34 protein-coding genes and 1 pseudogene (2 of these 35 cut by a window edge) are annotated in these 57671 nt (G+C 68.7%); 24 read left to right on the forward strand and 11 right to left on the reverse strand.

What is annotated here, in order from left to right; genetic code table 11:
- The 3 genes in view from AB0M39_RS10850 to AB0M39_RS10860 are tightly spaced (at most 7 nt apart) and all read left to right on the forward strand, a layout consistent with a single transcriptional unit that may run on beyond the window.
- Positions 1 to 703, forward strand: the 3' portion of a protein-coding gene (locus AB0M39_RS10850; RefSeq protein WP_365362501.1) for a polysaccharide pyruvyl transferase family protein. Its footprint begins 518 nt before the window's first position; only the last 703 of its 1221 coding nucleotides appear in the window; the start codon falls outside the window, past its left edge; its stop codon occupies positions 701 to 703.
- The gene (gene rfbC / locus AB0M39_RS10855) at positions 700 to 1251 is read left to right on the forward strand and encodes a dTDP-4-dehydrorhamnose 3,5-epimerase (protein ID WP_365362503.1); all 552 of its coding nucleotides are present in this window, start codon (positions 700 to 702) and stop codon (positions 1249 to 1251) included. The genes AB0M39_RS10850 and rfbC overlap by 4 nt, the downstream gene beginning before the upstream one ends.
- Before the next feature lie 7 nt (positions 1252 to 1258).
- Positions 1259 to 2584, forward strand: a complete 1326-nt coding sequence (locus tag AB0M39_RS10860; RefSeq protein ID WP_365362505.1) for a glutamate-1-semialdehyde 2,1-aminomutase — start codon at positions 1259 to 1261, stop codon at positions 2582 to 2584.
- 7 nt (positions 2585 to 2591) lie between these two features.
- Here the strand turns inward: AB0M39_RS10860 and AB0M39_RS10865 are convergent, their stop codons facing one another.
- On the reverse strand, positions 2592 to 3251 hold the full coding sequence (locus AB0M39_RS10865; RefSeq protein ID WP_365362507.1) for a phosphatase PAP2 family protein: 660 nt from the start codon (positions 3249 to 3251) through the stop codon (positions 2592 to 2594).
- A gap of 517 nt (positions 3252 to 3768) precedes the next feature.
- On the opposite strand from AB0M39_RS10865, the gene AB0M39_RS10870 reads away from it, so the two are divergent.
- From AB0M39_RS10870 to AB0M39_RS10885, 4 genes are all read left to right on the forward strand, one after another.
- Entirely contained in the window at positions 3769 to 4890 is a 1122-nt protein-coding gene (locus tag AB0M39_RS10870) for a hypothetical protein (protein WP_365362509.1), read from the forward strand.
- 682 nt (positions 4891 to 5572) lie between these two features.
- Positions 5573 to 6817 carry a hypothetical protein gene (locus tag AB0M39_RS10875; protein ID WP_365362588.1) on the forward strand — a complete coding sequence of 415 codons (1245 nt, stop codon included), beginning with the start codon at positions 5573 to 5575 and terminating at the stop codon, positions 6815 to 6817.
- Positions 6814 to 7998, forward strand: a complete 1185-nt coding sequence (locus AB0M39_RS10880; protein WP_365362511.1) for a caspase family protein — start codon at positions 6814 to 6816, stop codon at positions 7996 to 7998. The genes AB0M39_RS10875 and AB0M39_RS10880 overlap by 4 nt, the downstream gene beginning before the upstream one ends.
- Complete coding sequence (locus AB0M39_RS10885) at positions 7995 to 9527, forward strand: hypothetical protein (RefSeq protein WP_365362513.1); 1533 nt, start codon at positions 7995 to 7997, stop codon at positions 9525 to 9527. The genes AB0M39_RS10880 and AB0M39_RS10885 overlap by 4 nt, the downstream gene beginning before the upstream one ends.
- A gap of 575 nt (positions 9528 to 10102) precedes the next feature.
- On the opposite strand, the gene AB0M39_RS10890 is transcribed toward AB0M39_RS10885, so the two are convergent.
- A complete protein-coding gene (locus AB0M39_RS10890) occupies positions 10103 to 10819 on the reverse strand; it encodes a DUF4839 domain-containing protein (RefSeq protein ID WP_365362515.1) in 717 nt (238 codons plus the stop codon).
- A 354-nt stretch (positions 10820 to 11173) separates the two neighbouring features.
- On the opposite strand from AB0M39_RS10890, the gene AB0M39_RS10895 reads away from it, so the two are divergent.
- A complete protein-coding gene (locus AB0M39_RS10895; protein WP_365362517.1) occupies positions 11174 to 12625 on the forward strand; it encodes a hypothetical protein in 1452 nt (483 codons plus the stop codon).
- A gap of 66 nt (positions 12626 to 12691) precedes the next feature.
- On the opposite strand, the gene AB0M39_RS10900 is transcribed toward AB0M39_RS10895, so the two are convergent.
- From AB0M39_RS10900 to AB0M39_RS10910, 3 genes are all read right to left on the reverse strand, one after another.
- Entirely contained in the window at positions 12692 to 13780 is a 1089-nt protein-coding gene (locus AB0M39_RS10900; protein WP_365362519.1) for a tyrosine-type recombinase/integrase, read from the reverse strand.
- 59 nt (positions 13781 to 13839) lie between these two features.
- A complete protein-coding gene (locus AB0M39_RS10905) occupies positions 13840 to 14046 on the reverse strand; it encodes a helix-turn-helix domain-containing protein (RefSeq protein ID WP_365362521.1) in 207 nt (68 codons plus the stop codon).
- 240 nt (positions 14047 to 14286) lie between these two features.
- The gene (locus AB0M39_RS10910) at positions 14287 to 14955 is read right to left on the reverse strand and encodes a tyrosine-type recombinase/integrase (protein WP_365362523.1); all 669 of its coding nucleotides are present in this window, start codon (positions 14953 to 14955) and stop codon (positions 14287 to 14289) included.
- Positions 14956 to 15418: 463 nt separating this feature from the next.
- Between AB0M39_RS10910 and AB0M39_RS10915 the strand changes: the two genes are divergently transcribed.
- The 6 genes from AB0M39_RS10915 to pglX all read left to right on the forward strand — a co-directional run bounded on the left by AB0M39_RS10915 (position 15419) and on the right by pglX (position 28081).
- Positions 15419 to 15715, forward strand: a complete 297-nt coding sequence (locus AB0M39_RS10915) for a hypothetical protein (RefSeq protein WP_365362525.1) — start codon at positions 15419 to 15421, stop codon at positions 15713 to 15715.
- A 496-nt stretch (positions 15716 to 16211) separates the two neighbouring features.
- Positions 16212 to 20657 (forward strand): BREX system serine/threonine kinase PglW, encoded by a 4446-nt coding sequence (gene pglW, locus AB0M39_RS10920; protein ID WP_365362527.1) that lies wholly within the window; start codon positions 16212 to 16214, stop codon positions 20655 to 20657.
- A 132-nt stretch (positions 20658 to 20789) separates the two neighbouring features.
- A complete protein-coding gene (locus AB0M39_RS10925; protein WP_215039600.1) occupies positions 20790 to 21287 on the forward strand; it encodes a hypothetical protein in 498 nt (165 codons plus the stop codon).
- The gene (locus tag AB0M39_RS10930; RefSeq protein ID WP_365362529.1) at positions 21284 to 22687 is read left to right on the forward strand and encodes an AAA family ATPase; all 1404 of its coding nucleotides are present in this window, start codon (positions 21284 to 21286) and stop codon (positions 22685 to 22687) included. The genes AB0M39_RS10925 and AB0M39_RS10930 overlap by 4 nt, the downstream gene beginning before the upstream one ends.
- Positions 22684 to 24174 (forward strand): hypothetical protein, encoded by a 1491-nt coding sequence (locus tag AB0M39_RS10935; protein ID WP_365362531.1) that lies wholly within the window; start codon positions 22684 to 22686, stop codon positions 24172 to 24174. Before AB0M39_RS10930 ends, AB0M39_RS10935 begins: the two co-directional genes overlap by 4 nt.
- 103 nt (positions 24175 to 24277) lie before the next feature.
- Positions 24278 to 28081 carry a BREX-2 system adenine-specific DNA-methyltransferase PglX gene (gene pglX, locus AB0M39_RS10940; protein WP_365362533.1) on the forward strand — a complete coding sequence of 1268 codons (3804 nt, stop codon included), beginning with the start codon at positions 24278 to 24280 and terminating at the stop codon, positions 28079 to 28081.
- Between the two features lie 60 nt (positions 28082 to 28141).
- Here the strand turns inward: pglX and AB0M39_RS10945 are convergent, their stop codons facing one another.
- On the reverse strand, positions 28142 to 28318 hold the full coding sequence (locus AB0M39_RS10945; protein WP_365362535.1) for a DUF397 domain-containing protein: 177 nt from the start codon (positions 28316 to 28318) through the stop codon (positions 28142 to 28144).
- Between the two features lie 14 nt (positions 28319 to 28332).
- On the opposite strand from AB0M39_RS10945, the gene AB0M39_RS10950 reads away from it, so the two are divergent.
- The 8 genes from AB0M39_RS10950 to AB0M39_RS10985 all read left to right on the forward strand — a co-directional run bounded on the left by AB0M39_RS10950 (position 28333) and on the right by AB0M39_RS10985 (position 44776).
- Positions 28333 to 28725 (forward strand): ATP-binding protein, encoded by a 393-nt coding sequence (locus AB0M39_RS10950; RefSeq protein ID WP_365362537.1) that lies wholly within the window; start codon positions 28333 to 28335, stop codon positions 28723 to 28725.
- A 121-nt stretch (positions 28726 to 28846) separates the two neighbouring features.
- A complete protein-coding gene (locus AB0M39_RS10955) occupies positions 28847 to 32803 on the forward strand; it encodes a hypothetical protein (protein WP_365362539.1) in 3957 nt (1318 codons plus the stop codon).
- Complete coding sequence (gene pglZ, locus AB0M39_RS10960; protein ID WP_365362541.1) at positions 32800 to 35676, forward strand: BREX-2 system phosphatase PglZ; 2877 nt, start codon at positions 32800 to 32802, stop codon at positions 35674 to 35676. Before AB0M39_RS10955 ends, pglZ begins: the two co-directional genes overlap by 4 nt.
- Positions 35673 to 37049 carry a BREX system ATP-binding protein BrxD gene (brxD, locus tag AB0M39_RS10965; protein ID WP_365362543.1) on the forward strand — a complete coding sequence of 459 codons (1377 nt, stop codon included), beginning with the start codon at positions 35673 to 35675 and terminating at the stop codon, positions 37047 to 37049. The genes pglZ and brxD overlap by 4 nt, the downstream gene beginning before the upstream one ends.
- Positions 37046 to 39202 carry a DEAD/DEAH box helicase gene (locus AB0M39_RS10970; RefSeq protein ID WP_365362545.1) on the forward strand — a complete coding sequence of 719 codons (2157 nt, stop codon included), beginning with the start codon at positions 37046 to 37048 and terminating at the stop codon, positions 39200 to 39202. Before brxD ends, AB0M39_RS10970 begins: the two co-directional genes overlap by 4 nt.
- A 455-nt stretch (positions 39203 to 39657) precedes the next feature.
- Positions 39658 to 40836: a hypothetical protein gene (locus AB0M39_RS10975; RefSeq protein ID WP_365362547.1), complete on the forward strand. Its 1179-nt coding sequence runs from the start codon at positions 39658 to 39660 to the stop codon at positions 40834 to 40836.
- Positions 40833 to 44141, forward strand: coding sequence for a hypothetical protein (locus tag AB0M39_RS10980; RefSeq protein WP_365362549.1), 3309 nt, complete (start codon positions 40833 to 40835; stop codon positions 44139 to 44141). The genes AB0M39_RS10975 and AB0M39_RS10980 overlap by 4 nt, the downstream gene beginning before the upstream one ends.
- On the forward strand, positions 44141 to 44776 hold the full coding sequence (locus AB0M39_RS10985; RefSeq protein ID WP_365362552.1) for a hypothetical protein: 636 nt from the start codon (positions 44141 to 44143) through the stop codon (positions 44774 to 44776). The genes AB0M39_RS10980 and AB0M39_RS10985 overlap by 1 nt, the downstream gene beginning before the upstream one ends.
- 351 nt (positions 44777 to 45127) lie before the next feature.
- Here the strand turns inward: AB0M39_RS10985 and AB0M39_RS10990 are convergent, their stop codons facing one another.
- The 3 genes and pseudogenes from AB0M39_RS10990 to AB0M39_RS11000 form a co-directional block, all read right to left on the reverse strand.
- The gene (locus AB0M39_RS10990; protein ID WP_365362554.1) at positions 45128 to 46162 is read right to left on the reverse strand and encodes a UvrD-helicase domain-containing protein; all 1035 of its coding nucleotides are present in this window, start codon (positions 46160 to 46162) and stop codon (positions 45128 to 45130) included.
- Positions 46149 to 47759 (reverse strand): AAA family ATPase, encoded by a 1611-nt coding sequence (locus AB0M39_RS10995; protein WP_365362556.1) that lies wholly within the window; start codon positions 47757 to 47759, stop codon positions 46149 to 46151. Before AB0M39_RS10995 ends, AB0M39_RS10990 begins: the two co-directional genes overlap by 14 nt.
- Before the next feature lie 580 nt (positions 47760 to 48339).
- Positions 48340 to 48611, reverse strand: a pseudogene (locus AB0M39_RS11000) (transposase); the annotation flags it as partial.
- A 224-nt stretch (positions 48612 to 48835) separates the two neighbouring features.
- On the opposite strand from AB0M39_RS11000, the gene AB0M39_RS11005 reads away from it, so the two are divergent.
- Entirely contained in the window at positions 48836 to 54247 is a 5412-nt protein-coding gene (locus AB0M39_RS11005) for a hypothetical protein (RefSeq protein WP_365362558.1), read from the forward strand.
- 477 nt (positions 54248 to 54724) lie between these two features.
- Here the strand turns inward: AB0M39_RS11005 and AB0M39_RS11010 are convergent, their stop codons facing one another.
- Both AB0M39_RS11010 and AB0M39_RS11015 read right to left on the reverse strand, forming a co-directional pair.
- Positions 54725 to 55204 carry an ASCH domain-containing protein gene (locus tag AB0M39_RS11010; RefSeq protein ID WP_266552329.1) on the reverse strand — a complete coding sequence of 160 codons (480 nt, stop codon included), beginning with the start codon at positions 55202 to 55204 and terminating at the stop codon, positions 54725 to 54727.
- Positions 55201 to 57261, reverse strand: a complete 2061-nt coding sequence (locus AB0M39_RS11015; protein WP_365362560.1) for a GNAT family N-acetyltransferase — start codon at positions 57259 to 57261, stop codon at positions 55201 to 55203. The genes AB0M39_RS11010 and AB0M39_RS11015 overlap by 4 nt, the downstream gene beginning before the upstream one ends.
- Positions 57262 to 57535: 274 nt before the next feature.
- Here AB0M39_RS11015 and AB0M39_RS11020 point away from each other — a divergent pair, with 274 nt between their 5' ends.
- A protein-coding gene (locus AB0M39_RS11020) for a hypothetical protein (protein ID WP_365362562.1) crosses the window boundary here: on the forward strand, positions 57536 to 57671 show its start. The gene runs 389 nt beyond the window's last position; 136 of the gene's 525 nt are visible here — the first part of the coding sequence; its start codon is at positions 57536 to 57538; the stop codon falls past the right edge of the window.

The following is a 57671-nucleotide window of genomic DNA, read 5'->3' on the forward strand; positions in this document are numbered from 1 at the left end:
GTCCCGCGACGCGATGCGGGCGATGGGCGTGGACACCGCGCGCGACGAGGTCTACCCGGACCTCGCCTTCGCCCTGCCGACGCCGCCGGCGAGCACGCCGTCGGGCCCGCCGGGCCAGGTCTGCGTCGGCGTCATGGCCTTCCACGGCGGCGACGACGACCGCGCCCGTGCCGAGGAGATCCACCGGCGCTATCTCGAAGGGACGATCCGGTTCGTCCGCGCGCTGGTCGAGGACGGCAGGCCGGTCCGGCTGCTCACCGGCGACGCGTGCGACCGGCCGGTGGTCGACGCGATCCGGGACGCGGTGGACTCTCCGCTGGTCACCGCCGCCGAGGCGGTTTCGCTGGCCGACCTGATGAAGGAGACGGCCGCTGCCGACACCGTGGTGGCGACCCGCTACCACAACCTGATCTGCGCGCTGAAGGTCGCGACGCCGACCCTCGCGCTCAGCTATGCGGCGAAGAGCGACGCGCTGATGGCTCGGATGGGGCTGGGCGCGTACTGCCACCCGGCTCGCGAGGTCGACGCCGACCGACTCCTCGAACAGTTCCGGGAGTTGGAGAAGCGATCGACGGAGCTGCGGCGGACCCTCGCCGAGCGGAACCAGGACGCCGCCCGGCGCTTGAAGGACCAGTTCACCGCCTTGACCGAGGCCTTGTTCCCGACGACCGACCACGCCCAGACCTTGCGGAAGGCTCCATGAAAGCGACCGAAGTCCCGACCATCGCCGGCGCGTACCTGTTCGAGCCGACGCCGTACGCCGACGAACGCGGCTTCTTCTGCCGCACCTTCGACACGGACGTGGTCCGCTCGGTGGGCCTCGACCCGGGCGCCTTCGTCCAGGACAGCGTGTCCCGCTCGGTCCGGGGCGTGCTGCGCGGTCTGCATCTGCGCTCCGGCGCCGGCGAGGCCAAGCTGGTGCGGTGCTCGTACGGGAAGATCTTCGACGTCGTCGTGGACCTGCGGCCCCACTCGCCGACCTACCGCAACGTGGCCACCTTCGAGCTGTCCGGCGATACGCAGGCGAGTCTGTACATCCCGGCGGGGTGCGCGCACGGCTTCCAGTCGCTGACCGAGACCGCCGACACCTCGTACCGGATCGACCGCCCGCACGATCCGGCCGAGGACGTGACGATCGCCTTCGACGACCCGGAGCTCGCCATCGCATGGCCGCTGCCGGTCACATCGATGTCCCAGCGGGACCGGGAGGCGCCGAGCCTCGCCGAGGCCCTGAAGCAGAAGGAGAGCTGAAGCCACCGTGGACACCGAAGAGTTCCAGCTCCCCCGGTCGCGGGCGGCGAACGAGCGGCTGCACGCCCTGATCCCCGGGGGCGCGCACACCTACGCCAAGGGCGACGACCAGTACCCCGAGCACCTGGCGCCGGTCATCAGCCACGGCCGCGGCGCCCATGTGTGGGACGTCGACGGCAACCGCTATATCGAGTACGGCTCCGGCCTGCGGTCGGTCAGCCTCGGCCACGCCCACCCGCGCGTGCTCGAGGCGGTGCGGCGGGAGCTCGACCGCGGCAGCAACTTCGTCCGGCCGTCCATCGTGGAGGCCGAGGCCGCGGAACGCTTCCTGGCCACCGTGCCGACCGCGGAGATGGTGAAGTTCGCGAAGAACGGCTCCGACGCCACCACCGCCGCGGTGCGCCTCGCGCGCGCCGCGACCGGGCGCCCGCGGGTGGCCCTCTGCGGCGACCATCCGTTCTTCTCCGTCGACGACTGGTTCATCGGCACCACGCCGATGTCGGCCGGCATTCCGACGGCGATCACCGACCTCACCGTGGCCTTCCCCTACGGGGACCTGGCCGCCACGGAGGAGCTGCTCACCCGGTACCAGGACGAGGTCGCCTGCCTGATCCTCGAGCCCGCCGGCCACACCGAGCCGCCGCCCGGCTACCTCGAGGGCCTGCGCGAACTGGCCGACCGGCACGGCTGCGTACTGGTCTTCGACGAGATGATCACCGGCTTCCGCTGGTCCGAGGCGGGCGCACAGGGCCTGTACGGCGTCGTCCCCGACCTCTCCACGTTCGGCAAGGCGCTGGGCAACGGATTCGCCGTCTCCGCCCTGGCCGGGCGCCGCGATCTGATGGAGCGGGGCGGGCTGCGTCACTCCGACGACCGGGTGTTCCTGCTGTCCACCACGCACGGTGCGGAGACCCACTCCCTGGCAGCCGCGATGGCCGTGCAGACCGTCTACGCCGAGGAGGGCGTCACCGCGCGACTGCACACCCTCGGCGACCGGCTGGCCGCGGGCGTCCGCGACGCCGCGGCCGGCATGGGCGTCGCCGACCACGTCGTCGTCCGGGGCCGGGCCAGCAACCTGGTCTTCGCCACCCTCGACGAGAACGGCCGGCCGTCACAGCAGTACCGCACCCTGTTCCTGCACCGGCTGCTCGCGGGCGGGGTGCTGGCCCCGTCGTTGGTGGTGAGCAGCGCGCTCGACGACGCCGACATCGAGCACACCGTCGACGTGGTGGCCCAGGCGTGCGCGGTGTACCGCAAGGCACTGGACGCCGGCGACCCCACCCCGTGGCTGGCCGGACGACCGGTGAAGCCGGTGTTCCGCCGCCGGGCGTGATGTGCCGTCAGTCGCGCTGTCGCCGGTCGGCAACCAGGTCGACCAGCCAGGCGGTCGCCGGCGCCACCGCCAACGCGGTGCACCACCCACCGAGAACGTCGGTCGGGTAGTGCGCCCCCAGGGCGACCTGCGCCCATCCCATGGCGGCCCCGGCGACCAGCGCGGCGGCGAGCACGAGTGACACACCGCCCCTCCTGCCGAGCCCCAGCCGTCCGACGGCAAGCAGCGCCACCACGAGGGCGAGCGCGGTGAGGAAGGCGGTGTGCCCGCTCGGATAGGACAGGTTGTCCTCACCATGAATGGTGCGCCCCACCAGGGGCTTGAGCAGCGTGGTCGTCCCCACGGCCATCCCGGTTCCTGCAACGACGAGCACGGCCGCCCGAGCCCACCGAAGCAGCAGGCAGCCCACCACGGCGCCCACGACCAACATCGCGGCTCCGACGGGCTCCCCCAAGAAGTCGACGGCCAGGGCGACCTGCCGCCACGGCGGCCGCACGCTGTCCGCCGTAGGCGAGACGACCCACCTGTCCCCCCTCCCGGCTTGACTGCCCCCGGCATACAACACCCCGAGCCCGAAGACCACGAGGGCGGCGAGGACGGCGGCCAGCCCGAGCCAGCCGCGCAGCGCGGGGGGCAGCACCGCGGGTGCCGACCGCGCGGTCGTCACCGGCCCACCGCGTTGGGTCGAGCTGGGGGGCTCGGGCGGGATCGGGAGACGGTGGTCAGGGTCTTGACGTGTTGGGGCGGGGTGAGGGTGCGGGTCTTCTTCCGGCCGCCGTCGCAGCCTATGCAGCAGATGCGACACACCTCCCCCTCCCGTCGGGGCCGACGCCATGTCACCCGCCACGACCACGATTCCGCGCCCCAGAGAACTGCCCGCTGCCGCCTAGCCACCCTAGCCAACAAAGCGAAATCCGCAGCAGGTTTCCGTCCGGGTCAGTGACGGACCGGACGCTCACGCCGTGTCTGCGGCGCTTGGCCGCTCGCAGTTGACCGCGTTAGAGGCAATCGCGACGGAGGTCGACGAGATGGCCCCAACTGCACGATGACGCGCTAGAGTTGCGCAGCTCACGGGATATCCGTCCATAGATGTGCTGGTTCTGAAGGCACTGTGATGAGACGTCAGCAGGTTTGTCCGGCTGCGGCAATCTGGCTGGACGCTGAAGTATTTGGGGGAACTCGCCATGACCGAAGCTCCGGTTGACGCCGTCGGCACCGGCGACGACGATGCCGACCGCAAGATTGTCGAGCAGGAGCAGGCCGAGATACGAGAGTTCATCAAGGGACTGAGCGCAGATGACATCAAGTCGGGCAACTGGTTCACCAAGCTCAGCGCTCATGCCCTGAACTCCTACACCAACAAAGTCGACTCGCAGTACTTCCAAGAACGGTATGCGGGCGTACCCGCGGACGCCATCGTCGATCAGCGGATCAAGATGGCGGCCCGGTACGCGGCGCTCGAAGGCGGTCTCTCTGCCGGGGCCTACACGGCGGCCGTCGCCGCCACCATCGGCAGCCTTGGAGGCGCCTCGCCGGCGACTGTCCCGGCCGCCGTCGCGACCCTGATGGTCGATGTCGCATTCATCACCCGGCTCCAGCTCCGCCTGGCGTACGACATCGCAGTCCTCTACCGGGTCCCGCTCGACCTGTCCGACCCCGATGACATGTGGAAGCTCATTCGAGTGGCCTTCACCATCAAGAGCGGGGAAGTGGTCAGGGGAGGTGTGGTCAAGGCTGTGCCGGCCATAGTACGGCCGGCGATCAAGCGCTTCTACTCCAAAGCAGTACTGACCGCCGCGAAGGGGCTCCCTTTCGTCGGCAAGTTCCTCCTGCAGCGCAACGTCATCAAGATCGGCATCCCCGTCGTCGGCGTTCCCCTTGCGGTGGTGTTGAACCGCTACACAACGCTGCTCGCCGGGCGGCATGCGCAAGCTGTCTTTCGGAACGAGGCGCGGGTGATCGAACTCGCCGAGAATCTGAGCAAGCAGAGTCAGCACCCTCAGTTGATGCTGTGGGTCGCATGGCTCGTCATTCGGGCGAACCACAAGATTACCGACGATGAGACTCTGTTGATGCGTCACCTGGTGCGGCTGGTCCGGGAGCAGCATCAGATCGTCGACGAACAGCTCGCACACCTTGTCGATGTCGACCCCGCCGAGGTGTGGCGGCGCATAGACCTCGAGCCAGGGGATCTGAGCGACGTTCTCGACGCGGCCGACAGGGTGGCCGCTGTGGACGGTGCCGCCAACGCACGCGAGAAGGCTGTCATCTCCGAGCTTGGAGACCGTTGCCGCCGCCGAGTCTGACGCCGTGATGCGCCTCCGTACGGCGACTCCCCCTACGTGCGATGGCACCCACAAACCTGCAGGTCAGACGCCCTACTTAACCGGCTCCAAAATCGCCACGCACTCCACATGATGCGTCATCGGAAAGGTGTCGGCCTGAGCGAGTCACGGAAAAGGCCAGGTCGGAGGCGCTTTCTCGGCTCGCTGTGCAGATCGAGGGCGCCCAGAGCGTCAAACGAGCGTCACGCGGGCAGTCCGTGCTGCTCAGGGCGGAACAAACTACGGCTCAACCTGGAAGTGTTCTCCCATCTGTGGCCGGTACTGCGCACCCTCGTCGGCCGCACTGTGCGCACCGTCTGGGAAGACGCCTTCCCCCAGCTCGCCTTTCGCACCCAGGCAGCCGAGTGACGGACATGCCGGAGCTGCACACGCGTCTAACCGGCGGGTACACCGTGCGGGCGCACCACCTCGTGAACCGCCCCAGCCAGGACCTCGACGTCACCACCGAGGACGCGGCGCCTGTCCTCGTAATCGATGGTCGGCTGTGCCACCACGATTTCGCTCGCCATGCAACACCTGTCCTGCTTCGATGCGCAACGACCCTACAGAGCGCCAGGGTGGTTGACCGTTTTCTGGACAACTCACTCTGGGCCCCCTCGGTGTCGCACAATGGACTATCGGTGAGTGCAAGTCAGGGGGCGCAGTGGCACTGGTACATGTTCACGGTATCGGGAACCGGAAGGCCGACGCCGTGGTGCGCTCCGCCGCACTGCGCGACGAACTGCTGCGCCAACACCTCCTGCCCGCGACCGGCCACTCCCCCGGCGCTCTACTGTCCAACCCGTGGTGGGGCGAGCTTGTCGCGGAACCGGCTTGGGGGTGGGCCTCGCTGGCCCCAGCCGAGGTGGAGTCGTTGGGTGGCGAAAGCGAGGATCCGCTGGAGAAGGCCGTCGCCGAAGCTCTCGCGGACACCGTCGCCGGAACGGAACAGCGGGACACCGAGCAGGTCCTGACGGCGACCGCCCGCATCTCGTTGCAGCGGGCGATCGATCTGCTTGCACTGGCCGGCAACGACGCCGAGGAGTCCGAGCCGGGCGCCCTTGCGGAGCTGGTGGCCTTCTGCTCGCGGGCTACCGCGTACTGGGCCGAGAAGACTGACGAGGGCACCCGGGGTGACGGCGCGGAGTTCTTCGCCTGGCTCGAGGGGCTCGAGGAAGACGACGACTTCATCGACCGCCTTCACGACGAGGTCGCTGAATGGGAGCGACGCACGGGCCGCGGTCAGGCCGAGACGGGCCCTCGGTCCTGGGAGAGCTTCGGAGTCGAGAGCGGTCTGCCCGCCCGCGCCGTCCGCGCGGTGCACCGGCTGCGCGCCCTCAAAGTCTCTGTCCGGACTAGCCCCTTGGCCGCTGGTGTCCGCCACTGGGCCGCCCGTCCGATGGCCTTGCTGATGGGTGACGTCATGGGCTATTTCGCCGAGCGCGGCACCCTGGAGTTGCCCGGCCCGATCGTGAAGCGGATCGCTGGCTTCCTTGACGAGGCGGCGCGGGACGCCACGCTGCGCGGTGAGCCGTTGGTGGTGATCGCCCACAGCATGGGCGGGAACATCGTTCATGACGTGCTGTCCCACTTCCGGCCCGATGTGCGGGTGGACCTGCTGGTGACTGTGGGCACTCAGATCGGCCTTTTCGAGGAGCTCAAGCTCTTCGCGTCAAGTGACGACGCGGTGCCGAACTCGCGCTGCCCCAAGGTCACCGCGCTGCCGAACGTGAACCGCTGGATCAACGTCCTGGATCGGTCCGACCCGTTGGCGTTCGCGGCCGCTCCGGTCTTTGTCGGCGCGGAGGACCTGGTCTTCCGTACCGGCGCTTGGTGGGCGCACGGGGGCTATCTCACGTCCTGCGACTTCCACGCGCGACTGGCGCGCAGGGTGGGGCAGCCGACATGACCACGGTCTGGGAGAGCGGCTTCGAGGGGCCTGCCGCTCACGCGCTGGTAATCGGCGTCGGCGCCTATGACTGGTTCCCGGGCGGAACACGGTACGTGAAGGGCCGCAAGGGCGACCGGCTGTCCAAGGAGTTCACTCAGCTGGCCTCTCCCCCGGCGTCCTCACGTGCGCTGTGCGAGGGGCTGCTAGAAGGTTTTCGAGACCTGCCTGATGGAATGTCGCTCGGCAGCCTTGAAGCAGTCGTCTCAGCCCGCGAGAAGATGGTCCTCAAGGGTGACGACGGCGCCGAGGTGCCACTCAGACCTGCCACCCTCGCGGGCGTGGAGGAGGCATTCGATGCCTGGTACGACAGGTGCAACAGCCACCCCGAGAACGTGGCGCTGTTTTTCTTCTGCGGCCACGGGGTCCAGGTCGGAAGAGGCTCTCAGATCCTCCTGCTTCAGGACACCGGTGAGAACGTGCGGGACTACTTCCGCACCGCAGTGGACCTCCGCGTTCTGGTAGAGGGGATGGAGAAGAACAGCGCCCGGGTCCAGTGTTTCTTCGTCGATGCCTGCCGCTTCGCTCCGGAACAGCTGTACGAGGAGGGGGACGTCCGCGCCACGCATCTGTTGACACCGCCGCGCCGACCGCGCAGCCGCGACAGAGTCGTCGTCCACTCCACTCTCCCGGGCACCAAGGCACACGGCCCGCTGGGAGGAGTCACCCGCTTCACCGATGCGGTCCTGCGTGCCCTAAGGACACCCGACTCGGACTCTGCGGGCGATGCCTGGGCGGTGACCACGGAGACCGTCGGGAAATTCGTGCGTGAGCTCATGGCCTGGCCGGGGCTGCGGCAGGACGGCATCGTCATGCCGCAGCAGCACTGTGACTTCTCCTCGCTGAGCACGAGCACGGGCGGCGTTCTCTTCTCGTTCGACGAGGCTCCGTCGGTCCCCTTCCACTTCGACACATCGCCCGGGGAGTCCTTGTCCGACGCCGAGTGGGCGCTCATGGACCAGGAACACCAAAAGCTGTATGCGTCCCGCCCGCCGATGCCTGAACCCTGGATCGGGCACGGACCCGTCGGTCCGGTGCGGGTTGAGGTGTCGTTCGCCGAAGGTCGCTTCCGGGGCCGCGGCGACGACGTCTGGATGCAGGCGCCCTGCCGTGCGCGGACGGTGGAGGTGCAGGAGTTGTGAGCGTCACTACGGCACACGTCGACATCGTGGCTCCCGTGGTGCCTGGTGCCACTCCGGGCACGGTCGTCGGCGCGGCCGAGGTCCTTGATCGTGGCAACCGTCGGCTGGCGCGAGTCCCGCTGCGCGCTGGGATGTCGACCCCAGTGGAGATCCCGCGCGAGGAACGGTGCCTGGTCCACGGCTGGTCCCCCTATCTTTCGGTCCAGTCCGTCGTGGTGACCGGCGGCCACACTCAGCGCGCCGTGCTCTCCGCGCGGCGCGCGAACGAGGCGAGCCGGGGTGCCAGGAAGTCTGGCCGGGCCGCAAACGGCTGGGTCCGGCTGTGGGGCTGGGAGCCAGACGGCCACTGGACCGTGCGGGATACGTCGGACATGGCAACGGGCAGGGCCGCGACGGTAGCCACACCGCAGGGTGGCCCCGCCGTCCTGCAGATCGGTGGCGGCCGAAGGCGTCCGGTGTGCACGCTGGTGCCGGAGGCATCCCTGTTCACCCTGCGGCCGGCCGAGCATCAGCCGCAGGGCCTGGCGGAGGTCCGCCCCGTCGCGGACTCGGGTTTCACCCTGCTGGAGGCGGTACGGCTCGGGGAGTGGGGCTGGGCCGCCGTCGTGGAGCGGGTCTGGTGGGACGACCCCGGCGTACGAGGCACTCCACTCTTCGATCTGGCGGTCGCTTACCTGGCATGCAGGCGCGGCGACTTGGACCGCGTCGGCCAGTGGAAGGAGATGAACTGGGACCGCTATGAGACCGGCTCCGCTCGGGTCGACGTCTTGGCCGTGGACGCGTGGCTCGCTCGGCGCCGCGGTGGTTCACGGGACCTCGCCTGGGTCCTGGCCCGACTCGCCGATGCACGAGGAGCCCCACTTCTGTCCGAGGGCTTGGACCTACTCGCCGCGGAGCTGGCCCGCCCGTTGTTGGAATCGCAGGCACCGGAGCCAGGTGAGGCGCTGCGCCGCCTCTTGGCCCCCTACCTGCGCGCATCGCTGCCATCGTCACTCTCCTCATTCACCGCCGCTCATCCGGAAAGGCCGGAGCCCCGGGCTCCGAAAGGGGCGCGGCCCGGCAACTCGCTGCCCTTCCACGTGGAAGCGGACGCGAGCGCCTTGAGGATCGAGTGGCGTGTGCTGAGCGGCGCGCCGCCGCAGGGCAGGGATTACGGACTCGCCGCCGAGAGGGCGCTGCCCCGCGTGCCCGGCCTGATGGTCAGCGAGCCAGAGGGGCTCCACGAGTGGCTCATCATCGAGGACGAGGACCCGATGGTGCTCTGGCAGTTGGCCCGCAGGCTCCTCGACGAGGGGGCAACCACCGGAGTGTCCTTCGTGCCTGGCCGCGATGCAGTCGCGGTGGCGCTACCGGGCCTGCGAACGGGTCGCGTGGCGGCCGTTCTGTCCAGTCTCCAGAGACAGGGTTCGGTGCAGCGCCTCGAGCTCAGTGTGGGCGGCGCGCGCCGGGAGCTGCGCACGGCGGATGCTGCCGAGGCCGAGCGGATTTTGGCCGTGCTACTGCGAGAAGGCCACCAATCGCCGCCGTAGGTACCCGGCCCCGCGTCTGCCCCCGCTCAACCACCCGCCCGGCATGACCTGCAGCACGCCGTCGGCAAGGTCGGTGTCCGCGACGCGCTGGGCGGGCTCGATCGAGCCAGGCGTGAAGGTCCTCGCGGGTATCGACCCCGTCGGCAGCGAGAAGGTCGGTGATGGCTGGGCCGTCGCAACCTTCTGTGCGTGGTTGAACCTCATGACCACGGCTAGGTCTTCCGTGACGAGCCGGCGCTGGAATCCGCGGACTGTTCTTGCATCAGCCCAGCTCCGTTGCAAATGCAGGAGCCTCGGTCGGACAGTCCTCTCGTAGTTGCACCGTGGCTGGAAGCTGACATCGCAAATGACAGCACACATGTGGGTCCATGCGCCTGGCTGGAGAAACGGTCCGCTGCCAAGACAGTGGCGAACGTGGTCGGCGAGCCATTGGGTAGGGCTGGATGCGAGCATGGGTCACGGTTGGCGCTGCCGTCTGGCAAGCTGGTGGGAAAGTTCAAAACTCTCGAATGGATGGAGCAGGGGGCCGTTCCCTTGGGCAGCTCCCTCCATGATGGGAAGGCTGGCCATCTCGGTTACCGGGTCTCCGTCGAGACCGGGGCGAGGCGGAATAGGCACTGGGCCGTGTTGAACTCGATCACCTCGGCGATGAAGCGGAACTTGTCGCCAACTGCAATGGTGGCAGGGACCTCCTTGCCGGTCAGGTGGAGGTTGCCGGTGTTGACGTCCTCGTACTTGAAGTTCGGGCCGTCCGTCGTCTGCGGCCCCTTGTCACCCGGGCCGAGAAGGAAGTCGTAGCGGGTCCGGCTACCGGCGTGGGTCGCCATGTGCCTGATTGACCCGTCGAAGGAGACCGTCTGCCCCGCGTGCTTGGTTGCGAAGTTCACGTTCGCTTCGCCACACGGATCCGCCTTCAACAACGTGGCGAACTCGGGACTGTTCTGCGCCGTGATCACCTCAGCGGTGGTCGGCTCGTTTGCGGGCGGCGTAGCGGAAGGCTTCTCACTCGCGGCCGGCGAACTGGCCGACGCGCCCTTCTCCTCGTCGCCGTCACCGAGCGCAACGCCCGTGCCGATGATGGCGGCCAAGACCACGAGGGCGGCAGCCCCTGCCCCGATCAGACGCCAAGGCAGTGGCCTCTTCGGCCGACGGAAGTTGAGGGTGGTGCGAAGTCTGCCTGGGAGCTGTTCCACGAGCTCCCATCCGTCCTTCTGCATCTTCGAGATCACCAGTCCGTCGGTGCCTCGAACCGTCTGCACGACCTTGTACTCGTACTTGATCTCATCGGCCATGCGGCTCTCCGCCCCCTGAAGCGAACCGGTCATATCAACTGGGCGCGAGCATAGATGACTCCACGGATGACGAACGTCCCCTCCCTCGGCCCCTGCTCCTCTGCTCGACCGGGCCGTTCGTGCCGCGCCTGAGGGCGGCGTCTCGGTAGCGGATGCAGGGCATCAAGACAATGTCGAACATCCAAATTCCGGGCGAATCTGCCCTGTGGAGGATCAGTAGGGCTATACACCAGATGCCGCCGGTCGTGGTCGAGTTCAGCCTTGGCACCACTGGTACGAGGGGCCAACACACCTCGATCGCCGCCCTTCTCCTCTACCTTGACAATCCCATCTGCATCCTCGAGTGGAGCCGGAGTGGTGAAGTACGCGGTGTCTGCACCGCAGGCTGACTTGCTGCGCGAGATCGCGGCGGTGTCCGATGCCGTGCGTATCGCACCCGGCCGTACACAGGTCGCCTGGGCGCTGGAGCAACGTGGGCTGATCAAGAGGACTTGGCGCGGCAGTGGGCACGTCGCCGTGGTGACTGCGGACGGCCGCTACTACCTCAAGCACGGCAAGCATCCCCGGCAGGTCCAGGCGGATGAGGAGCGGCTGGAGGGTGACAGCGCTCAAGCCGCGCTCGCTCCGGCCGGCGGGGCTGAACTGGTCTCCCGACTGCAATCGGCATCAGGGACGATCACGGTTGCTGATCCTGCGCCTCGGACCCGGGGGCGGTGGCGGGCCGCCTATTACGACGCACTCCACCACGGGCACGTTCCGGAAGGTCACAAGGTACGGTGGAACGGTCGCCAACGTGGCGACTGTGTCTTCACCCTGGTCAACGAAGAGGCCGAGAAGGCTGCCCAGCCTGCTCCGGTGCCGCGCATCGACGTACCGGAAGTTCTGGATCGGCCTCACCCTCTCGTCCGTGCGACGCGTAAAGCCCTGGGCCGCTCTCAGGGCACGGTCGACCCCCGCGGCAGAGCGGGGGCCGTCCCGTTGCATGTGTCGCGTCCGCTTGCCGACCGCGCCCTACGGATCATGCACGCGCTACTGACCGAAGCCGAGAGCCGCGGCTACATAGCTGAGCCTCAGACCGACCTCCACGGCGGGGAGGCCGTCCACACACTCGCGATCGTGATCCGAGGCCGATCCTTCCCCCTCGTCCTCACGGAACGGACGACCAAAGGCCCGCACAAGCCGACTCCGAAGGAGATTCGGCAAAGGGAGCGCAATCCCTGGATCCGGCTCCCCAAGTACGACGAGGAGTTCAACGGACGCCTCGCCCTCGGTGCACCCGCCAGGGACCGGTACCGGCACTCGTATGCGCACAGCGACGGGGCCCGCTGGACGCTGGAGTCGCGCCTGGGACACCTCCTACAGGACCTCGAACGTCTCGCTGCTGAAGGCGAACGCCGGGACCGGGAGCAGGAACTCCTCGAAGCCGAGCGGCGGCGCCGATGGTACGCGGCTATCGCACAGGCGCGTGAGCAGCAGATCGATCAGCAGCGCGCGAAGGTACTCGCCGAACAGATGAGTGCCTGGAATCAGGCTGCCGAGATCCGCGCCTTCTGCCAGGCAGCCCGCGCTCGAACCGACAGCGCTCCGCTTCCGGTCGGCGAGGCGGAATGGCTGCAGTGGGCGGAGGCGTATGCCGCACGGCTCGACCCGCTGCACCACGCGCTGGTTACGCCGCCGGATCCCCCGGCCAGGCGGGAGGTTCTGCGCGAGCATGCAAAGGTCGACGTCTACGCCTATCCGTGGCCGTTCGACGCTGACGGCCGCTGGGTGCTCCCCCAGGAACAGCCGGCCGACCCGAACTCGTGATCGTGACCGCGTTCCGCGTCCAGAGAATTTCGCCCCTGTCCAAGCAGGACAGGGGCGAAGCAACGTTTATGCGGCGATCGTGAGCGGGGTTTCCATACGCTCCCAGGCCCCGAGGACGGCCTTGTGCGCATCCGGCTGCAGGTGGGCGTAACGCTGGGTGGTCTGGAAGCTCTCGTGGCCGAGGAGGTGCTGGACCTCGTAGAGGGAGACCCCCTTCTGCACGAGCCATGAGGCGCAGGTGTGGCGCATGGAGTGCGGCGGGTAGTGCGGCACGAGCTGCTGCTCGCCGTCATCGTCGAAGTGGTAGGCGCTGTCGACGGTCGGCCACCATGTCTGCCGTCGCCAGTTGCCATCGTTGAGGAGGCGACCGGCCCGGCCCTTGGTGAGGGTGGTGAACACCACAGCGTCACGGTCGAGCCGGTGGATGTAAAGCTCCAGCGCCTCCAGGACGTGCGGCGGGATCGGTACCTCGCGGCGGCTCTTGGAGCTCTTTGGGTACTCCTTGATGCCGCTCTTGGTGTTGACTTCGACGACGAACAGGCGCGAGCGGCGCTGGTCGATGCAGTGGCGGTGCAACCCGGAGAGTTCGCCCCACCGCAACCCGGTGTAAAAGCCCAGCAGGCACATCGTCCGCCACGCTGTCGGGAGTCCATCGAGACCGCTCTGCGCCTGGTCGAGCGTGAACCACTGCGGCGGCTTGACGGCGATCTGGGGCAGGTCGATGCTGCGGCAGGGACTCACCGCAATCACGTCGTCGTCGACGGCCGCACGCATGATGGAGGACGTCAGGTTGTAGGCCCGCTTGATCGCTGCGGCACCAGCGCCCTTCTCGATCAGAGCACGGATCCAACTCTGCACATCCATCCGGGTGATGGCCCGCATCTCCCAGTCGGCCCAGTAAGGCATGACGTGGTTCCTGATGCCCGAAGCGTCGCCCTGCAGGGTATGGGGCTCGACGACGCGGGCGTTCCACCACCGGTCGTGCCAGTCACGGAAGGATGTCTCGCCGACTCGCGGGTCGCGCAGGCCCCCGCGGGCAAACTGGGTCTCCATCTCAAGCCCCCAGGCACGCGCCTGCGTCTTGAGGGGAAACGATTCGCTGAACCGGTCACCCAGCCGGTTACGAACCGTCGCCTGCCAGTTGCCGGTCTTCAACTTGCGTAGGTACAGCCCAACTCCTCATGTCAGTACGGAAGGCCCCTCGCGGGCCGGGGTCAGCGGCGCGATCTCGGTGCGGCGACGGCGCGGCTGGAGATGAACTCGTCGAGGCCGGCGGCGGGGACGCGGATTCGCGAGCGGCCCGTGCCGGTGCGCAGATCGACGACTGGAAGGTCACCTACGGCGATGAAGCGGTAGACGGTGCGGCGGTCGACGTCCAGAACGGCGGCGACGGCAGGGATGGACAGCAGGCGTGGAGGCATGGGTGAGTCCTTGGCGGGCAGCGTAAAGGGGTGCGGCGACGAGGCGGCCGCCAAGCCGGTCCAGTCCGTGGTGGGGGCCGCAAGCCCTGTCAGGGCGGGGCGTAGCACGTCACGGGACGGCCGGGTTCCTGCGCACATGAGCCAGGCAGGAACGCTCTCGGCGGCGAACCGGAGGGCGTGGGGAAATGAGTCTCGGATAGCGGCGCTCCGCTGATCTGCCGAAGCAGAGCGCCGCCCGGTTCATCGGTCAGTCGGCTCTGGCAGGCGAGTCGCCTGAGCGAGGCGCTCCCAGTCGATCTCTGTCGCTTCGAGACGGAAGCAGTACGGGTAGCGAAGCGCCAGCCAGGCTGGGGTCACTCCAGCGAGCTCGGCCACCGTGGCGACATCGACGCCCAGCCTCAGCCATCGCACCAGGGAAGACTCCCGCAGGATGTCGACGGGCTCCCCCAACCGCCAGGCCAGCAGCTGGTCATGGGGCAGCACGGCCTCTTGCGCCTGCTCCCACAGCCCCATGTATGCATCTACCGAGAGTCGCCCACCACGCGCGCCGGGGAACAACAGATCATCCTTCTGGAGAACGGCATCGTTGATCCACCCCCGCAGGAACATGGCGAACCCCGGTCGCAGCGGAACCACCCGAGCCTGCCCTCGACAGCCAGCCGTCAGCTCACCAGAACCACCCGAACGAAGGACAACATCGCGAACACGCATGGATCGCGCTTCACTCGGACGGAGTGCCCCCTCGACCAGGGTGACCAGGAAGGGGTACACCGAGCGACTGCCGCCCGTCTGCTGGCGCATCCAATCCAATAGCGAGAGAACTTGCCTCTCGGAAAGTATCCATTCCTCATCCAAAGCATCGACCAGCACAGCAGCGAACTCCTTGCGGAAATAGGGGATCTGTCGCACGCGGATCGCTCGACAACAACAATCGTCCACACGATCCCCGGTTTCGGTAACCGGGGATCCCGTGCTATAAAGGCAGGGGCCCACCCGTTGGCCCGTGCGGAGCTTCTCGTCGCGCCAAGCCGATTGCATGAACCTGCGACTAACCCGCCGACATCTAGGTTCACTTGAAGCAGCCGAACTAATCCAGTCCCTTGGCACCCTAATATGTCTGCCGTCGGCGAACTGTTCCTGGCGCAGATTTAAAATGCACAAAAGCTACCAAATCCGGGCAAACCGCACCACGGGGCTCACAAACAGAGCAGGCGCCTTCTAAGCACCTGCTCTATCGGCTCCTCACCAACACGGTCGGAGCACCTCCTGAAGCAGCCCCAGACCATCTGCACGGCGATCCGCCGCTTTTTAGCAGCACGGGCTTCCTTCGGCAGGCGGGACGCTGACTTACCGCCTATCACACGCCCTTCACATGCTCACAGGTGACCCAGAATCACGCCCGCGGATCACGGAGCTGAAGTTCGAGGGCAGTAAGAGCAAATCCAGATTCGCCGCACCCTGCGCGACTTCATCCTCAGCTCCCACGACACCGCACGACGCAGTCGAACAGTTCAGCATCGGCAAGCTGGAGAACCTGGGCGCACGCCGCCCCGAGGAATTCGATCTGCAGGAACTCCACGACCATCTGGATACCCTGGAATGGGTCAGCGACACGGAGTGCGAGGCGTACGGTCTTGACGCCGCCCGGATTTCCTCACTCCGGCAATGAGCACACCAATGGCTGGACGACCTCGCCCAGCGCCTGGCCGAGCCGTGCACCGAGGACGACGCCCCCGACGGCGTGTGAGCTGAGGCCGAACACGGCCCCGTTACCGCCCGCTACGACAAAGGCCCGGCGCACCTCGCCCTCGAAGTGTGCAGCCCTTTCGCACACCCGTCAGCCGCGCCCCGCCAGGCGCAGGGACGCGGCCCATCGCCCGGGCCCGTCGGCGACGGCGGGGGCCGCCGACTCCTGCCACCTACCGCGGCCGGCCACCGTGGCGAACTCTCCGGGCCCTTGGGTGACTTGGGCCGCCTCCTCATACGCCCCCAGGCCCGGAAGAGAGACGGAGAGGGAGGGTGATCGCGAACAGGACCAGCCGGTCAGCCAGCTGCGACTACGATTCCGTACAGGTCCGGGGCATGCGCCGGACCCGGCCCGCACCCCGGCGCCCGCCACCGTTCGTGAAGCCCGTCCCCGCCTGTCCCGTACCGGAGGTCCCCAGGTGTCGTCGACTCCCCGGCCGTCCGCTCCTCGCCCCGGTCCGCCGCCGGCCCGTGAGCACTGGTTCCAGCCGCGGCGTTCCGGTTTCCGCTGGGAGCAGGAAGGTCTGGACCACATCCGGCGGCTGATGCCGGCGACCGAGCCGTACCGGGCCTGGGCCACCTTCCAGTTCACCGGCGTCACCGGCCGGGTCAACGAGTGCGATCTACTGATCGCGGTGCCCGGTGGCGTGTATCTCCTGGAGCTCAAGGGACATCCGGGCCGGGTGGTGAACCACGGTGACACCTGGCAGTTCCACAGCGACCGGGTGCGCACGCTCCGTAATCCGCTGCACCTGACCGATCTCAAGGCCAAGGAACTCAAGGCCCAGCTGGAGCGGGCGGCCCGCGCCTCCGGTATCGATCCGCGCAAGGTGCCCTTCATCAAGCCGGCCGTGTTCCTGCACGACGCCGCCCTAGTGAGCGAGCTCGACGAGTTCCAGCGCACCGCCGTCTACGGGCTGAACGGCTCCGAGGGCGGGCTGCCGGGCATCTGGGACGGGCTGCTCGGGCTCCCTCCGGAGCGGGAGAGCTGGCGGGTCACCCCACAGGACAGCGCCCGCCTCGAACAGCTGATGAAACGCGTCGGGATCAGCCACTCCAACGCTCATCTGCGGTACGGAGACGACTGGCGCCTCGAGTCGCGGGCCCTGGACGCGGGCCCTGGGTGGGAGGACCGCCTCGCGGTCCGCGACGACAGCCTGGCCAAGGAGAGCGGCCGGGTCCGGATCTACCTGTCGGGGCAGGACTCGTCCGCCGAACAGCGCACCCGCCTCGACCGTGCGGCCCGTCGCGAGTACCAGGTCCTGCAGGGGATCAACCACCGCGGCATTGTCCAGGCCGTACAGATCCGCGAGCACCAGGGCGGCCCGGCGATCCTCTTCCGGCACCGCGAGGCCGATCTGCGGCTGGACGCCTACCTGAACGCCTATGGGGGCCTCCTCTCCCCCGCGATACGTCTGGATCTGGTGCGCCAGCTCGCCGAGGCCGTGCGGTACGCGCACAATCGCTCGCTCTACCACCGGGCGCTGGCCGCCCGCTCGGTGTACGTCAGCACCCGCGAGGACGGCACGGACCCGACCTTGCGGATCGCGGACTGGCAGACGGCCGCCCGGGACTTCGAATCCAGTTCCCATCTGTCGCTGGCCGACACTCCGCTGGACTCCGGTCTGGTGGCCGACACGGCCCAGGTGTATCTCGCCCCGGAGACGTCTCGGGAGTTCGCCGACCCGGTCGACCTGGACATCTTCGGCCTCGGCAGCCTCTCCTACCTCCTGCTGACCGGGAAGCCGCCCGCCGAGGCACGCAGCTCCCTGGTGGACCGGCTGGCCGCCGAGGGCGGACTTCATCCGTACGCGGTCTCCGACAGCGTCTCGGCCACCCTGGACGACCTGGTCTTCCGTGCCACCGCCTCCGATGTGCAGCACCGGCTCACCTCGGCCGAGGAGTTCCTGCGGCTGCTCGACGCCGCGGAGGCCGAGTTCGCGCAGACCGGACGGTCGGCGGCGGTGACGGTCGACCCGTTGACCGCCAAGGCCGGGCAGTATCTGGACCAGGAGTGGGAGGTCGTACGGGTCCTCGGCACCGGCGCCACCGCCCGCGCGATCCTGGTCGCCCGCCGCACCGAAGAGGGCGCCTACGACGAAGCCTCCCTGCGGGTGTTCAAGGTGGCCCTCGACCGTGAGAAGGACGCCCGTCTCTACGCCGAGGCGAAGGCGCTGCGCGAGGTCGGCGGCAGCCGCATCGTCAAGCTGCTCGCCGACCCGCGTGAGGTGGGCGGCCGCACCGTTCTGGAGATCGAGTACGCGGGCGGGTTCCGTTCCCCCCAGGACCGGGAGCCGGTCAGCCTGGGCTCACGGCTGCGCGGTGAGGGGCGCCTCGGGTACGGGCAGCTGGAGCGGTTCGGCACCGATCTCTTCGACGCTCTGGACACGCTCGCCGCCCGTGGGGTGCGGCACCGTGACATCAAGCCGGACAACCTCGGCCTGTTCAAACGCAACGACGGTTCCTGGCAGTTGATGCTGTTCGACTTCTCGCTTGCCGACGCACCCGACCAGGATCTGCGGGCCGGCACCCGCGGCTATCTCGACCCGTTCCTGGGCAGTAGCCGTCGTTCCCGTTACGACGATCACGCCGAGTGGTACGCGGCGGCGGTCACCCTCTACGAGATGGCCACGGGCGAACGACCGGTGTGGGGCGACGGACAGGTGGATCCGCTGACCGTCGCGGACGCCGAGCTCCATGTCGCTGACGAGCTGTTCGAGTCCGCCCTGCGCGAGGGACTGACCAGTTTCTTCCACCGGGCACTGCATCGAGATCTCGATCAGCGCTACGGCAGTCTGCGTCTGCTGCAGGATGCCTGGCGGGACGTCTTCCGCCGGGCGGACTCGGCCCGGCCCCCGACCACCCCGGCCACGGTGGACCGGCAGGCCGAGGACGTGGAGGACGCCCGGGAACAGGCGGCCGCGGCTGCCGGGCTGAAGACCTCGTTGGACGCGGCGGGGCTCTCGCCGCGGGCCGTCTCGGTGGCGGCCGGTCTCGGGGCCTCCACCGTGGAGGCGCTCCTGGACGTCCCGGCGTACACGATCTCCCGTGCCCGGGGCGCCGGGAACGTGATCCGCAAGGAGCTGAACCGGCGGCGCAAGCAGTGGCTCCAGGAGCTGCGGCAGCGCCCTGCGGGGAGAAAGCCCGTCTCGCTGCCCGCCGACGCCCCCGAGGAGGCGCTGGAATCGGTGGAGACCCTGGCCGCCCGGCTCACCCCGGCGGCGACGACCGGCCGGCGCACCCGGCCGCGGCCGGACGTCGTCCTGGCCACCCTGGGTCTGCCCGGTGCCGCCCTGGCCGAGAGCTGGCCCTCCCAGCCGGCCATCGCCAGGGCCCTGAACATCAGCCAGCCGACCGTTTCGCAGCACCAGAGCGCCGCGATAGAGCAGTGGGCCGCACTGCCCTGGCTCGGCCGGGTCCGCGACGAGCTGGTGACCGTGCTGTCCGAGCAGGGCCGGGTGATGACGGCCGCCGAGCTCGCGGCCGAGCTCCGGGTCAGGCACGCCCCGCAGGACGCGGACGACGACACGGACCGCGCGGACCTGCAGGCGCTGGCGCTGGCCGTGGTGCGGGCCGCGGTCGAGGCCGAGTCGCGCCGGCCGGACGAGGCCCGCGGGATCGAGCACAGGGACGGAGACGGGGAGGGCTCCGCTCCTCCGCCCCGGATCGCCGTGCTGCGGCGCGGCGGCACGGTCCTGCTGGCGCTGGAGGACCTTCCCGGAAGCGACGACCCGACCCCGGTGGAGCTGGCCGATCACGCGACCGAGCTCGGCCACGCCGCCCAGGCCCTGGCGGCCCGCGATCCCCTGCCGGGCAAGGAGGCCGTCCTGCGCGAACTGCGCGCGGTCCCCGCACCGGAGGGGATGGCCCCGCCGGCCGACACCCGTCTGGTGGCACTGGCCGCGTCGATGGCCGGCGGGGTCGGCGTCTCCCCGCGGTTCGAGCTGTTCCCCCTGGACCTCGGTCTGGACCAGGCACTGCGCGTCTCCCAGGCGGCGGCCGGGGTGCGGCGCGCCATCGGCATCGGGGCCGATGACCTGCTGGCCCGACTCCGCTCCCGCTTCCCGGGCCTGGCGGTACTGGCCGACCTCACGTACGTGGAGCTGGAGGAGGCCCTGGAGAAGGCCGGCTTCCCGCTGGAGTACGACCGGGACCGCTCGCTGTTCTTCCCTCCCGCACGCGATCCCGACCGCAGCCGGCCCGCGTACACCGTGACGTCCGTGCCCGGGACCGGCACCCTCTACGGCGACGCGCAGGCGGAGCTAGCCGAGGGGCGTGATCCGCGCCGGATCCTCGCTCTGCGCCTCGACGATGCGCTGCGCCGGGGCGGGTTCCTTGCGCTGACCGTCAGGGGCGCCTACCTTCCGGGCCTCGCCGAGCGGCTGGCCGAGCGCTGCGGTGTTCTCCCGATCGCCCTGGACGACCTGTTCCTCACCGCGCTGCGCGAACTGGCCGATGAGCAGGGGGTGCCCTGGCGGGCCCTGCTGAAGGCGGACGCCGGGTTCACCGCCACCGGCCTCCTAGGCACCGCCCTGGGCTCCTACACCCGGTTCGCCGCCGAGCGCGTGGCACAGCGGTGCGCGGACCTGGCCGAGCAGGCGGGCCCACGCACCGTCCCGCTGCTGCACCGGGCCGGTCTGGTGGCCCGCTACTGGGAGGCCGGCGGCCGCGAACTCCTGGTCTCCCTGCAGCAGTCGGCCCGCCGCCCGGCCGAGACCCCGCACGGTTTGTGGCTGCTCACCCCGATGGACGACCCGCAGGCCACCCCGGCCCTGGAGGGACGCACGGTGGACGTGGTGGACCGGGTGAGCGAGTGGGTGGTCCTGGAGGGGCTGCCGTTGAGGGAACTTCTCGGCGAGGAGTGAGGGCGGAGGTGAGCGGGGGCGTCAAGGCACCGGGCCCCTTCCCTAACCCGCCGCCCCTGACGCAAGCTCAACCGCCCACGACGTGCGCGAATTCACCTTTTCGGAGCAGCATCGCCCCTTATGATCAGCGGCGTGCCGGATGACGACGCGAGAGCCCAGGACGCGGTGATGGAGCAGCAGTACGCCCTCGCCGGAGCACGGCATTACCACGATGCCGTCTATCTCTGCGGCGACCAGCGGTGGCCGACCGCCGACCACCTCTTCGGGTTCGCCGCCGAGTGCGCGCTGAAGAGCCTGCTGCTGCGGTTCGCCGTGCACGACGTGTCCACGTACCGCAACGGGAATGCGATGAACCGGGCACGGTGGGTGAATCCCCGGACCGGGAAAGAGGACTGGCTGGGCCACATCAACCAGGTCCTGGGGGCGGCCCCTCTGCTGGCGTACGGCCGCGGAGGCCCCGCGTTCGTGGAGGCCGTCGACCGGCTGAACGTCTTCGCGTCCTGGGACCTGGCGGACCGCTACCGGGACGGCAGACAGGTCTCCGACTCGGTCGTGGCCAGCCGCCAGGAGGCCGCGCGCCTCGCCCTCTCCTTGTACGAGCTGTACGAGCTCACCGGAAGGACCTCATGACCGCGTACGACTTCCCGGTCCGCTTCGACAGTTCCCGCCCGATCGCGTTCGGGATCGCACGGGACGTGGCGGAGGAGGGGTACGACGTCGTACTGGTACGGGACGTACTCGGCCGGTTCACTCTCATCGTCGATGACGACAGCAAAGGCGTGGATGCCGGACAGCACGACCGCTGGTCGGCGACCCTGCACGACCGGCTCGGTCCATACTGCGGCAAGCGGCGGATCCTGCTGAAGTCCCGGATGTTCTCGGCAGACGCCTTGCTCAGGTCTCCTCGTGCGATCGACGTCCCCGACGGGTCCACCTCCGTCGGCTCTGTCCGGTTCCTGGACAACACCGTGGTCGGCGAGGGCTGGACCCAGGTCTCCACGCCGTCCGCACCGAAGATCGGGCCCCGCACCCACCGCACCGCTCTGTACGGCTTCAAGGGCGGCGTCGGCCGTACCACGGCGACCTCGGTCCTCGCCCGCGCCCTCGCCGACACCGGCAAGATCGTGCTGGTGATCGACCTGGACCTGGAGTCGCCTGGTATCGGCCCGCTGCTTCTCGGGACGGGGCGGTTGTGTCGCCACGGTGTCGTCGACCACCTCGTGGAGGCGGCTCTCGGCAACGAGGAGGGCCTGGAGATCGTGGCCAGGTCGGGGTACGAGCCGCGCAATCGGGGCGAGTTGTGGATCGCCCCGGCTCGGGGGGCGGGCGACGACACGCCCAACGCCTACGTGGACAAGCTCAACCGTGTCTACGCCGATTCCCCAGGCGCGAGTTTCGCGGACCGCCTGGAGGCGACCGTCCGTGCCTGCGAGGAGGCGGTGGAGAAGGGCGACAGCGGGCGCCGCCCCGATGTGGTGCTGCTCGACAGCCGGGCCGGCATCCACGACGTCGCTGCCGTGACCATCTCCCGGCTGTGCGACCTCGCGCTGCTCTTCGGCGCGGACAACGCGCAGACCTGGTCGGGGTACCGGGACCTCTTCGAGGCGTGGGCGGCGTCCGGGCAGGGCCCGGACATCCGGCACAAGCTCCGCATGGTGGCCTCGATGGTGCCGGACTCGGTCCACCACCCGATGGAGATCTACCTGAGATCCTTCCGGCTGAACTCCTACGATTGCTTCTCCACGCTCTACGACGAGGTCATGGCCGAGGAACCGCAGCAGGCGGATTCCGGAGAGGGGCCTTCCGGCGGTATCCCGTTCGCCCCGTCCCCGGAGGACGACTCCGCTCCTCATCACCCGGTCCCGATCCTCTTCGAGCCGGGCCTGGTCGGCATGAACGTCCCGGACTCCCCGCAGTGGCAGGAGCGAGTCTTCGTGCGGGCCGCGTACCTTGAGTTCCTCGCGACGGTCGTTCCGCTGGTCCTGGCCGACCCGGTCGACGGGAACGACGACGAGGAAGAGACGGGATGACCGAGCCGCTGAGCGCCGACGCCTACCGCGATCTGCTGTCGAGGGCGCTGGAGGGCACGGTCGACGCGGACACCCGGCGGCCGGACTCGCACTCGCTGTACATGCCGGATCTCCACCGGTCCGCCCTGTACGTGGACTCCACGGTGGTTGAGGGCGGCCGGGGTGACGGGAAGACCTTCTGGGCGCGGTCCCTCCTCGACCCGGTGCTGCGGGCGGCGGCGGCGGCCGAGTACCGCATCAACCGGCTCAACAAGCTCCGGGTCTCCCCCGGTTACGGCCAGGACATACGGTCGGACTCCTATCCCGGCCCGATGGCACTGCCACGTTTGGTGGACGGTGGCGCTCTGCCGGAGGAGATCTGGTACGCCGTGCTGCTCACCGCGCTCGGGCAGCCGGAGCTGTGTGCGCTCCCCGAGTGGGGCGACAAGCTCTCCTGGCTCCGGGCGAACCCCGGCCCGGCCGACCGGACCATCGAGGAGGCGGACGCCCGGGCCTTCGCCGAGGACGTGGTGCAGCTCCTGGTCTTCGACGGCCTGGAGCATCTGCACCCCGACCAGCGCGTCGTGGACCGGCTGATCGCGGGACTGCTCAGGGTCGCCCAGCGGATGCGCTTCGGCACGCGCAACATCCGTTTCAAGGTGTTCCTGCGTCCCGACATGTTCGAGGCCGCCAAGCAGCTCTTCCCCGATGCTTCGAAACTGTCGGGGAACGCGGCGGAGCTGACCTGGTCCCGTACCGATCTGTACGGGCTTCTCTTTCATCATCTGGGCAACGAGGGCGGCGCGGACGCCGAGCGGTTCCGCCGGATCACCGGCGGCTGGGAGAGCACGCAGGGGCCGGACGGGGTGTCCGCCCGGCACGTCCCGCCGATCGCCCTGCGCAACGACGCCAAGGCCCAGACGGAGCTGTTCGAGCAGATCGCCGACCCGTACATGGGCAGCAACGTCCGCCAGGGACGCCCCTACACCTGGCTGCCCAACCACCTCATGGACAGCAAGGACCGGATCAGCCCGCGTAGCTTCCTCAAGGCCCTGTCCGAGGCGGCCGAGGTCACCCGGCCCGGGCACGACCGTGCGCTGCACCACTCCGCCATCCACAGCGGGGTGCGCGCGGCGTCCAGGGTGCGGGTGGACCAGGTCGGCGAGGACACCCCGTGGGTCAGGACGGCGATAGAGCCGCTGTCCGGCTGCCAGGTGCCGATCGCCCAGGGGAAGATCATCGAGATCTGGCAGGAACACGATCTGCCGAGTGAACTGCGCCAGGACTCTGCCCGCTACACCCAGCACGACCGGGCCGAGCTGGTCGTCACCGGCCCCCGCCACCCCGACGATCTGCCCCGGCTGATCCAGGAGCTGGTCGACCTGGGCGTGATGCGCCGGCGCGACAAGGAGCGGGACGAGCACGCGCTGCTCGACCTGCCCGACATCTACCGCCTCGCCTTCGGCCTCGGACGCAAGGGCGGCATCCCGCTGACCGGCCGCAGGTAGCGGCCGGTACCGGACACCGACCTGGCAGGATGGACGGACCCGCGAGGACGAGCGACCTGGCGGGACCGACGCTCCGAAGAACCAGGAAGACGAGGTGCCGCCCGTGCCCCCCGAGGACGCACGCACGCCCGAGACCACGGAGGCGGCCACCGCCCCCCTGGACCGCGACGCGCTGCTCAAGGACCTGCAGAAGCAGGTCGCCCTCCTGGTGGAGGACCTGCGGGAGCGCGAGGCGGAGGACGGCGAGGCGAAAGCTGCCCTGACCGTCGAGTACCAGCGTGCCCTGGGCGCGGAACGCACCTCCCTGCGGTACGAGGGCTGGCTGGAGGAGCGTCTGGTCCAGATCGCCTCCGCCTGGGTGCTCGCCTGCGTCTTCGTCCGGTTCTGCGAGGACAACCGCCTCGTACGGGAGGCCCGGCTGGCCGGTCCCGGCGAGCGGCTGGCCGAGGCCCAGGACAACCACGACGCGTTCTTCCGCCGCCACCCTGAGAAGAACGATCGCGACTGGCTGCAGGAGTCCTTCCGGGCGCTGGGCCGCGAGCACGAGATCACCGGGGGCCTCTTCGACCCCGCCCACAACCCGCTGTGGGAGCTGAATCCGTCCTACACGGCGGGGGCCCAGTTGCTCGCCTTCTGGCGCGAGCGGGGTGCCGACGGCACCCTGCGCCACGACTTCACCGACCCCGCGCTCGACACCCGCTTCCTCGGCGACCTCTACCAAGACCTGTCCGAGCACGCCCGCAAGACCTACGCCCTGCTCCAGACCCCGGACTTCGTCGAGGAGTTCATCCTCGACCTGACCCTGGAGCCAGCGGTGGAGGAGTTCACCCTGGAGCCGGTGTGGAAGCACCGTCCGGTGAACTGGGACGGCGAGATGTACGACACCGACGACCCGGAGAATCCGGAGGTACGGGGGCTGCGCTGCATCGACCCGGCCTGCGGTTCCGGCCACTTCCTGCTCGGGCTGTTCCGCCGCATTCTCGCCAAGTGGCGCGAGGCAGCCCCCGGTGAGGAGGACTGGCTGCTGATCCGCCGCTCCCTGGAGGCGGTGCACGGAGCGGACAAGAACCCCTTCGCCGTCGCCATCGCCCGCTTCCGGATGCTGGTCGCCGTGGTCCAGGAGTGCGGAGTCAGGACGATCTCCGCCGCCCCCGGAGTACCTATCAACATCGCGGTCGCCGACTCCCTGCTGCACGGGCGCGAGGCCGGCCGGAAGACGGACGCCACGCTGGACGACGCCGAGCGGGACAACGAGGCCTTCACGTACCGGACGGAGGACGTCCAGAAGTACGTGAAGAAGGTGGACCTGCTCGGGCGTGGCTCGTACCACGTGGTGGTGGCGAACCCGCCGTACATCACGGTGAAGGACCCACTGGAGAACGCGAACTACCGCAAGGTGTATTGGACTTGCTCCGGTAAGTACGCGCTGTCGGTCCCCTTTGCGCAGCGGATCTTCGAGCTGGCGGTCCGGGCGAGCGGATCGGGCCGTGACGGCGGGTTCACCGGGCAGATCACTGCGAACTCCTTCATGAAGAGGGAGTTCGGGTCGACGCTGATCCAGTCGTTCTTCCAAGGCGGCCCCTACAAGGACCCCGGCACCCGGCGCACCGACAACTACGCGGGCGTCGACCTCACCCACATCATCGACACCTCCGGCGCGTTCATCCCCGGCCACGGCACGCCGACCGTCATCCTGGCCGGCCGCCACCAGATGGCCCGGCAGACCCATCCGATCCGCGCGGTCCTCGGCGTCCGGGGCGAGCCCGACCAGCCGGAGGACCCGGCCCGGGGCAAGGTCTGGCAGGCGATCACCGGACAGTGGCGCAAGCCGGGCAGCGAGTCGGAGTGGGTGAGCGTGGAGGACGCGGAGCGGGCGCGGTTCGCGGAGCACCCGTGGTCGTTGAGCGGGGGCGGGGCGGGGGATCTGCTGGAGCGGATCGAGGATGCTTCGGCAGCCCGCTTGAGCAGCGTCGCCGAGTCGTTGGGGATTACCTCGTTCACGCTTGAGGACGATCTTTATCTACTGCCAAAGCGTGCGGCGAAGACCTCCGGCATTCCGGAGGAATGGACACGCCCCATGGTCACCGGAGATCTCCTCCGGGACTGGAACGGCGGAGATTTCGAAGCCGCCCTGTTCCCGTACTCACCGGAGTTCGACCCAATTGACGTGGAGGACATCAAGCCTCTCCACCACTTCATGTGGCCGAGCCGGACCAGCGTCGCGAATAACATCCTCTTCGGCAGGAAGACTAAGGTCGAGGGCGGCCTGAAGTGGTCGGAGTACGGACGGCTGACCACGAGCAAGCTGCGGACGCCACTGTCGATCGCGTTCGCGTTCGTGGCCACGCACAATCACTTCGTGCTGGACCGGGGCGGGAAGGTGTTCAAGCAGTCCGCGCCGGTGATCAAGTTGCCGGAGGAGGTCGGGGAGGAGCGACATCTGGAGCTGCTGGGGGTGCTGAACTCCTCGACGGCGTGCTTCTGGCTGAAGCAGGTGAGCCACGACAAGGGAAGCCAGGGGATCAACGAAGGATTCAAATCCCAAGAGTGGGAACGATTCTACGAGTTCACCGGAACTAAGCTCCAGCAGTTCCCAATCCCATCCGAATTTCCCCTCACTCTCGCTCGCGAGATCGATACCCTGTCTCAGCAGCTTGCCGAAAACGAACCGTCTGCAATCGCCGCTGCCGTTACACCTGATCGCATCACCCTCGACGAAGCCCGCTCCGAACAGAACCACCTCCGCGCCCGCATGATCCTCCTCCAGGAGGAGCTGGACTGGACCACGTACGGGCTCTACGGCCTCCTCACCCCCGAGGAGGTCGAACGGACCACCCTGTCCTGCAGCCCCGACAGGCTGACCGGCGCAGACGTGCCCCAACTCGCCCTGGGACAGCGCGCATTCGAGATCGCGCTCGCCCGCAGCGACGCGGAGACCGCCTGGTTCACCCGGCACCACTCCACCCGCACCACCGAGATCCCCGCCGACTGGCCTGAGTCCTACCGCCGCGTCGTCGAGGCCCGCCTGGACCTCATCGCGCACGACAAGGACATCCGGCTGATCGAGCGCCCGGAGTTCAAGCGCCGCTGGTCCACCGAACCGTGGGAGAAGCGGGAGGCCGCCGCCCTGCGGACCTGGCTGCTGGACGCCGCCGAGCGCAAGGACCTCTGGTACACCGACCGGGAGGGCTTCGACTCCGCCTGCCCGATGACCATCTACCAACTCGCCGACCGGCTCCGCCACGACGAGGACGTACAGACCGTCGCCGCGCTCTACGCCGCCGACCATCTCGGCCAGCGCGAGGCCCGGCTGTCCACGGTGCTCTCGGCCGTCATCGAGACCGAGCACGTGCCGCACCTGGCCGTCCTGCGCTACAAGGAGTCCGGGCTGCGCAAGCGCGCACAGTGGGAGGAGGTCTGGGAGCGCCAGCGGGAAGAGGACAAGTCCGGCGAGCGCCTCGACATCAAGGTCCCGCCCAAGTACACCTCCGCGGACTTCCTCAGGCACAGCTACTGGTCTAACCGCGGCAAGCTCGACGTGCCCAAGGAACGGTTCATCTCCTACCCGGGCTCCGCCCCCGACGGCGACCCCTCACTCCTGATCGGCTGGGCCGGCTGGGACCACCGTGAACAGGCCGAGGCCCTCTCCGGTCTCATCACCGATCGCCTGGAGCAGAACGGCTGGCCCCGCGAGGACCCCCGATACGTGCCGCTCCTGGCCGGTCTCGCCGAGGTCCTGCCCTGGGTCCAGCAGTGGTACGACGCGTACGACGAGGACTGGGGCAGCAACGCGGCGGAGGAGTTCGGTACCGCCCTCAAGATCGGTCTCGAATCCCGCGACCTCTCCCTCTCCGACCTGCGGGACTGGCGTCCGGAGCCAAAGCGGCGCGGTCGCGGGGCGAAGTAACCCGGACAGCACGGAGGGGCTGGGTACCTCACTCGCGAGGTACCCAGCCTTCCACGACGGTCAGCCGCACGCCGCGATACGCAGAAAAGCGACCCACTCCTCGGCCCCGACGGCAAAGGTCGGCCCTTCGGCCCTCTTGGAGTCCCGCAGGTGGACGGCATCGACGGTAGCGGCGACCTCGACCCAGTCCCCCACCGTTGCCCGCGCTGTAAGTGCTCTTGACCCAGACCAGTTCACCTGCTGAAACCCGCGTGTTCATTACTTTCCCAACAGGGGCCCGCCTCGCCCGCCGCCTGGCCACCCACCGGCTGCACGTCTGGGGGCACCGCTACGGCTCGGAGACGAACGACGCCGTCGCCCTGGTGGTCGCCGAGCTGGCGGCGAACTCCGTCACCCACGGGGCGGTGTGCGGGCGGGGCGCGCTGTTGCGTCTGAGCCGCGAGCGGGACGGCCAGATCCGGGTGGAGGTCAGCGACACCTGGGGCGAGCGTCTACCCGCCCCGGCCGCCCCCGACGCCACCGCCGTGGCCGGCTGGGGCCTCATGATCGTCGCGGCTCGCCGAGGACTGGGGGTGCGGCCCCTCGAGGGTGCGCCCGTCGAGACTGTATGGGCCTGTCTCCGCCCTTCCGGAGCCCCTGGCTGATGCGCTCCGTCGCCCCGATCCGGGCTTCTCCACCCGGGTGAGCTGGCAGGATGGAGGGGACGCCCGGCCGTGGTGGTGCGGCAGCGCGGGGCGAGGACGCTGTGGGGAGCTGGAACTACTGATGGCCAGGGGCAACGGGACCGTACTGAGGGACGTTCTCGACATCAAGGAGGACGCCCACGCCGGCGACTTCAAGATCGAGCTGTCGCAGGGCTTCTCCGGGAAGTCGGCCGGTTCCATCGCGGAGTACGTGGTCACTCCCCAGCTGGCGAAGGAGTTCGACAAGGCGTTGCGGCTGGTCCGCGACGCCCTGCGGAAGAACACCTCGTACGCCGCCTACCTGCACGGATCCTTCGGCGCCGGTAAGAGTCACTTCCTCACGGTGCTGCACGCCGTGCTCAACGGAGACCCGGCCGCCCAGACCAAGGAGCGCCTCGGCGATGTGGTGACCGGGCACCAGGACTGGCTGCGGGACAAAAAATTCCTGATGGTGCCGTTCCACCTGGTTGGCTACCCCAGCCTGGAGGGGGCGCTGCTCGGCGGCTATGCCGACGCCGTGCGCAAACTGCACCCCGACGAGGCCACCCCACTGGTCTTCCGGGCCGACTCCCTGCTCGCCGACGCTCGAAACCTGCGCGCTTCCATCGGCGACGAGGCGTTCCTCCGACTGCTCCCCGCGCCCAGGTCACAGAAGGCCCCCGTGCCGCCCGCCGCCCCGGCCGACGGGGACGACACTCCCGAGCTGCGGCCGATCGGCACCGCCCCCGCCCAGGGCTGGACGGCCGCCGCACTCAACGCAGCACTCGACGCCCCCGCCGGCGACCCGGGCCGCGACCAGCTGGTCACCGCACTGTTCGACGGTCCCATGAAGTCGTACGCGGGCAGCACCGGCGGCGAGGAGGGGGCGTACGTCCCGCTGGACGACGGGCTGAGCGAGATCAGTAAGCACGCCAAGGGTCTCGGCTACCAGGGTGTGGTGCTGTTCCTGGACGAGCTGGTGCTGTGGCTGCAGGCCAAGATGTCCGACCGCACCTTCATCAACGAGCAGATCCAGAAGACCGTCAAGCTGATCGAGACCACCAACCCCGACCGGCCGGTGCCAATCATCTCCTTCGTCTCCCGGCAGCGTGACCTCTCCCAGCTCGTCGGCAAGGACGTCCTCGGCTCCGACGTGGAGAACCTCAACCAGGCTCTGCAGTACCTCGAGGAGCGCTTCGAGGTGATCAACCTGGAGGACCGCAACCTCCCGGAGATCATCAAGGAGCGGGTCCTCAGGCCGCGCCCCGGCCAGGAGGCGGTCCTCGACGCCGCGTTCGCCGGGATCGACCGGACCAACCAGATCGTGAAGGACGTACTTCTCGACGGGGACGGCGCCACCGGCTCACGCTGGGAGGATTTCAGGTCGGTGTACCCGCTCTCCCCGGCCCTGCTCAACGTGCTGGTCGCCCTGTCCGGCGCGCTCCAGCGCGAGCGCTCGGGCCTGAAGCTGGTGCAGCAGCTCATGGAGCTCAACGCCGACACCGAGCTCGGCAGCCTAATCCCGCTCGGCGACCTGTGGGACGTACTGATCCACGACACCGGCACCGCCTTCACCGACAAGCTGAGCCAGGAATCGGAGTCCGCGACGCGGTTCCACGCCAAGGCCCGGGCACACCTCCTGGAGAAGTACGGCACCGCCGACCACATCGACTTCCGGGCCGACGAGCGCTTCGTCAAGACCTTGCTGCTCGCCGCGCTCGCCCCCGACGTGCCCGCGCTGCGACGACTGACCGGCACCCGGCTCGCCGCGCTCAACCACGGCTCGGTCCGCTCCCGGACCGTCCCTGTTGGTGAGCGGGTGCGGGAGCGGATGAAGGCCCTGCAGCTGGAGTTCCCCGCCGAGCTGCGCGCCGAGGGCGGAGACGATCCCGTCTTCTCCATCCACCTGTCCGACCTCGATGTCGAGCCGATCCTGAATTCCGTGGTCCGCGAGGACAAGACGGGGGTCCGCCAGAGCTGGGCACGGGAGCGGATGCGGCAGGAACTCGGACTGGGACTGGGCAACGGTGAGGAGCAGCTCCTCGACACCAAGAAGATCATCTGGCGTGGTTCCGAACGCACCGTGGAGTTCTTCTTCGGGTCGGTCCACTCCCCCGTCAGCATCACCGACGAACAGTTCACTGTCTCCGAGCCGGGCCGCATCAGGATCATCTTCGACTACCCCTTCGACGAGAGTCACCGCCGCTCCCCCGACGACGCCTACCACCGGGTCCAGGGGCTGATCAACGGCGGTCACGACGCCCCCGTCCTGGTCTGGCTGAGCGACTACCTCTCCGAGCAGCGCAAGGCCCAGCTGGGGCGGCTGATGCGGATCAACTTCCTGCTCGAGCGCGACCGGCTCTCCGAGTACACCCGCAACTTCCTGCCCGAGGAGCGGACCAAGGCCCGCAACCAGCTGGAGCGGGCCCGGGAGACGCTCACCGAGACCCTGGCCGGCGCGCTGAGCGAGGTCTACGGCCTCACTCAGGCCAAGGAGGGAACCGTCGGCGCGGAGGTGACCGACGGCCGGCACCTCTTGTCCCTGCAGCCCGAGCACCCCCGCCCGCAGCCCCCGGGGAGCAGGCAGTTCCCGCAGGCGGTGACGCAACTCGCCGACGGCCTGTTCTCGGCGATGTACGACAAGCACCCCGACTTCGGTCCCGGCGCAGGCTCCGTACCCAAGGCGGTCAGTCAGAACGAGCTGAACACCGCCCTGAAGTGGATCACCCTCGCGCTCGGAGAGAGCGACACCCGCATCGAGGTCGACTCCAAGGACCTGCGGGCCGTCAGGCGGGTCGTGGAGCCCCTGGGCCTCGGCACCGTCCACGAGGGGCCGCTGATCCTGAAGCGGGAGTGGTGGACCCGCATCAACCAGGTGGCCTCCCTCAACGGCCAGAAGGATGCCGCCGAGCTGAGCGCCGAGGACATCCGCCGCTGGATCACCCGTCCCGCCGAGGACAAGGGACTGGGGTACCGCGGCCTCGACAAGCAGATCACCAGCCTGCTGATCGCCGTCTACGCCCTGCTCGACAACCGCACCTGGGAGAAGTACGGAGCCGTCGAGGCGGCCCCCCCGCTGAACGAGATCGGCCCCGGGTGGTCGCTGCGCGCCAAGGAGATGCCCGGCGAAGAGGAGTACGCGGCGGCCAGGACCCGTGCCGGACGGCTGTTCGGCGTCCCCGCCAAGCCCGCCCTGTTCGCCCGCAACGTCCACGAGCTAGCCGCCGGCGTCCACGCGAAGGCGACCGCACACGAGAAGAGTGTGGGCGACGTCCGGTCCGTCCTCAAGCGCCACGCCGTGCTCCTCGGTCTCGACGCACCGGAGCAGGCCCCGCGCACCGAGAGCCTGCACACGGCCGCCGCGCTCCTCGCCCGGCTCGTCCGGCACGGCGACGACCCCACCGCCCTCGTGCGAGAACTGGCCTCCCTGTCGTACGAGGTGCCGGACCGCGATCTCTCGCACACCATGGACAGTGCCGCGGAGCTCGCCGTGGCCCTGGACGGCACCGACTGGGCGCTCCTCGAACGCGTCCGCAAGCTCAGCGCGCGGGACGACACCGTGGGCGACCGGGCCCAGCGGTTCCTGGACCGGATCAGGGAGGCCGCCCGAGCCACGGAGCTGGAGCGGTCCCTGATTCCCGTGCTCAAGGAGGTCCGGGAGAGCGCCCACGCGCTGATGGACGCGGCCCTTCAACTGGAACCGCCCGCCCCCGCCCCCGGCCCGCAGCCGCCGGTGGACGCCGAGCAGGTCACCCTGTCCCAGCACGGCATCCCGCCGGTGCCCTCGAAGCTGCCCGACCCCGGCCCCTCCCAGCAGCTCCGCATCCCGCCGGCCGACGAGCGCTCCGGTGACGACAGCCGGCCGGAAGACCGTCTTCCGGCCGCCCCGCACGTCGTGGACGCCGGCCCCTCTGGAGCCGCTGAGCTCCCCCGGAAGCTGACCGCCGTACGCGAGGAGATCGAGGCCTACCGTGCCGCGCACCCGGACGCCGCGGTGCGGATCGTCTGGCAGGTTGTCGGCGACGGCACCGTACAGACGGGGGAGGGCGAACAGGGATGAGCACCACCCGTCCCGTCGCCGGCCGCCGGGCCGTCGAGGTACTCCTGGAGACCGAGCTCGCCCGCGCTCCCGGCTGCCGGCTCGTCCTGGTCGACGCCGTCTGGGACAGCGCGGACAAGGACACGGAGTTCACCGTGCGGGTCGGGACCGGGCACCGCCGGGTCCTCGTCACCGACCAGGACTCCCCGCTCGGCATCGCCGACGCCTGGAACCGCCACCTCGCGCAGGCTGAGGACGGTACCGGTGACGACAGTGTCCTCGTCGTCACCGGTACCGTCCCGCCCGACCAGCTCGGCTGGGACCTGCGCGCCCACGCGCCGCACCGGCGGCCGCTGCCCGTGAACCGGACCGAGATCGTCGCCCAGATCTTCGGGGCGGCCGACCTCGACCCCCGGATGCTCGGCGAGCACTGGCTGCTCGACGCGCTCCTGGCGGCCGAACCCCTCGACGGCTGGCCCCGCACCAGTGGCGTCCTCACCCGCGACCGGGCCGTACGGGCCCTGCTCGCGGCCCGGCTCGGCCTCGGCGACACCGAGGCCGACACCCTGGACCTGGACGCCGACACCCTCTTCTCCTGGACCCGCGGCGCCTCGGGCCCCGCACGATTCGCCGCACTGTCCGAGGACGAGCGGCGCGGTCTCGGCGAATGGCTCGGCCGGGCTGCCGGAGAAGCGGCCCCCATCCTCCTCACCCTGGCCGCCGAAGGACGGGGCGCCGACGCCCTGCCGCTCGGCGCACTGGCCTCCGCCGCCCTCGCCTCGGCCCGGTCCGAAGCCGCTGTCTTCGCCCTCGGCTCGCTCTTCGGCAGCGCGCTCACCGCCTTCGACCGGCTGAAGCCCTTCGCGGAAGCAGCCACCGGGGTCCTCACCCGCTGGACCGCGCAAGCGGAAGGCGGCGGGGCCCAGGCCGACCAGGCCCGGCACCGGCTCCTCGGCGTCCTCGAACGCGCCGACCGACTGGCCGCCGGAGCCCGGCTCGACACCCTGATCACCTCGGACCGCCTGCTGCCCTCCGGCTACCGCGGCCGGCTGCGCGCCCTGGCCACCGCCCTCACCGAGGGTGCGCACGCCGGGAGCGGCGATGCGGCCGGAGACGCCGAATCAGCACTGAACGACCTCGCCGCGCACCAACTGGCCGCCGTGTACGGCCACTCGACCGAGACCGCACACACCGCGGTCCGCCTGCTGCGCCGACTCGCCGTGCCAATGCCCACCCTCTCCCACGTCGGCCAGGCCGTACAGGAACATCTCACCGACACCGGCTGGGTCGACCTGGCCGTCGGCATCCTCGCCGAGGGCGACGAATCACCCGACCCGGTCATCGGCGAGGCCTACCGGCGGCTCATAAGAGCTGTACGGGAGCGCCGGACCGCCATCGACGAGGCGTTCGCCGCGCTGCTCGCCCGCTGGACCGAGAGCGCGGCCCAGCAGGCCGACGGGGGCGCCCTGCTCATCGAGGACGTGCTGGCCCGGGCCGCGGCCCCGCTGGCCCGCGACGGCGGCCGTCCGCTGATCGTCGTACTCGACGGAATGAGCGCGGATGTCGCCGTCCGGCTCGCCGGCGAGCTGGACAGGCGGGTATGGACCGAAATCGTCCCCTCCCCCAGCAGGGGCGCCCTCCCCGCCCGGCAGGCGGCGGTCTCGATGCTGCCCTCCATCACCCGGGTCAGCCGGGCCTCCCTGCTGTGCGGGCGGGCCTCCGAAGGCGGGCAGGACGCGGAGCGCTCGGGGTTCGCCGCCTTCTGGCGCAAGCGCCACCGGGAGGGCCGGCTCTTCCACAAGGGCAGCTTCGAAGGCGCGGCCGGGCACCGCCTCGCCCCCGAGTTCGTCGAGGCGCTCGCCTCGGACGAGGTGGTCGCGGTCGTGGTCAACACCATCGACGACGCGCTGTCCAGCGGTCGGGAGGGCACCAGTGGACGCTGGGGACTGCGCGACATCGGCAAACTGCCCGACCTGCTGAACGCGGCCCGCGACCACGGTCGCCCCGTCCTCCTGGTCTCCGACCACGGACATGTCATCGACCGTACCGACCGCGGGAACCTGCCCCTCCAGGTCACCGGCGTCAAGGGAACCCGCTGGCGTATCGGCACCCCCCAGGACGGGGAGGTGTCGCTGAGCGGGCCGCGCGTCCGGACCGACAGCGGCCGCGCGACCCTGGCCTGGCGCGACGACATCCGCTACACCGCACGGCAGGCGGGCTATCACGGCGGTGCCTCACTCGCCGAGGTCACCGTTCCCGTCATCACCCTGATCCCGTCCGAAGGAGTCGTGCCGTCGGGATGGATCCTGCTGCCCTCCGAGGCGACCGAACCCGGATGGTGGAACTCCTTCTCGGGGGCGGGTACCGCGCCGTGGCACACCCGGACCACGAATGCCGACGCCTTGGCGAGAACCCCGGACCCAGGACCGGAGACGACCGACAGCCCGCCGAAGGCCGCCGGACGACAGAAGGCCGAGCGGGTTCCCGCCACGGCTGCCTCCGGCTCCCCTGTTCCGGTCGCACTCCGGGCCGTCGACGTGGACGCCGCTCCCCGCCCGCTCTCCCGGACGAGCCTGGGCGAGCACGTCGTGCGCAGCCTTCCGTACAAGGCGCAGAAGGAATTCGTACGTCTGGCTCCCGGTGAGAAAGCCGTCGCGGCCGTCCTCGACGCACTGGTCGCAGCCGGCGGGAAGCTCTCGCCGGGTGCGGTCGCCGCGGCCGCCCAGGCCGCCACCGGCAAGTCCCAGCGCAACCCGGAGCGCTTCGCCACCGTCCTGGAGCGGCTGCTCAACATCGACGGCTATCCCGTGCTCCGGCTCATCGAGTCCGGCCGCACCGTCCAGCTCGACAAGGCCCTGCTCCAGGAGCAGTTCCTGGAAGGCGGCCCCGCATGACCCGGCCGACCCCCGACATCAGCACCGCGCGGCGCCAGGACGTCCTCGACGCACTGCGGCGCGGCACCGTGCCCCAGGCGGGACTGGGCCTGTTCGCCGTCGGACTGACCCGCTTCGAAGCGGCGCTCGACGACAACCTGGACACGGTCACCCGCGGCGGCTCCGCCTTCCACGCCCTGCGCGGCGAGTACGGCTCGGGCAAGACCTTCTTCGCCCGCTGGCTCGCCGAGAACGCCAAGCGGCGCGGGCTCGCCGTCAGCGAGGTGCAGATCTCCGAGACCGAGACCCCCCTGCACCGCCTGGAGACCGTCTACCGCAAGCTCACCGAACGCCTCACCACGGCCACCCACCAGCCCTCCGCGCTGCGGGCGGTGATCGACTCATGGCTGTACGCCCTGGAGGAGGAGGCCCTCGCGTCCGGTGAGATCGAGGACGACGACGAGGGCGGCCTCGCAGCTGCGGTGGACGAGCTCCTGGAACTCCGGCTCGCCTCCGTCGCCCGCACCACCCCGGCCTTCTCCGCCGCACTGCGCGGCTACCACCGGGCCGTGGCCTCGGGGGACGGGCCGCAGGCCGAAGCGCTCATCGCCTGGCTCGGCGGACAGAAATCCGTGGCCGCCGCCGCCAAACGCTCCGCCGGAATCCGCGGCGACCTCGACCACTTCGGCGCTCTGGGATTCCTCCAGGGGCTGCTGACCGTCCTGCGCGACTGCGGGCATCCGGGCCTACTACTCGTCCTCGACGAAGTGGAGACCCTGCAGCGGGTGCGGGGCGACGTACGGGAGAAATCCCTCAACGCGCTGCGCCAGCTCCTCGACGAGATCGACAGCGGCCGGTTCCCCGGGCTGTTCCTCGTCATCACCGGTACCCCCGCCTTCTACGACGGGCCGCAGGGCGTCCAGCGCCTCCCCCCGCTGGCCCAGCGCCTGGCCACCGACTTCACCACCGACCCCCGCTTCGACTCCCCGCGGGCCGTGCAGCTTCGCCTGCCGGGATTCGACCTGGCCTCGCTCGGCGAACTGGGCCGCAAGGTCCGCGAGATCTACGCGGCCGACGCCCGCCGGCCCGACCGTCTCGCCACCTGCGCCGACGACACCTACCTGGAAGAGCTGGCCCGCTCGCTCACCGGATCGCTCGGTGGCAAGGTCGGCATCGCACCCCGCCTGTACCTGCGCAAACTCGTCGCCGACGTGCTGGACCGGATCGACGAGTTCGACGACTTCGACCCACGCAAGCACTACGCCCTCACCCTGGACAGCGCCGAACTCACTCCCACGGAACGCAACGCGGCCGGCGCCGACGACATCGAGCTGGAACTGGAACCGTTCGAGGACACCGCTTCCGAGCCGAGTACGGAATCGAAGTCGTCATGACGGTCCCCCCGGCCCCGGCCGACGTCTTCGACCTGCTCGACCCGATCCTCGGACACCACATCGTCAACACCCTCGGCTGGCGCGGGCTCCGCCCGCTGCAGGCGGAAGCCGTCACGCCGCTGCTCGCCGGTGAGGACGCCCTCCTGCTCGCCCCCACCGCCGGAGGCAAGACCGAGGCCGCGGTGTTCCCCCTGCTGACGCGGATGAACCAGCAGGGCTGGACGGGCACCGGCGTGCTGTACCTCTGCCCGCTCAAGGCACTCCTGAACAACTTGGCGCCCCGGATCGACGGCTACGCCCAGTGGGTGGGACGCCGAGCCGCCCTGTGGCACGGGGACACCCCCGAGTCCGTACGCCGCCGTATACGGACCGATTCCCCGGACTTCATGCTCACCACACCCGAGTCCCTCGAAGCGATGCTCATCAGCGTCAAGACCGACCACACGCACACACTGGGCCGGGTGCGCGCCGTCGTAGTCGACGAGGTGCACGCCTTCGCCGGGGACGACCGCGGCTGGCACCTGCTCGCCGTACTCGAACGCCTGGAACGGCTGACCGGCCACCGCATCCAGCGCATCGGCCTCTCCGCCACCGTCGGTAACCCCGACGCCCTGCTCACCTGGCTCCAGGGCGCGAGCCCCACCGGCCGGCCGGGCCGGGTCATCGCCCCGGGTGCCACCCTGCCCGCCGGTGACAACACCTCTGGTTCCGGTGGTCTCCCCCGCCCCGACGGAGACGTCGAACTCGACTACGTCGGCTCGCTGGCCAACGCCGCCAAGGTGATCTCCGCCCTGCACCGTGGCGAGAAGCGGCTGGTCTTCTGCGACTCCCGCAAGCAGGTGGAGGAGCTCGGCGCGGCTCTGCGCGCCCGCGAGGTCACCGTCTTCCTCTCCCACGCTTCCCTCTCCACCGACGAACGCGCACGCTCCGAGCAGGCGTTCGCCGAGGCGCGCGACTGCGTCATCGTGTCCACCTCCACCCTGGAACTCGGTATCGACGTCGGCGACCTCGACCGAGTCGTCCAGATCGACTCCCCCGGCACCGTCTCCTCGTTCCTGCAGCGCATCGGCCGCACCGGACGCCGCAGCGGCACCAATCGCAACTGTCTCTTCCTCGCCACCCGGCCCAGCAGCCTGCTCCAGGCCGCCGGCCTGCTCACCCTGTGGTCCCGCGGCTGGGTGGAGGCCGTCACTCCGCCGCCCTCTCCCCGCCACCTCGTCGCCCAGCAACTCCTCGCCGTCACCCTGCAGGAGCACCGCATCGGTGACCGGCTGTGGCCCAGGCAGTGGAACGGCCTAGCCCCCTTCGACCGGTCCGCCGCGCCACTCCTCTCGCACCTTGTCTCCGAAGGTTTTCTCGACAACGACGGCGGCATGCTGTTCATCGGCGCCGAAGCCGAGAAGCACTTCGGGCGTCGGCACTTCATGGAACTGACCGCCTCCTTCACCGCGCCTCCCGAGTTCACCGTGCTCGCCGGACGTACCGAGATCGGCACCACCGACCCCGCTGTCCTCACCGAGGAACGACAGGGGCCGCGCAGGCTGCTCCTGGCCGGCCGCAGCTGGCAGGTCACCTTCATCGACTGGGCCCGGCGCCGCGCCTTCGTCGAACCCGTCGAGGACGGCGGCGTCGCCAAATGGCAAGGCAACGAAACCCGGGGCCTGTCGTACGCGCTGATCCGCGCGATGCGCGACGTCCTGCTCGGCACCGACCCCGACGTCAAGCTCACCCGCCGCGCCACAGCGACCCTCGCCGAGCTCCGCATGGACCGCGCACCCCACGAAGTACACCCGGCGGGCACCCTGTTGGTCCGCGATGCGGACGCGGCCCGCTGGTGGACCTGGGCCGGCTACCGCGCCAACGCCACCCTCGCGTCTTCCCTGGGCAGCCTCGCCGACCCGGTGCAGCGCCCCACCGACACCCACATCCGGCTGCGCCAGGACCTCTCCCTCGCAGACTGGAAAGCCGCCCGCGCCGAACTCCCCGACTCCCTCACACTGCCCACGGTCGACCCTCGCGCCGTACGCGGCCTGAAGTTCTCGGTGGCCCTGTCTCCCCGCATCGCCACCGCTACCCTCGCTGAACGCCTTGCAGACTTCGACGGCGCCCTCGCTGCGGCCCAGGAGGCCGTGCGGGTCGAGTGGAGTGGTTGATGGCTGAGCAAGTGGCCGCACTGCCCCACATCTCTCCCTCTACTGCCCTTGACCAGGGCGTCCCGGTGCACGAAGTCTCCCGCGGCCTCGGTCGATAATCGATCAGACCACGGTCGATTTGTACGGGCATCTCATCCCTGCTTCTTGGACCGGTGCCAGTCGGTCATGCAGGCCGCTCTGCGGCCGTGTCGTCTACGTGTGCATCGCGGCCGGCGCTCGGGCAGGCGGACGCCGAGCCCTCTATCGGAGAGGTCTGACAATGCGGGCCTGGTCGTATTGGGTTTGTGCCAACTTTCGCATCCCACCGTGTTCGTTTCCGGTCACCTCTCCATGTCGCCTTGGCCATCACGCCAGGTCACGAGCAGGTTCCAACGCGACGAGAGCTGGTGACCTTTAGGCCGGAAATAACTCTTGCCCTCAACCGGTGTCAGTGGGTGGGTTCATCATCATCTGCCATGACGCAGGAACCATCACAGGCCGAGAGACGCCCGTCCAGCGTGGGGTCACATGCAGGGGCCCCGACGGCAAAGCTCGTCGGTGATCTGACCACGACTGCCTTGCGAGCGGCCCGTGCCTTTGCCACCCGGCATGAGGAGCCTGCCGCATGGCGTGAGGTGTCACGGATGCACGGGGTGTTCCTCAGCCTGCTCCCTCCTGCGGCAGCTCCCCCGACGCCCTCAGATTTGATTGCCGCCTTGCGACACCCCATGCGGGCCTGGGTCCCGCTGCGGTGGGATCTCGTTCCGAGCGAGCTCGGCTCGTTCAGCGTCTTGAGCCACGATGACCTGTTGACCAGCGAGGCCATCGAGTACGGATCCGATTACAACGAGGCACTCTTCGAGAACCACGAAGCAGGGATCGACTGGGTGCCACGGTGGGCTCAGCAAACCTTCGAGAAGGTCGAACGCTCCGTCTACCTGGTTCTCTCGTCCGCGGGGCAGAACGAGTACGTCGCCACACGACAGATGCTGATCGAGGTGCCGGCAGGCACCGTTGAGCAGGTCAGCGACGAACTGCACGAGCGCGGAGCCCTGCACACCGAGGCGTACGAACCTCTGCCGCCTGATCGCCAATTCGTCTCCGGACAGGATGCTTGGTACGTGCCCTGCCCGGTCTGTCGGTGGCCGATGCACGTGCGTGGCTCCCTGCTGGCGTGCCGGTATCCGCAGCATGTCGGGCAGTTCACCATCACGCAGGCGCACGACGTTGACGGGGCGCCGCGTGTGCGCGGCCCCTTGCCGACCGTCGCGGTCCACGCGGCCGAAACGGTGTGTCTGCACGAAGCTGTCTGGCGCTACATCACCGTCCCCGGCATCACCGAGGTGTCACTGATGGGCTGGCTTGCTGAGCAGGCTGGCATCGATGGCGACGCAATCACGAAGTGGCCGCACAAGGACCGGTGGGACATCAGCGTCCGGGCTGGCAGCAGCGTCTTCGAGGTGGACCTCAAGGACACCAGGTCCCCGTCCCAGCTCGTCGCCAGGCCGCCACGGGCCCGGCACGTGGTCGTGCCCGACTACCGGTCCTGGCAGGTCGCGCAGCTGCGCCGGTCCTTGCCGACCGGGCGCTATGAGGTCCGGACCGTCCGCGCGTTCAAGACCCTTGTCGGCAAGGCCCTCAAGGAGGCGCAGTGAACAGTCGTCCTCTCGCCGCGATGAGCGTGCAGCGCTTGAGCACTGTGGCCGCGCTCGCCTTGGCCGCCCGCCTGTTCCCCGACCGCAGTGACGACTCCTTCCGGCACGCGACGGCGATCCGGGACGCGCACTTCCTCGTCTCCGGGCACACACACTTGTGGAACGACTATCCGGATCTGTCGTCTGAGGACACCCGGCGAGCCACCCGGCTCCTGCTGCACCGCAGCGTGCGGCTTGCGATCCTGAGCGCGTTTCGCCGCGTCGTCGAAGGGCTGTTCAACTCGGCCGAGATTCCCGAGGGGTTCGCTCTCCTCGATGACGAGCACTACCTCGTGACTGAGCCTGTTCACCAGCAGCTGGCCGCTCTGGTGGACGAGGCCCTGGGTATCCTGGATGACCGTGCCGCCGTGCTCGACGAGGGGCGCAACCGCCCACTGGCCCTTCAGGGTCACTTCCGTATCGGAACGCAGATCCCCGATCCGAGCCGGCCAGGCAACGGGGTCATCCAGGCCCACTACGTCCTCGACGTGCCCCACATCGAGACGCCATTGCCGGACTTCGGCAAGCCCCGCAAGTGCCCAGTGCTGTCCGTGCCGATCGAGGCCCTTCGATCGATTGCCGACTCGCTGGATCGGGCCTTCGGCCAAAGCCACCGGCGTCAGAGTCTGGACCGGCTCTTCCAATACATCCGTCACGCCGACGGCTCCTTGCTCACCGAAAAGAACCTCGTGCTCAACGCCGGGCTCATCAGGGTGCTCAGCGCGTGCACCGGCTCCGGCAAGAGTGTTCTGGCGAAGTTGCTGGCCGAGTGGGGCGTCCTGAACGGCTATGTGACCGGAATTGTGGTGCCGCGCAATGACAGCGTGCTCGCCTTCACCCATGCCCTGCGTGTGGAGCTCAAAGAGCTCGGTCGCACTGACGCGGCGGTTGTGCCGCTGATCTCGCCGAACAGCATGCAGGCAGAGGCGGAGAAGGCCGCCCGCAGTCACGTGGAGGAGGGCCGGCTCGATGAAGCGGATCAGGCGTTCTCCGAGTTCTCCTACGGCTGTGGCATGCAGGCGAGGTCCACTAACACCCAGGACGTCGACTTGTGGCAGCCCGGGCGCGAACGCTGTTCGGACTTCGAGGGTATCGACGCGGACACCGGCGACTTCCGTCGCCACCGCTGTCCCTGGTACGCCCACTGCGGCAAACACCGCCACCAGCTGGCACTCGACAGCGCGAACATCATCGTCACCAACCACATCAACCTCATGTCCGGCCGACTCCATGTCCCGGTGCTGGCCGAGGGGCAGCTGCGCAACCACATGAGCGTCGAGGAGGCGCTGCTGCGCCTCACCCATCTCCTGCTCATCGACGAGGCAGACGCCTTCCAGGCCACCGGATTCGCCAAGAGCGCCCATCACGTCACTCTCGCCCGCTACGGCAGCCGACAACCCAGTGCCCTACAAGAACTCCACGACCAGTTCAGCGTCCGAGCCGGGGCGTTGATGTACGAGCTCGAGCGCTACATCCATCCCAAGATCACCCAGGCGCGATTCTTGGCGGAGAGCTACGTGAGCAACGCGGCCAACGGACGCATCGCCCAACGCGGCCCCAACGAACGCAACCGCCAGCAACTCGCACGCCGCCGATTGATCATCCCGCGCCGCTGGGATGCGTGGTGTACAGCCCGGCTATGGCGCACCCCGGAGGATTCCTCCCCGACGCGCGAACAGGTCGACGCATTCCGCAAGTTGTTCAACCCCAGCGAGGATGCTCGACTCACTGAGTCGACCGTCCCACCCATCCCCGGTCTCGGCGACAGCAGCTGGGAGCACCTGGCCCGGCTGCGCAGCGAACTGCTCGACACCACGGCCCTACGCGAAGGCGCCGATCCCGTCTTCGACGGCGCGCACGCGCGGATCGAATCCGCCACAACTCTAATACTAGATAAAGCACTTGACGATGACGACCGTGAACTCCTGGTCGACCTCCTGGTGCGGCGAGCCTACCTGGAGCAGATCCGCGCCCAGATCGAGTACGTGACCCGCTTCGGAACTTCACTGAAGGCATCCGGCATCACCGCAGCCAACGAGCTCGCCGAGATGCTGGACGACAACAAGCAGTGGCACGCCGCCCCCTACGGCCCGCTGGGCGCGCCGGTCTTCGGTTTCACCGCCATCCATGACATCGAGGACAAGCACCGCACCGAACTCGCCCTGACCTCCTTCGCCGGCGACCCCCACGCCTACACCGCCCAGCTCGGCGACACCACCGCGCTGGCACTGTGCGGGCAACGCCGCATTGTGCTGGGACTCTCGGCGACTGCGCACATGCCCGGCGGCACCATGCACCACCTCATCACTCCACCGACCTGGTACGTGCCCGATGACATCACCGGCTCCCTGGTACTGAAGTCGCTGCCCCTGGTGGACGAGCGCAACAATCCCATCCGGATCTCCGGTACATCAGACATCCACCGGGACCAGGCCCACCAGCGGATGGGCCGCGCCCTGTGGTCCCACATCGTGCAGCATCTGAAGAAGCTGGGCAGCCGGGCGAGCACCGCGCACCGGGCCCGCATCCTCGTCGCCTGCACCTCCTACGTCGGCGCCGGGCAGCTCGCCGAAGGCATGATTTCCGCCGGCGCGGACCCGGACAGCATTGCCGTCGCCGCCCGCGTCGAGAGCGAGAGCGCCGTACCGGCGCACTTCCGGCGACGCCCCGCCTGGCATGAGATCCCCTCGGATGCTCTGGAACGCTTCCCCCACCACAACAGTGCCAAGATCCTCATCGCACCGCTCGCCATTGCCGAACGCGGACTGAACATGGTCGACCACAACGGGCGCTCCCTGGTCGGCGAAGTCATCCTCGCCGTCCGCCCGATCCCGCTGATGGACGAACCCGCCCAGCTCCTCGCGCTCATCTCCAGCCGCGCCTACAGCGCCCTGAACCGCTCGCAAGATCCCGCCGAAATGCTGCGCGAACTCTCCCGCACCTCCAGCGCAGTCCACGAAGAGCTCTTCCGCAGCCACCATTTCTTCCAGTCCCTGCCCAACCAGGTGCGCCTGTCGATCGTCGCCGAAATGCTCATCGGCATCATCCAGCTCGGCGGCCGCGTACGGCGAGGCGGCGACCAAGGCGTCCTCTACCTCGCCGACCACGCCTTCCACAACACCGCAAGCGGCAGCGACCTGCCGCGACTCATCCGAGAACTGCGCCACGGCTGGGCCAAGACCGGGCAGCTCGAACTCCTGCAGAACATCTACGGAAACACCCTCACCGCGATCTTCAACTTCGCCGACGAAAGGACCAACCACTGATGGCCGCCGGCCCCACCCGCCTCTACACCGCCGACTTCCCCCTCAGCCCTGAACTGATGGGACAGGTGTGGTTCTACCCCCTCACCCCCGAGTTCGAGGACTTGTGGGAAGTCTGCGAACGCCAGTGGGACCCCGACGAAGGCTTCCGCACCCCGCACGGTGCCCTGCGCGTGGCCCTGGGCACCGCAACCGGACGCATGATCGTCTTCACGATCTCGCGGCGACGCAGCACCGGGCCCGACGAGGCACAGAGCCTGATCGTCGCCGACGGCCCTCTAGATGCCAAGCTCACCAAGCGCTGCTTCGACACGTGGCAGAAGTTGCACTTCCCCAACCTCAAGCACCAACTCCTCAGCGAGCACATCGATTTCCGCAACACGGCCTGCCGCCCCCTCACCGACGTCCTGCAGCGCGACGACGGCGGCTACATCACCGGGCCCTGGTGGTGGAAGGACGCCGCAGGGTGGGCCGCCATCCAGCAACTGGCAGCCCGCCCCATGACCGACCAGCAGCACCCCGACCAGCCGGCCACGCCCTTCCGAGTGGCGCTCTCCCACGACGCCAAACGACTCGTGGCCTGGGACTACCCCTACTACCGCACCATCAAGCCATGCATGGACAGGGCCACCGCTTAGCGTCAGGAGCCCCTCAACGCCCGGCCACACTCATGTAGGCAATAGTGCGCCTGGCCAGCACAACCAAACACCTGACGCCCAATCAGAACGAGCTTGAAATGAGCGTCACGAGCGCCATTTCAGCGTCAAGATATCGCCCGTAACGCCCACACCGAACATAATGCGCACGAGCAAAACCGCATTTCAGGACCCCTTAGCTGCCGATTCAGAGATCGCGACGCACTCCACATGATGGGTCTGCCGCGGCCTGTCACGGAACCGCCTGGACACCCTCTACAGCCTGGTATCTCATAGCGGGACCGTACTCGTCAGGCGAGGTCAGCCGCATCAGATCTGATCGACCCAGCCTATTCACGGCAGCACGAAGGTCACGCTATGCCTCGCCCGTGTCACTGCGACGTAGAACTTCGCCTGCTCATTGAGGACGTTGAAGTCGCGGGTCTTGTAGTAGGTGATCATGGGCTTCGTCGGGAAGATGAGCACCCGGTCGTAGGTGCTGCCCTTCGAGGTGCCCATGTTTATCACCTCAAGATCGCCCGTCTTGGTACGCCGGTCCCACCGCAATACGACCGGCGAGTACTGCGCTACGTACCCCGGCACGTCCGACCCTCGGATGTCGAAGATGCCGTCATGCCCTGTCAGTTCCGCGTTCTTCGAGATGGTGCGGGGCAGCTTCGGGTAAAGGTCGTCTGCGAAGTCGCAGATTGCCTGGTTGCAGCGGAAACTCTCCACGCGGCTGTCGATGACGCAGACGTCCGCGCGCTCGTTGAACCAGTCGACGATGGCGCTTCCCCGGTACCGCCTGTTCCTCGCGGCGGTATTGGTCGCGAACGTCGCCTGTCGGGGGTCACCCACCATCGTGAGACCGACAGGCGACGTCATCAGAGCGTCCAGCAGATCGAGGTCGTACCCTGCCATATCTTGGATTTCGTCGACGTAGATGTGGTCGTACATCCCCGTAAGGCGGTCCACGACCCTGCCACCAATTCGCTCGTTGGCCTCGTGCGCCAAGGCCGCGACCTCATTGCGATACACGGCGCCAGCGGTATCGAGGTAGTACTGCTTCGGCTTGTCCTTGCGGGTGAACCGGGCCCGCTGCCCCAGGAAGTTAAGGCCACCCATCAGGCCGGTCTCGCCCAGAACGCAACTCTGGTAAGGGCGAGCGCACTGGTTCATCAGGAAGGTGAACCAGCCCATGACCGTGACATGACTCGGCAGGATGCCGGTGCCTTCGCTCAGCCTGTTCACGATCTGGCTGAGGTTCTCATTGGTGTAGGTCGTCACAAGGACCCGCTTCGTCGGGTCACCGAGGACCCGGTCGATAATGTGCTGGGTCTTGCGCGAGCCGGCCGCCGCGATGATGGCCTGGTTGTTAAGAGACCGCATCGATGGCCTCCGTGATGTACGACGGCATCGTGATGGTCTGGTCGCTCTCGAAGATGGCCAGCGCGCAGTCAGTCTTGTGCTTGGTCATGTAGTCGAGCAGGGCGGTGTCAGTCCTGTGGCTCTGTCCGAGGACGGCGTTCAGATCAGTGAGTGCGTTCACCTTGAACAGTTGCGGCTCCAGGGTCTTGTACGTCGCGTCCTCGCCGACGTGGACACTGATGTTGGGTTGAGCGGTATACCGGCTGTACTGCTGCTGCACATCCCGGACGTCGTTCCCGTCGTTGTCCGTAACAACGGCGACGATGTTCTGCGGCAGCAGCATCGCGATATCAAGGAACCGCTTGAAGGAGAGCCCGCGGACGTTGATGACGTCGATGCCACTCTCAGCTGGAAGCTTGCCGCCATGCGTGTCCATGTGGGCTCGCTGGATGACCAGTTCATCCGACGGGCCCTCGACGAGGATCGACCGCTTCGCTAGTACTAGACGGAGGGTGTCGTATCCCGAAAGCTTCCGGAAGTAATCCTGCGTGCCGGCTGGAAGGCGATCAAGGCGGACGCCTGCGGAGGAGGACAGCAGGACGAGCTTCTCCAGTCCGAGCTTGTTCAGCACGAAGGAGCTGTGCGTGGTGATGAAGACCTGCCGGTCCTTGCACTTATCGCTGATCTTGCGGATCAGCTTGCCCAGGTTCGGGAACGAGAGGTGGTTCTCCGGCTCTTCGACGAGCACAATATGCGCGTCATCGACCTTCTTATTGAGGGCTAACAGGATTTTGAGTGTGCTCTGCTCGCCCTTGCCGACGAACTGGTAGGGAAGATCGTCCAGGTGCGGCACAATGCCACTTTCCCAGCTCGACTTCTGCGAGACGTCGATGTTCAGAGTCAGCTCGCGGTCACTGACGTCGTTCGGGGCGCCTCGCAGGTCCCCATTGATCCTTGCGATCGAAGCATCTTCTGCGAAGGTCTCCCGAAGACTGCGGTACGCCCGCGCCAGTTTCACGCGCTCGTCTGCGTCCAGGTAGTCATTCAAGATGTGTCGCATGTAGTAGTCGACACCGCTTTGCAGGTGGATGGTGGCAGCATCGATCAAGGAAGCGGTAGCCGGGATACTGCGGAACGTGACCCCGTTCCCGTCAAATGAAAGCCATTCAACCTTGTAGTACTCAGTGGGGATCAGTCGGACCTTGTCAGGCCGCTTGATGAACTCCTTGTACTCCGCCTCGTAGTCCGAGTTCAGAGCGACTCGGATACGGACGCCAGGTTCATCTACCTTCAGAAGGTTGTTAGTCCCCTTGAGGCCAGCCGTCTCGGAGGACGCTTCCAGGAAGAGGTCGATGATGATTTCAGGAGGCACAACCGGGCGCCCGACCTCCAACGCTGCGATCCACTCAGCAACGGCTTCTTGGTGGAACAAATACGGTGACAGGTCCTGGTAAAGCGGGCGCCCGCGCAGCTTACCGGTCAGGCCGAGCTCGATAGCATCCAGAATCGTCGACTTACCCGCGTCGTTGTCCCCCACCAAGATGTTCATCTTGGGGTCGAAGTCGAGGGTAAAGTCCCGGAATATTCGGTAGTTGCGAATGACGATCTTGGAAAGCATGTACCCCCCTGGCACGAAACTTCCTTCGCGCGAAGGCCAGTGCCGAATTAGGTCAGCGGCACCAAGCTCCCCACGAGGCCCCACTACACCCTCTCGAACAAGCAGCACGGGAGCATAGCAGGTGTCACGCTAGCTTCAGGAAGAAGGCGACTTAGTCGAACAAGCTCTCTATTTATGGGTCGCCCCTCCGGTTGGGATCTTCTCCGTCGCCATTTGACTGACGGGTGACCGCAGTAGCCGTAGCTGACAAAATTGACGCACCGGTAACAATAAGCGCCTGCAAATATCGGTAGAGGCGCTAAGATCACGAATTCCACGCCGACATCGAGTGGCAGACCGCCGATGGGCACGCGCGCCTCGATGTACGCATCAACGGCGCCTACGGCATCGTCCTGGGCTACGAGATTGTGGAGTTCCTCAGCCAGGTCTCCCGCGTACTCCGGAACTTGGCCGACCCGGCTGACCACGCGGCGAAGATGGTGCGGAAAGCAGACGCGGCACGGCGAAGCTGAACCGGCACACCCAGGTAGGCCAGCAGATGTGCTTTCCGTGGCTAGCTAGGCCCCGGCCGAAGGTGTGGCAGGCGGCCGTCGGCTGCCCGGGGCAACGGCACCCCGACCAGAGCCCGACGCAGCCGAGCGACATCGATCCGGCCGTGGTTCAGCCCTGAGTAGAGGGCACGTGTCCACGCCGGTCCACGAGCGTGCGGACCGGACCGTCCGTGCACAGCAACGCGTCGCACAGCTCGAACAGGGCATCGCCGCGCGAAAGCAGGCAGGAGTACAACTCGGTCCGGAATGCCGTCACCGCTGCGAACGCGTCCCGTTGAACCCCGTGCTCAACCCGTTCCACGATCTGGCCTCCACGCGGCGCGCCGACCTCTCCTCGCAGGATCAGGCCCCGGCCTCACGGACACGCCGTGAACAGGGGAAACCCTGAACAAATTCGAGCCCGTTCGACGGTGGACCAAAACGTCAAGCTCAGCTCCGAGCAGCGCTCCACACGGTGGTCGTCGCGCCCCCCGATGTCAGTGCGGCGGGATACCGTCCTCGTCACGCTGAGGTGAGGGGAGAACCATGGCGAGGAACGCCCGGGCCGAGCAGCTGCGGGAGTACGGCCGGTCCGTGCTGGAGGGGGCCCGGTCGGAGCAAGTCCTGCGCATGGCACGGCAGGTGAACGCCGTGTCGTACACGAGCGCGCGGGAGTACGCCGGCCGCTCGCTCTTCGAGTTGCTGCAGAACGGCTACGACGCGCATCCGAGGGACCGCCGCGACGGACGGGTCCACGTCCTGCTGGACGAGGCGGAGGGCGAGTGGGGGACGTTGTACGTCGCCAACGGAGGGAGGCCCTTCACCTGGCGGGACGTCGAGCGGGTCTGCGAGCTCGCGCAGAGCTCGAAGGAGGTCGGTGAGGGCATCGGGAACAAGGGCGTCGGGTTCCGCAGCATCTTGCTGATCAGCGACGCGCCCGAGATCTACAGCGCAGACCCCGACAGCCCGCTCGGCCCGGAATTGGACGGGTACTGCTTCCGCTTCGCGCAGAAGGTCGACGTGGAGGAGTTCCTCGCCGGTGAGGACAACGCCCACGAGGTGGCCGCCAAGTATCCGCCGCTCCAGGCGCCCCTGCCGCTGGACGATGTGCCCGCGACCTGTCGGCAGCTCGCCGCCCAGGGGTACGTAACCATCGTCCGGCTGCCCTTGCTGAGCGAGGTCGCACGGGCCGAGGTCCGGCTGCGGATGCGCGAGCTCGCCGGGGCGAAGGTACCCGTGATGCTGTTCCTCGACCGGCTCGCTGGCCTGACGCTGGAACGGCGGGCTGCCGATGGCGAGTCGGGCGACCGCCAAGAGGCGCACGAGCGGTACGAGCTGACCCGCTCCGAGGAGTGCTTCAATGTGGAGCAGGACGGCGCCGGGCACGGATTCCCCGTCTCCTGCGCGACCGTGGACCTGGGGCCGTCTGGCACCTTTCTCGTAGCCCGGGGCACCGTGGAGAAGGAACGGCTGAACAGCACGCTCGCCGAGGCCGTGGGTTCCGGGCTCCTCGACGACACGTGGCAGGAGTGGAAGCGGTCCGCCGTCGTCGAGGTCGCGCTCCCGCTGCCCGCCCCGCGCCGACCGCGACGCGGGCAGATCTACACCTTCCTGCCGATGGGCGAGGACCAGGCCGCGCCGTTCCCGGGGCACGTGAACGCCCCGTTCTTCACCAAGTTCGACCGCACCGGGCTTCCCTCCGACAACCCCCTCAACGTGCTGCTGCTCGACGCGGTCGCCGAGACCTGTCTGGCGGCCGCCGCGGTACTGCGTACCGTGCCCGAGCCGTCGATGGGGCAGCTCGCCGTGGACCTGGTGAGCTGGGAGAGTGAGAAGGGCTCTGCGGGGCGGCTGCGCGCGGCCGCTCTGCGCGTGCACGGGAGCGAACTCGCCGACGTACCGCTCGTGCCCGTTCTCGCCGCGGACGGCGCCCCGCCGGAGGCGGGCTGGGCCCCGCCCCGGGGCGCGCTCCTGTGGCCGGACCTCGACCTGGCCGTCCTCACGGCACACCGCGCGCACAAGGCCGGGATTGTGGTGGCTGATCCCGAGATCGGTGGCGACCGGCTGAAACGGCTGGCCACCCTGTGCAAGGCCCTCGCGTGCCCGTGGGAGCCGGGCCCGGAGATCCTCGCCGAGTACGTGGAACGGATCGTCGGGGACCTTCCCCTCCCCCGGTCCGGTGAGTCCCCCGAGCAGTGGAGCGCGCTCTACGAGGATCTGGCTGCCCTCTTCGAAGACGACGGGCACGTCCTGCACGGCAGGCAGTTGCTGCTCGCGGAGAACTGCACACTGCGGCACACCAACCGTCCCCTCGGCAGGGCGGGTACGGGCACAAGCACGCGTACACAGGGCAAGCCGAGCGGTCAGGGTGTCCGCCGCGAGGCGTTCTTCCAGCCGGTGCGTACGGAGGCGAACCAGACCGAGGCCCCGTCCGTCCCCGCCCTGCTCGGCAAGCGGTTGTTCTCCCTGCACCCGGGGCTGGTCTGGAAGGACCCCGGCGAGCGTACGCGCGGGCGGGCCGCCCGCGCCTTCCTCGAGCAGGAGGGGCTCGTCCGGCCGTACGACACGAGGGGCTTGCTGGACCACGTACGGCAGACGCTCAGCGCGAGCACCGATCTCCGGCTGCGGCTCCAGACCCTGCGGTTCGTCTTCCGGCTGTGGCAGCCGCGGCGTTCGCTGGGCGGGACGGAGATCTCCTCGCTCGGACTGTACGTACCGTCGGCGGACGGCCGGCTGATCAAGGCGAACGGCGCCGTCTTCGGCCGGGGCTGGGGCCGCGCGTCCGTCGGTGAGGACCTAGCGGCGGTGGTCGCCGCCGGACAGGACGTGTCGAAGAGCCTCAAGGCGATCGCCGAACGCCTCCTTGCCCCGCCCGAGGAGTTCGCCAAGCGGGGCGAGACCTTGGAGGAGTGGCGGGCGTTCCTGCTGGAGGCCGGGGTGGCCGACGGGCTGGCCCCGGTCAGGTCCCCCGACGCCTTGAACCGGGTGGACCAAGGCCGGGAGATCAACGCTCGGCAGCTGGTCCGCATGGCGAAGGTGTCTGCCGAGGTGCAGAAGCAGTGGGAGCCGCACGTCCACTGGCCCGGTGTCTACTACCCCCGGACGCCGTACCGGGGAACACCCGCCTGGCGGCTCCCAGGCCAGGACGTCGTCGGACGCCTCGGGCAGGAGGCCCGGCTGGCGTACGCACGGCTTGTCCTGCACGGCCTGGCCAGCTGGAACGACGAGAGGTTCGCCAGTGTCTGGACCAGTGCCGGCAGCCAGAACTCCCCGGACACAGAACGGGTCACGACCCCGCTCGGCGCCTTCGTCCGAGAGCAGCCGTGGCTCCCAGTGCGGGGCCGCGACCGGGCCGTCCGGTTCGTCCGGCCGGCCGACGCCTGGCACTGCCCGCCCGGGCTGGAGGAGGAGCCCTCGTACGCGCCGACCGTCGACCATCGGCTGCGCCACCTCCTGGAGCGCGGCAAGGCAGGCGACCGCCTGCGGGAGATGCGGCTGCCGACCTGGGACGACCCCCGGGACAGCGACCGCCTCATCGCCGCGCTGGGACAGCTCGCCGCGGAGGGCACGCTGGGCGCCGAGGACCGGCCCGCCGCGCAGCGCGCCAACGAACGCGCGTGGAGGCACCTCGTGAGGCGGCCCCGTCCCGCACTGCCCGAGGGCGCCAGTCTCCTCGCTGAGTCCGAGGACCGGCTGATCAGCGTTCCGCTGTCCGCCCTGGACGGCGGGGAGAGCGATCGTGATGCCGAGACCGTGCTCTACGTCAGCGGTGAACGCGACAGCCTGACGGCCCTGCTTATACGGGAGATGACGCGCCCCCTGCTCACCCTTCCCGGTGTCTCGGCGGAGGCCGCCGAGCTGCTGGCGGCCGAACACCCCGCCACCGTCCGACACACCGACGACCTGATGTTCACGGTGACCGTGGACGGCGCACGGGTGGACCGCGTAGCCATGGGAGAGCCACTGGTCCAGCAGTTGCCCTGGCTCACGCTGGCCGTGGGCGTCCTCTCCGACCACCTGGCCCGCGGCCCCCGGGCGAGCGAGGCCGAGCTGAGCGAGCTGACGTCCCTGGTCCGGAGCGTATGTCTGCACCGCTACCGCTCCTGGGACATCGAGCTCGACGGCCGGCCCGTGACGTTGCCGGGCCGCCTCGGCGGAGTGCTGCCGCTGCCCGATCCGAAGCATCCGCTCGTCCTCGCCCCGGCAGGCGAGCCGGGCTGGCACGAGACCACCCGCATCGTCGTGGCGGTCGCCGAGCTGCTGGGACGGCGGGAGTTCGGCGACCGGCTGCGCCTCGCCGCCCACCAGCTCGCCTCCCGCCACGCTGACCTGCGCGACCCGGGCCAGGAGGAGCTCGCCGACGCCCTGGAAGTCACGGTCCACCAGGTCGAGGAGACGAGTCGCCGGATCGACGGGGCCATCGGCGTGGTCCTAGAGCGCTGCCGGCCTTTCCTCGTCCACCTGCTCGGCACGGAGGCCGCGAACTCTCTGTTCCTGCCGCCGCCCGGCGACACCCGGGAGTTCCAGGCTCACCTCGAGGAGTACGCCGCCGAGCTCCCGGTCCCCGTATCCGAGTTCATCGCCAGGGCCCGCGCAACCCGCGGTACGGACGAACTGCGGCGCGACCTGGGCATCGAATTCGCCGAGCTGAACGACACCCTGCGCGCGATGAACCCGCCCCTGGAACCGATCAGCCACGCCGACGAGCACGAGGAGGCGCTCCGCACCTACCTGGACCTGCGCAAGAAGGAGCTCGTCAACCGGCTGCGCTGGGCGGTGCTGGAGGACTTTGACGCGCGCCGTCCGATGCCCGACTGGCCCTCGGTCCGGGCCCTGGACTGGATCACCGCGCCGGAGGCATGGACGTACACCGTGGACACGGCCGACACGGGGAGCCTGGAGGCGCACGTGGAGGAGCAGCTGGCGCTGCGCCTGGGCCGCGCGGTGCCGTTGCCCCGGTCGGGCGAACGCCTGCCCGCCCCTGACCAGGTACGCGGCGCGAACCTCCGTACGATCACCGGCCTGGCCGCCGACCTCGCGGTCCTGGTCAGGGCTACCGGACACCCGTTGCCCACGGCCCTGACCGGAGTCGAGCCCGCCGAGGAGGTCACCGCGCGGCTGGAAGCCGCGGGCGCGCTGGACTTCCGACCCCTGTCCCCCACCGACGTCGTCGGCTGGCTTGCGGCCCTCGGCCAGTGGCCCGACGGGATGGCGATGGCGACGGACCCCGAACGGCACGGGCTGTCCGAGGGCGACCTGGACCGGGTGCGCAACGCGGCGGAACACGAGCGCCGCGAACGGGAGCGCAAACGGCGGTCGATCTCCGTCGGCGGCCGCGACTTCGACGTGCACTCAGGCGACTTCACCGCCCTCACCCGCGAACTCGACCAGGTACTGCAGAGCGGCTCGGCGCCGGGCATCACCGCCGCCGGGCCGCTCCGCTTCACGGACCCCCGTCCCCAGACCGGGCGCACCCAGGCCAGCAGTCACACGCGCGGGCGGCGGTACGGGGGCGGCACGGACAGCGGGCTGACCACGGCCCAACGGGAGGCCATCGGCTACGTGGGCGAGTGGTACGCGTACCAGTGGCTGTGTGCGTGCTACCCGGACCGCATGGACGAGACCGGCTGGGTGTCGGGCAACCGCCGCAAAGCCTTCCCCGGCCCGTCCGGCGACGACGGCCTCGGCTTCGACTTCCGGGTCGGCTCCGGCAGCCGGCCCTACCTGTACGAGGTGAAGGCGACCGGGGGCGAAGGCGGCCGCTTCGAGCTGGGAGAAAGCGAGGTCCGCGCGGCCCGCCAGCACGCGGGCAACGACCGCTGGCGCCTCCTGATGGTCACACACGCCCTCACCCCTCACAAGATGGCCATCCAGATGCTCCCCAACCCCTACGGAAAGCGCGGCCGGGGCCGCTACCGCGAGGAGGGCGGGGCACTGCGCTTCTCGTACCTGCTGTGACCTTGACGTTCAACTCCAGCGCGAGATGAGTCGGGGTTGAACGTCAAGTTCAACGAGCTCGTGCACGGTTGGCGGTGAGACGTCGGGCCTGGATGGTTGATCATGGTCGGGTGGTGGGGAACTCGACGCGTGCGGTGATCATCAGCAAGCGGCGGATCACGGGCCTAGGCATCACGAGCCGCTCCTCCATGTCTCTGAGCGCGGCGACGATCGGATGAGGAGAAGTAAGCCGCGCGGGAACCGGAACCACCGAGGCGTCACCCGCCGGCTTCCGGCTCCGCGAGTCGGGGTGTGATCCCGTCGCGCACCCACCACGGACCGTCTTCCCCAGGAGACCTGGTCGCCATCGGCTCAGGCGTGGCCGTGGCAACGCTCTTGGCCCTGCTGCTCAACGCAAGTCCTGAGCAGCCCCCCACGCCCGTCGGCCGCCCTGACGTCAGCGCCACCTCGCCCGCACGTTAGAGAGTCGCAATCGGCCTAGGCCGGTGTCAGGTCGTTCCATGCGCCTTGAAGGGCCGCCCCGGTCACCGGTGCCGCCTCAGCGACCTTCCGGAGGTCTTCACCGGTCAAGTACCGGTAGCTCTGCGGCGGATGGAACGATCCCGAGGCTCGCAGGGCGGCCAGCGGTACCGGGGCCTCGAAGGTGATCGGTTCTTCGAGAGACAGACCGCTGGCCTGGGTCGCTCCACTCATGTACTCGTCGTACTCACGCCGACTGATCCCAGCGCTCGTGCGGTTGGCCGACCAGACCTCCCGCGGCGAGGCCACCTGCACGGAAGAGATCCGCGCCATGCCCACAATGGCCATCGTGGGCGCGGTTGCGTACAGGAGCACAGGAGTTCCCGGTGGGGCGGCGACGCGCTGCCGGCGAACCTCGACCGTCTTGGTCCCAGCCAGGATCGCCGTGGCAAACCGAGGGTGGACGGACAGCAGCATCGCGCGCTCCGGATCACTCACGTCTTTCGGTGCCCCTCTTCGTACATGGCCTGGAACAGCGTGTTGCTGATCTTCGACAGCTGCATCGGCGGTACCCACCGTAGTCCCAGCCCCTTGGCCAACGCGGTCATTCGTGCATGCGTCACCTGTACGGGAAAGATCTCCGTGTCCGAAAACCTCAACGCCATGGCCTTGCCCGACACATCGGCTGCGGCACGCACTTCGGCATGACCATATACGCCAAGGTGTTCGAATCTCGAGAAGAGGGTGTCGGGGTCGTCGATGACGACCTCGTCGAGGCGCGAGCAGCCGATGACCATCTTGCCCTGCTGCCCGGAAGTCCCCTCACTGACGTACCACAGGATCCGGGCGGGAACGCTTTCTCCTCGGTGTCCGGACGAGCGGTAGTAGACGTGCTCGCGGCTGATGCCCAGTACGTCGTCCCGGGGAACGAGCATGGCCGGAATGTCAAAGAGCTCCGTGGACCAGCGCGGCTTGATGGGTGCGATGAAGGAGGGCAGGGCCGTGTCGGTCAGTTTGGCCGGCCACCACACCCGCTCGGCCATGCTCGCGATCTCGGGCGACACGCGATCACCCAGCCGTGGCGTCGACCGCCTCATCCGGCCCGCGATCTCCGCGGCCTTTTCCGAGACCGCCTCAGCAGGTCCGCAGACGTCGACCAGGAGTGCGGTGAAGCCGCTCTCGTCCTCGGTGAAACCGTCGGCGCCGGCAGCCGCCATCGCCGTCGGCGACAGGAACGGATCGGTGATACGGACCGCCTGCGCCCCTCGCTCCCGGCCAAGCCGCTTGAGCATGAACAGCAGTTGCCGTGCAAGTGTCTCCTCCAGCAGGTGCGACGCCGTACGGAGGAACGCGACGTTCAACGTGCGGCCGTCCATCGCCCAGACGTAAAGGGCCACCGGATACCCCTCTCCGTCCCGGAGCAACTCCCTGCGCCACAGCACCCCGTCATTGGCGAGGCTTTTCAGCCGCTCTGCGAAGCCCGTTCCACGGTCGCCCTCGGCCTGGTCGAAGAAGGCGACCAGCTCTCCTTCACCGCCTGGCGCGATCTCCTCGGCGGAGAAAGCAGTGCCCATGAGATCCGCAGGACGGTACACCTGGGCCTGGCGCAGTTCGTCCACATGCAGCGTGACCACAGCCGGCGAGACGACCTTGACCCGTGCGACATCCCAGGCGATGTCCGCCAGAGCCGCCAGTGCGGGATCGCGCGTCACCAGCACCTGGAGCCCGGCACACGACGTCTCGGCCACGTAGCGCAAGCGGGCGCGCTGCCAGCCATCGAGGGGGACATCAGGCAGCTCCTTTCTCACCGCCGCGGCCAGTTCCTCCAAGCGGATGGCCACGGCAACGCTGTCGGGAGACAGTGACCGCAACTCGGCAAGCCCCGCACGCTGATGGTTGCGCCGCTCACGCTCCTCGACATCACGCACATCGTGCAGAAGCTGCGGAGTAAACGCGAGCTCGATCAGGTCGGCGAGCCACCCCGCTTCGAGAGCACGCGACTCCGCAACCGCGCGCTCCGTACCCGCACCGCGCAGCCCGGCGAACACGCCATGGTCGACGGTCACCACCAGCAGCGCATCACTCTGGGCCTCGGTGAACAGATCCTCGTGCCCCAGGTCGAGCCACCAGGTGTCCAGCGTCTCCTTGTCCTTGCCCCGCCCCAGGCTCTCACCCTTGGGAACAAAGCCCAGCGCGGTCCACATACCGCTGAGCCCATAGTCGCGCCGACACTTCGCACGAATACCAAGCCGATGAGTATGCCGCGCGCGGATCGCCTCGATCAGCTCACGAGCAACACCCCTGCCTCGATGCTCCTCGGCCACGCACAAATGAGCCAGACGAACATACAGACTCCGCTTAGGCAGCCCGAAGAGCGCGTAACCGACGACCTCCTCGTCATCCACAGCCACCAGCAGGCCGCCGTCCTCGGCGTGCCTACGGTAGGCAGGCGGTGTGAGCAGACCCAGATACTTCGTGTATCGGTCGCCCAAAGCGACAACCGCGTCCAGCAACTCCAGCTGTTCCGCAGACACCGGCAGCACTCTGATCGCCATGTTCCCCCTCCGGTTCTCTCAACCGACAATGCCCCAGGACGGCATACTGCCCAACACCGTCAGTGCCGAGCCACCGATTGATCAAAACCGGCTAAATGGCGGGAACTCACCAGACAGCCCGCAGCGATTCCTGTGACCGCAAATCCGAACAACCATCCCGGCTCTCTGGGCCAGTACACACTCCGGCGGTCACTCATGGGCAGAATCCGCGAGCTGGTTGATCAAGACCGATCTTCTCCACAGCCGCGTGGACGCCGCTTCTACGCTTGCCGTCATGCGCGAAGTCGAGTACCGGAGCAGCAGGGTTCCGTTGGAGGAGTATGAACTCACGCGCGGGGACCACCGCCGTCAGAAGCAGAGCGAGGAGATCAGCGAGTGGGCTCGGCGTCAGGTCGAGGAGGACGACGCCA

This window comes from Streptomyces sp. NPDC051907, from assembly GCF_040681075.1.
GTDB lineage: Bacteria > Actinomycetota > Actinomycetes > Streptomycetales > Streptomycetaceae > Streptomyces.

Bases quoted from the DNA above. Each gene is read 5' to 3' on its own strand.
- rfbC (WP_365362503.1), top strand. From the start codon at position 700: ATGAAAGCGACCGAAGTCCCGACCATCGCCGGCGCGTACCTGTTCGAG.
- AB0M39_RS10870 (WP_365362509.1), top strand. From the start codon at position 3,769: ATGACCGAAGCTCCGGTTGACGCCGTCGGCACCGGCGACGACGATGCC.
- AB0M39_RS10880 (WP_365362511.1), top strand. From the start codon at position 6,814: ATGACCACGGTCTGGGAGAGCGGCTTCGAGGGGCCTGCCGCTCACGCG.
- AB0M39_RS10890 (WP_365362515.1), bottom strand. From the start codon at position 10,819: ATGGCCGATGAGATCAAGTACGAGTACAAGGTCGTGCAGACGGTTCGA.
- AB0M39_RS10905 (WP_365362521.1), bottom strand. From the start codon at position 14,046: ATGCCTCCACGCCTGCTGTCCATCCCTGCCGTCGCCGCCGTTCTGGAC.
- AB0M39_RS10915 (WP_365362525.1), top strand. From the start codon at position 15,419: ATGCTCACAGGTGACCCAGAATCACGCCCGCGGATCACGGAGCTGAAG.
- AB0M39_RS10930 (WP_365362529.1), top strand. From the start codon at position 21,284: ATGACCGCGTACGACTTCCCGGTCCGCTTCGACAGTTCCCGCCCGATC.
- AB0M39_RS10935 (WP_365362531.1), top strand. From the start codon at position 22,684: ATGACCGAGCCGCTGAGCGCCGACGCCTACCGCGATCTGCTGTCGAGG.
- AB0M39_RS10955 (WP_365362539.1), top strand. From the start codon at position 28,847: ATGGCCAGGGGCAACGGGACCGTACTGAGGGACGTTCTCGACATCAAG.
- pglZ (WP_365362541.1), top strand. From the start codon at position 32,800: ATGAGCACCACCCGTCCCGTCGCCGGCCGCCGGGCCGTCGAGGTACTC.
- brxD (WP_365362543.1), top strand. From the start codon at position 35,673: ATGACCCGGCCGACCCCCGACATCAGCACCGCGCGGCGCCAGGACGTC.
- AB0M39_RS10970 (WP_365362545.1), top strand. From the start codon at position 37,046: ATGACGGTCCCCCCGGCCCCGGCCGACGTCTTCGACCTGCTCGACCCG.
- AB0M39_RS10975 (WP_365362547.1), top strand. From the start codon at position 39,658: ATGACGCAGGAACCATCACAGGCCGAGAGACGCCCGTCCAGCGTGGGG.
- AB0M39_RS10985 (WP_365362552.1), top strand. From the start codon at position 44,141: ATGGCCGCCGGCCCCACCCGCCTCTACACCGCCGACTTCCCCCTCAGC.
- AB0M39_RS10990 (WP_365362554.1), bottom strand. From the start codon at position 46,162: ATGCGGTCTCTTAACAACCAGGCCATCATCGCGGCGGCCGGCTCGCGC.
- AB0M39_RS10995 (WP_365362556.1), bottom strand. From the start codon at position 47,759: ATGCTTTCCAAGATCGTCATTCGCAACTACCGAATATTCCGGGACTTT.
- AB0M39_RS11005 (WP_365362558.1), top strand. From the start codon at position 48,836: ATGGCGAGGAACGCCCGGGCCGAGCAGCTGCGGGAGTACGGCCGGTCC.
- AB0M39_RS11015 (WP_365362560.1), bottom strand. From the start codon at position 57,261: ATGGCGATCAGAGTGCTGCCGGTGTCTGCGGAACAGCTGGAGTTGCTG.